Below are 57,671 nucleotides of genomic sequence, written 5' to 3' on the forward strand. Positions count from 1 at the left end.
CCACTACCCCAAAGTGGTGCGCTACCAAGCTGCGCTACGCCCCGCTAAGCTTTACTAGTATAACACGATTGGAGAGAACTTCCTAGCTACGGACAGACATTTTGTCCAATCCATTTGAGAATGTAGGCGTTCACCTGCTCAGGTGCTTCGTCTTGGGGACAATGGCCCACCTCTGGCAAGGCAACAAATTCCTGCACACGGGGAAATTGAGCCAGCTTCTGAGCTTCGTCAATCGGTTCCCAAGGGTCGGCGGCCCCCCAAAGGAAATAGGTGGGGCAGGTAATTTGCGGTAGCAGGTCTTCAGGGAGAGGGCCTTGGGAGTAACGGACAAAGGCCAAAAAGACATCGGCAGCCCCTTTGTCCTGGGCGGGGGTAAGCAAGATCTCAACCAGTTCGTCGGTGACGGCGGCAGGGTTGGCATAGGCTTGGTGGAGAATGCGGCGCAGCGTACGCGGTTGGGCAATCTGGCGGAAGAAGTAGGTGCCAAGGGTGCGATTCCCCAAAAGTTGCTGGAGTAGTCTAGTTCCCCAACGGCGGTACCAAGGGAGTTGCTGTCGCTTGCGCTCGTGGAGCTGACGCAAAGAGCAGTTGAGTAGGATGAGTTGACTCACCCACGCGGGTTGGAAAACAGCAGCCTGTAAGGCCACCACGCAGCCAATGGAGTTGCCAATGAGAACAGTAGGCTGACCAATGACTTCGCGGCAAAAGTCCAAAACCAAGGTTGCCCACGTCTCAAAGGTGTAGGGAACAACTGAAGGGGAGGGTTTGGCGGAACCACCAAAGCCCAGTAAATCAATGGCATAGACTGGATGGTGGGCAGCGAGGACAGGAATGTTTTTGCGCCAGTGCAAGCTGGAGGCACCAAAGCCATGGATGAGAAGGAGGGGGATGCCCTGTGTCCCTTGATGCCGATAGAGAATTGGGTAGCCTTGCCAATGCCACGTTTGAGAGGGGAGAGAGCTAGTCATCTAGTCGGCTTGGAGAAATTGACGGTAGCGATCGCTCAACTCTTGAACAGCCCGTTCATAAAACTGCTGCCCATGCTCAGGGGTAGCCAAACTGGAATCTGCCCCCATGCGACCATCGGGGTAACGGCGGCGAAAATCGGCGGCACTATAGATGGCATGATCCGTGTTGACTTCGGAATTGAGGGGCACGCGCTTAATGGCCTCTGGATAAAGAAATTGGGTCACCGCCACTTCACTGGGGGTAGCATGGGAACCCTCGCGATCGCCATACAAGTCTCGTGCCAGCTCAATGACCGACCGACACATAAACCAGTTGGCCAACTCACAGCGTACCTGATCCGCTTCGGGAACCTGTAAATCTGCCAAAACTGCATAGGTTTCCGCAAAGGCCGCTTTCAGCGTAGCAATATTGCCGCCATGACCATTGATAAAAAAGAAGCGTTGAAAGCCGCTGCGCACCAAGCTCACCAAATAGTCGCGAATCACTAGAATCAAGGTACTCGGGCGCAAGCTAATAGTGCCGGGGAAAGCCGTGTGGTGTAAGGCCATGCCCACGGAAATGGTTGGCGCCACAAGGGCATCTGTTGCCTCTCCGACCCCTTTGGCGATCGCCTCAGCACAGAGGGCATCGGTACCAATTAAGCCCATAGGACCATGCTGCTCCGTGGAGCCAATGGGAACAATCACTCCCTTAGAGGTGTTGAGATAGGCTTCGACCTCTGACCAAGTCCGCAAATGGAGTAGGGGCATTTCTCTCTCCTAAAAGTCCTAAATGGCATCCTCAAGCACGGTTCGTGTATTCCGCCATGCCCAAAGGCCAGCGATCGCCACCAAAACCCCCATTCCCACCAAGACCACTGTGAGACCCAAAAAGTCCGAGAGAATTCCGGCGATCGCCAAGGGGACACTGAGGGCAATATTGACAATGTTATTTTGAAAGCCAAAGACCTTACCCCGCATCGTGGCCGGCGTCCGCCTTTGAATCAGCGTCTGCATGGGAATGCCAATCAAAGATGCCCCCATGCCCAGTAAAATACTCAAGCCCAGCCCCAGCCACAGATGATGCACAAAGGCAAAGACCAGTAGAACGGCTGCCATCACCCAAAAGCCAATCAAGGGCAGGGGCCGATGGCGCAATTTCTCCCCCCATTGCCCCAGAATGCCTGCCCCTAAAATTAACCCCAACCCTGCGGCAGCCAAGAGAAAGCCAAACTGATTGGGACGCAGGCCAATTTCTTGGGCTAAACTTACCGCCAACACCGTCAAGGCGGCAAAGACACAATAGAGAATGGTCAACTGGAGCATGGCATTGCCTAAGAGGGGATTCTTACGGACATAGTGAAACCCCTCCTGTAGATCTTGCCAAACATTCAGGTGGCGATCGCGCCCATGAACCGCTTCTCGATAGCGAATTGAGGCTAAAACCAACCCCGCCATAACATACAGCACACCCACAACGACTTCACGGGCATAGACACCCCCTATGGCTACAGCACCACTCAGCAATGGTTCCCCAATGGCAAACCCCACCACCAACGACCCCATCATTGTTGTGATAAAGAGGGCATTGGCTGAGAGGAGATTTTCCTCCTTGACCAACAGAGGAATCGCCGCCTGCTCTGCCGGCGCAAAAAATTGAGTGAGGATGGACTCAGAAAAGGCAATCAGGAGCAACAGCGTAAACCGCTTTGGAATAAGGATGAGGGCAAAGACCAGTAGCCCCCGCAGAATGTTGGTAATACTCATTAGCTCCCGCTTGGGGTAGCGATCCACAAATGTGCCCGCCGTTGAACCAAAGAAGACTGCTGGGAGGGTGTTGGCGATCATCACCGCTGAGGCCTTCGAGCCGGGGAGTTCGTAGCTGGCATCGTAGGAAACTGCCAGTGTAATCAGCAGCACCAAAAAAACTTTGTCGGCCAGTTGGGAGATGATTTGACCGCCCCATAACTTGAGGAAATTCTTGTTCCGCATCAGAGCAGCAAACCCTTCTGGACGGGGTCTAGAACCAGAACTTACCATTGCTGTTGCTCACTGACCATGAACATAAGTTTCCTCATTACCAACCAAGTTAGGTGCGGCAGTCTGAATCCAATATACCGCCACAGGCCTGTGGGCGTTTCCCCAGTTCCTGCATTCCTTTAGGTTCTTTTCTGGCAAAGCGCTGGCTATGGCATATTGAGTTTACAGATGCCACCACAGCGGTACCCCCCCTTGATTCTGCTGGATTCAAATTTGCTGGGGATAGATGGTTGCGATATTTGCCGATCACTTCGCTGGCCTGATGACGGTACCGATGGATGGTGGCGGGACGATTGGCAAAAATTACGCTATTTGACCGAGGCGACCAAAAGATTGGCTAAAAAAAGAGGGTTGAGGGGAAAGCCCCGACCCTCCTGCATTGAGTCTCAGTTGAACCTAAACGGTTACTAGTTCGGCTTGACGCCGGAAGCTGAGGCGTTCGTTTTCGCCCACATCCACTAGAATTGTATCGCCGTCGAAGAAGTCACCCCGCAGCAGGGCTTTGGCAATGGGGGTTTCCAGTTGTTTCTGGATGGCGCGTTTTAGGGGGCGAGCCCCATAAACAGGGTCATAGCCCACTTCGGCCAAGAAGTCGATCGCTTTCTCAGTGAGGGACAGGGTAATTTGGCGATCGCTTAGGCGATCCTGCAACCGCTGCACCTGTAATTGAACAATTTGCCGCAATTGATCCTTGCGCAGGCTGTGGAAGATGATGAATTCATCCACGCGGTTGAGGAACTCTGGTCGGAAGTGGGCACGCATTGCCTCCATGACGCGGTTGTACATTTCTGTGTAGCGACTATCATCCCCCGCAACATCGAGAATGTACTGCGAACCGATATTGCTGGTCATGATGATAATCGTGTTCTTGAAGTCCACCGTGCGCCCTTGGGAATCAGTGACGCGGCCATCGTCAAGAATTTGCAGGAAGATATTGAAGACATCGGGATGGGCTTTCTCGATCTCATCGAAGAGAACGACGGCATAGGGACGGCGGCGAATTGCCTCTGTCAGTTGACCGCCTTCCTCATAGCCCACATAGCCCGGCGGCGCCCCAATCAAACGCGAGACGGCGTGTTTCTCCATATACTCGGACATGTCAATCCGCACCATGGCCTCTTCGGTGTCGAACATGAAGGCCGCCAAGGTTTTGGCCAACTCCGTTTTACCGACCCCCGTAGGACCGAGGAAGATAAAGCTGGCAATGGGACGATTGGGATCTGCTAAGCCGGCGCGAGAGCGCTGAATGGCTTCTGCGACAGCCGTTACGGCCTCGTCTTGGCCAACCACTCGCTTGTGGAGTTCTTCCTCAAGGTGCAGCAGTTTTTCCGCTTCCGAGGCCACCAACTTGGTGACGGGAATACCAGTCCACTTCGAGATAATTTCGGCAATGTCGGCCTCGGTCACCTCATCCCGCAACAGGGAACGGCCACCCACCTGAATTTCCTTGAGTTTTGCTTCGGTTTGGGCAAGCTGCTTTTGCAGTTCGATGAGTTTGCCGTACTTGAGTTCGGCAGCGCGGTTAAGGTCGTAGTTGCGCTCCGCCTGTTGGATTTCGATGTTGACTTTTTCGATGTCCTCTTTGATTGCTTGCAGGCGGTCAATGACTTCTTTTTCCGCTTGCCACTGGGCATTGAGGCGGCTTTGCTCTTCCTTGAGATCTGCTAACTCTTTTTCGAGTTTCTCAAGGCGATCGCGCGAGGCTGCCGAGGTTTCTTTTTGCAGCGAGAGCCGCTCCATCTCTAATTGCAGGATCTTGCGGTCAATCTCATCCAGTTCCTCGGGTTTCGAGGTGATTTCCATTTTTAATTTGGCTGCCGCTTCGTCCACAAGGTCAATGGCTTTGTCGGGCAAGAAGCGATCGCTAATGTAGCGGTTGGAGAGGGTGGCGGCGGCCACTAGAGCTGTGTCGGAGATTTTCACACCGTGGTGGATCTCATAGCGTTCCTTGAGACCGCGCAAAATCGAGATCGTGTCCTCGACACTGGGCTGATCCACATAGACCTGCTGGAAGCGCCGCTCTAGGGCGGCATCCTTTTCAATGTACTTGCGGTATTCATCCAAGGTGGTGGCGCCAATACAGCGCAGTTCCCCCCGTGCCAACATGGGCTTGAGCAAGTTGCCGGCATCCATGGCCCCTTGGGTGGCGCCGGCACCAACGACGGTGTGGATTTCATCAATAAAGAGAATAATTTGGCCGTTGGAGTCCGTCACCTCCTTCAAAACGGCTTTGAGGCGCTCTTCAAACTCACCGCGATACTTGGCACCAGCAATCAGGGCGCCCATATCCAAAGCAATCAACTGGCGATCGCGCAGGGAGTCAGGGACATCGCGGGCTACAATTCGTTGTGCCAAGCCTTCGGCAATGGCGGTTTTACCGACGCCAGGTTCACCAATGAGCACTGGGTTATTTTTGGTACGGCGGGAGAGAATCTGAATTACACGGCGAATTTCATCGTCGCGGCCAATGACGGGATCCAGTTTCCCTTGCCGCGCCAACAGGGTCAGATCACGGCCATATTTTTCCAAGGCTGCATACTTGCCCTCGGGGTTTTGATCCGTAACTTTTTGAGAGCCGCGGATTTGGCGAATAGCTTCCCGCAGCGCACTTTCCGTAAGACCCACCTCTTGGAACAGTTTTTTGCCAAAGCGATCGTCTTGGGCAAAGGCTAGGACTAAGTGCTCAACCGAGATAAACTCATCGCCAAACTGTTTGCGGGCCTCTTCGGCGCGATCAAGAAGTTTGTCAAGGCTCTGTCCTAGATAGACGCCACTGGGATTACTAATTTTGGGCTGACGGTGAATGAAGTCATCGGTGAAATCTCGCACTCGCTGCACCGAACAGCCCGCCTTTTGGAAAATTTGTGTGGCTAGACCCTCTTGCTCTAAGAGCGATTTCATCAGGTGTTCACTTTCGAGATTCTGATGCTGCGCCTGCTTGGCCAAATCTGGCGTGCGGGCGATCGCGGCCCATGCTTTTTCCGTAAATTGATTTGGATTGGATGGTTGCATAGCTGACCCTTTGACCCCTTTTTACACTTTTTAACTATTTATATTGTATGGATTGCAAGAAAAACGCTATTTCGGACTTCCCTACCTCAGGGGTAGGATTAACTCACCCGCCATAGTTTCAGCGTAGCTCCTAGAAACTGGATTGTGGGGAGCCTCTTTGGGAATGCACCCAATTTCTCTATAAAATGTAAGGCACTTCAACTTTGGCAACGCGAGCTATGACAAACTCCCCTGTGACTGAGCCATCCCCGCGTCAAGAGTCGGTTCTACGTTATACGGTGCTAGGATCCCGTCGCCCCAGTAATTACTTTTGGGCAAGCGTCATCTCTATTGGCGGCCTAGGCTTCTTTCTGGCGGGTCTGTCTAGCTATTTGCACCGCAATTTGCTGCCCGTTGGCAATTCGATTGATTTGGTCTTTATTCCCCAAGGCATTGCCATTGGCTTTTATGGAGTCGCAGCGCTACTGTTGGCAACGTATCTGTGGCTGGCGATCGCCTGGGATATTGGCGGTGGCTTCAATGAGTTCAACAAGGAAACGGGCTTTGTACGTATTTTCCGCTGGGGCTTCCCCGGCAAGAACCGCCAAATTGAGATCAGTTGCCCAATCAGCGATGTCCAAGCTGTCAAGATTGTCATCAAAGAGGGACTCAACCCCAAGCGCGCTCTTTACCTGAAGATTAAAGGCCGAGGTGAAGTTCCCCTGACTCGGGTGGGTACCCCGCTGCCCTTAGCAGAACTAGAGACGCAGGGAGCAACAATCGCCAGCTTTTTGGGAGTGCCCGTCGAGGGGCTGTAACGTTAATCTTCGTGATCGTCGAAGGGATCGGCTAGCTCCCTGGAGGGGGGGCCAAAGGAGAGATAGATGGAGTAACCCGTAACGCCAATGCAGACGGCAGCAAGAGCAATGCTAAGAACTGTTGCAGGTTCCATAAAAGCGTACTCAATGGGAGCAAGATATGCTTCTATAATATTACGAAACATTAAAACGCTGTTCATTTCGTTCAAAAAGGAATTTATGGCACGACGGACTTGGCTGGGTGATCTTTTGCGCCCTCTCAACTCTGAGTACGGTAAAGTTGCTCCCGGTTGGGGTACCACACCCTTGATGGCTGTCTTCATGGGGCTGTTTCTTGTTTTTCTGTTGATTATTCTAGAGATTTACAACTCGACACTCATGATTGATGGTGTTAATGTGAGTTGGACAGCCTTGGGATAATCTATGAACGTTTTTGGGATCGGTCTGCCGGAACTCATCGTCATTTTGGTAGTGGCACTGCTCATCTTTGGCCCGAAAAAGCTGCCGGAAATTGGCCGCAGCCTTGGCAAAACCAAGCGTGCCTTTGAGGAAGCCTCCCGCGAGTTCCAAGATGAAATAAAGCGGCAGACCGCTGCCCTCGAGCAGGAACCGCAGGCCAAGGCAGAGGCTGAATCGTCTCGGGAACCCTCTGCTTAGGTGCATGGCAGTTCAGCCCTGTGTGATTGTTGGTCTGGGGAACCCAGGCATAGAGTACGCTACCACTCGCCACAATATTGGCTTTCGTGTCCTTGATGCCCTTGCCGAGCGGTATGGGGTGCAGTTGACTCCGCAGCGGCGCTTTTTGGGAGAGGTGGGAGAGGCGCTGATTCATGGTCAAAAGGTACGCCTTCTCAAGCCCACTACCTACATGAATAGCTCGGGGCAATCCCTCCATGCCCTGTTAAATTTTTATAAGCTGCCCCTTGAGCGCACTCTTGTGGTCTATGACGATGCTGATTTGCCCCTAGGGCGAGTGCGTTTGCGCCTGAGTGGCTCAACGGGGGGACACAACGGGATTAAATCAATTATTCAGTATTGCCATTCGCAACAGTTTCCCCGCCTGAAGGTGGGGATTGCCTTCGGCGATCGCCTGAAGCAACAAACGGGGCCGCGCAATGCTGTGCCCTTTGTTTTGGGACATTTTTCAGCCACCGAACTGGCGATTTTACCCGCTGTGCTCGACCTTGCCGTGGATGCGATTGAGTTAAGTATTCAGTCTGGGGTGGAGGCGGCCATGAATCGCTACAACGGCAAAAGCATTCCCCTACCGCAATCGTGAACTGGAAACCTGTTTTGAAACTCTGAGGTGAAGCAGCCTCTCAAGTTAAAGTAAAGACAGTTGTTGTCAGCGCAGAATCATGGACATTACTGAAAGCGTGCGCATGGCGATCGCCACCCTGAAGGCCAATCGGCTCCGCAGTGGGCTGACAATGCTGGGGATTATTATTGGCAATGCGGCGGTGATTGCCATGGTCGGCGTCGGTCAGGGGGCACAGCGCTATGCCGCCAGTCAGTTTGAATCCTTAGGACCCAATACGCTTTTCATTGTGCCGGGGACGCCCCAAGCCCGCAACCGCACGTTTAATGTGCCACAAACCCTTGTCCTTGAGGATGCGGTGGCGATCGCTACCCAAGTCCCTACCGTCAAGGAAGTGGCGCCCCAACTCCAAGTCCAGCAACGAGTCACCTATCGTGGACGCAATACCAACGTTTTGATTGTGGGGACTAGCCCCACCTTTCTCTCGGTGCGCAGTTTTACCGTGGCGCGCGGGCGCTTTATTTCCGAGGAGGATGTGGAACGGCATCGCCGTGTGGTCATTTTGGGCGCCGATCTGGCCAAGAAGCTCTTTATCAATGACAATCCTGTGGGTCAGCAGGTGCGGATCAAGAATCTTTCCTTTGAGGTCATTGGCGTGATGGCCGAAAAGGGTGCCTTCCTTGGCAACAATCAGGATGAGGCCGCCTATATTCCCATTACCACCATGTCTTCGCGCATTGTCGGCCAGCGCTCTCCCTATGGCATTTCCCTAACCTTTATCTCGGTCTCTGCCCGCAATGAGCAAAGCATTGATGCCGCCAAGTTTCAGATTACTAACCTACTGCGGCTGCGGCACCAAATTGTGGATGAGGATGATTTTACGATTCAAACCCAGAAGGAAGCGCTGCAAATTATTGGCAATATCAGCAATGCCCTGACGTTGATGTTGGCGGCGATCGCGGGTATTTCGCTGCTGGTGGGGGGTATTGGCATTATGAACATTATGCTGGTGTCCGTGACGGAGCGTACCCAAGAAATTGGCCTGCGCAAGGCCATTGGTGCTACGCAGCGGGATATACTGGCACAGTTTATGATTGAGGCGATGATCCTGTCTGCCCTCGGTGGCCTGATAGGTACTGGCATCGGTGTCGGCGGTGTGATGCTAGTGGCGATGCTCACTCCCCTAGAGGCTGGGGTTGCCCCCGTTGCCGTGGCTCTTGCTGTCGGCGTTTCGGGCAGTATTGGTCTCTTTTTTGGGGTGGTTCCCGCTCAGCGGGCAGCGCGGCTAGATCCGATTGTTGCCCTGCGTAGTGTCTAAGAGTACGGAAATTGCCGATGGAAACAACAACCCTAGACTGGATTGCTGGCGGCCTTGCGATCGCCATTGTCATTGGCGGTCTGCTAATGATGTTTACGAATTTCTGGACACGGCGATGATCCTGCGACGGGGGTTGACCTATCTGCTATTGGGGGCGATCGCGATCGCCATGCTGCTCCCTTTGGTGTGGCTGGTCAGTACCGCCTTCAAGTCCGCCAATGAAGATATTTTTGCCTTTCCGCCCCGCTGGTTGCCTGCCGAGCCGACCCTAGCAAATTTTGTAACTGTTTGGCAAACGCATCCCTTTGGCCAGTACCTGTTTAACAGTACGCTGGTGGCGGTTCTCACGGTGGCCTGCAATCTCCTAACCTCTGCCTTGGCCGCCTATCCCTTGGCACGGCTGTCCTTTCGGGGGCGGGAGGTCATCTTTACGGCCATTTTGGCCACGATCATGATTCCCTTTCAAATCCTGATGATTCCCCTGTTTATTCTGGCGGTGCACTTGGGGCTGCGGAATACCTATCTGGGGGTTATTCTGCCGAGTTTAGCCTCTGCCTTTGGCATCTTTCTCTTGCGCCAAGCCTTTATGGGGGTGCCCAAGGAACTGGAGGAAGCAGCTCGCCTCGACGGCTGCTCAGAACTGGGGGTGTGGTGGTTTGTGATGCTGCCGGCCATTCGCCCGGCGTTGGTTACCTTGGGCATTTTTGCGTTTATCGGCGCTTGGAGTGATTTTCTCTGGCCCCTGCTGGTCTTGGATCAGCCCGAACTTTATACCCTGCCCATTGGGGTCATGACCTTGGCGGGGACGTTTTCTTTGGATTGGCGACTCATTGCCGCTGGCTCAGTGATTTCTATGGTGCCGGTGTTCCTTGTGTTTATTTTCTTGCAGCGGTACATTATCCCCTCCCAAACAGGTGCTGGCCTCAAGGGCTAGTTTCTTAGGCCGCGATAGCGAATCGGCTGGCGCTGGGCATATTGCTGCAAAAAGGCTTTTATTTCCGCTGCTCGCCCTAGGGCAATTACTGTATCCCCTACCCCTAGGCGCAGGGTTAAGGGGGGATGAGTTACCAATTCTCCATTGTGATGGCGGACAGCCACAATAATAAATTGCCCTCGCCCCTTGGCCTCGACCTCGGCGATCGCTAACCCCACCAGCGAGGACTCCAAGGGCAGCGTAAACTCCTCAATCTGAAGATCAAGCTGACTGAGGAGTTCAATTAAGTGACTGCGCTCCTCCTTTTCCTCAAGAAAATCCAACACGGTGGGGCGAGTAATGAGCTGCACCATGCGGTGGGCGCTGATACTGGAGGGCAGCACCACATGATCGGCGCCGGCAAAGCGCAGTTTGGACTCTGTGGTTGGCAATTCACCATAGGCCAAGATTTGCAAGTTGGGATTGAGGCGACGGGCAATCAGGGTGATAAAGACATTACTGGCATCATCGGCCAAAACCGCCACCAGCGTGCGCGCGCGATCTACCCCCACCGCCAACAGTTCATTTTCATCCATGAGATCGTCGCCGTGATAGAAAAGATGTCCAGATTGCTGCGCTAGGCGCAATCGCTGCCGCTGGTTATCAATCACCACAAAGGGGATTTGGGCTTCGGCCAAGTTTATCGCTAAGGTGCGACCAAGGGAACCATAGCCGCAAATAATCACGTGATCCTTGAGGTCAGCAAGAGAAGAGGGGGGTGTCATTGGGAGTAGCGGAAGCGGGAGCCATATTTGCGGATGAGCTTCGGGGTATCTTGAGCATGACCCAAGAGGATTAATGTATCCCCCACTTCCACAAGGGGGTTGGCGCGAGTCGGGAATAACTGGCCATCGCTCTTGCGCAGGCCGACAATGATAAACGCCCCTTGGCCACGTACCTCCAGTCCTGTCAAGCGCGTACCCACATAGGGATAATCGGGGGTAATCTCCAGTTCCTCAAGGCGGGCATCAATGTGGCTGAGAAGTTCGTTGAGGGTGTCGCGATCGCCCGTTTGTTCGAGGAAATCAATGCGTGGCCGCCGAATCAGATTCGTCATTTGGCTGGCACCAATTTTGGTCGGCAAGACGATGTGATCTGCCCCTGCCATGCGTAGCTTTGATTCCGTGGCGGCTAAATTCGCCCGTGCCACAATCAGCAGGCTCGGATTCATAGATCGCGCTGTCAGCGTAATAAAGACATTGATTGTGTCATTGGGCAGCACTGTCGCAAGAGCGATCGCCCGATCAATGCCCACCACCTGTAGCGTTTCCTCCTCCGCTGCACTGCCCAAATAGGCCAAATAGCCCAACTGGAGCGCTAAATCAATGCGCTGCTCATTGACATCCAAAATCACAAAGGGGGTTTTTAATGCGGATAGCTCCTGAGCCATCACCTGACCAATGCGGCCAAAACCACAGACAATGACATGGCGGTTGAGTTTGCTGATGTCACGGCTTGCCCGCTGCATATCGAGCAGGCGTTTGATCTCCCCTTCGGTAAACAGTTGCACCACCGCACCAATGGTATAAACCGTGGCAGCGCTGCCGGCCACGATGATCATCATGTTGAAGAAGCGCTGGGCGGGGGTCACAAGGGGGCGCACTTCGCTATAGCCAATGCCAAAGACGGTGATCACATACATGTAGAGGGCATCGAGCCAGTTCCAGCCAAAGCTGGTGTAGCCCACCACCGCCACTAAGGTGAGCAGGACAAAAAGGGTGATGCCAATAAGAAAACGGTTGAGGGCAGGGGTCGCAGGTAACCGTCGCATGGCTTTAATACTTGCGCTCTTGGGGGGGAAACATGGTGATAGTGACGGGCAGATAGTTAATCCTAATACCGTCGTTGTGGTAGGTAGCTAGGGTGTGGCCTAGGAAGTTGACATCATCCCGCTGCGGATAATCCTCGCGGAAGTGGGCACCGCGACTCTCTTGGCGGGCAAGGGCACTGGCTAAAATCACTTCACCAACAACCAGCAGGTTGGCTAGTTCAAGAGCTTCAACCAGTTCTGTATTCCAATAGCGCTGGCGATCGTCGAGGCGAATCCGTGCGTAGGCAGCCTTCAGCCGTTGCAATTCCGCTAGCCCCCGCTGCATTAAGTCAGCGGTACGAAACACCCCGCAGTATTGGGTCATGCAATCCTGTACCTGCTGCCGCAGTTGGGCAATGCGCAGATCTCCTGCTTGGCTAAAGAGCTGTTGAATTTGTTGCTCTGCGGCTTGGAGGTAGGGTTGGGGATCAAATTGAGGGCGGGGTAGGCTCGGTAAGTCCTTGGCGATCGCGGCACCGGTGCGGCGGCCATAGACCACACATTCTAGAAGGGAATTACTGCCCAAGCGATTGGCGCCGTGGACTGAGACACAGGCACACTCACCCGCAGCATAAAATCCCGTCACGATCTCTGTCGCATTGAGCCGCACTTGACCGTTGACCGTTACAGGAATGCCCCCCATCGAGTAGTGCACCGTGGGACGTACAGGAATGGGCTGCACCACTGCATCCACGCCGGCCAAGCGATGGGCTTCCTCCCAACAAAAGGGGATGCGACTCATAATTTTTTCGCGACCCAGATGGCGGACATCGAGATAGACAAAAGGTCCCCCAGCAGAACCATCAGGGTGAATCCCTCGTCCTTCGCGAATTTCGATGGCGATCGCCCGTGAGGTAATATCACGGGGTGCCAGTTCCATGCGAGTGGGGGCATAGCGGGCCATAAAGCGTTCGCCTGCGGCATTGATGAGATAAGCCCCTTCGCCGCGCACCGCCTCAGAGATCAAGACCCCCGCTGGATACAAGCCCGTGGGGTGAAATTGGACAAACTCCATATCCTCGAGGGGTAGGCCTGCGCGTGCCGTCATTGCTAAGCCATCGCCTGTAGAAGCGAAATCATTGGAGGTGGTATTAAAGACACGGCCATAGCCCCCTGTGGCAAAGAGAATGGCGGGTGCCCGCAGAATCTCCAATTGACCCGTTTCAAGGTGGTAGGCAACAACCCCCTTGGCCTGCTGATCCTCCACAATCAGCCGTAGCACATACCACTCGCTAAAAAAGGTGACGTTGTACTTGAGGAGATTGCAGTAGAGTTCGTGGAGAATGGCATGACCGGTTTTGTCCGCTGCATAGCAGGTGCGGCGGTACGTGTGACCGCCAAAGGGACGTTGGGCAATGCGGCCATCGGGCAGTCGTGAAAAGAGCACCCCCAAGTGCTCAAGGTCAATCACCACCTCTGGGGCTTCCTGGGCAAGAATCGCCACCGCATCCTGATCCGCGAGAAAGTCTGACCCCTTGACCGTATCAAAGGCATGGCTCTCCCAAGAGTCTTCGCTGTCCACATTTTTGAGGGTGGCGGCAATCCCCCCTTGGGCAGCCACGGAATGGGAACGAATGGGATGGGTTTTGGCCACAAGGGCAATGGGGGTCTGGGGAGCAAGGCGGCAAATTTCCAACGCTGCACGACAGCCGGCTAGGCCGCCGCCTACAATCACAACGGCAAAGTCTTGCATTGTTCCTTAGTTCGGCACCTTTTCCTATAGTAGGCTGAGGATCAAGGGAGTAGTGGCGACAGAATTTAACAAAAATAAACCAAAAAAGATTAAAACAAGATAAAAACAGTAGCAAAACGATCTTGCGAGCCTGACTCTGAATCGCTAGAGTGGCAATATCTTGCTGGAGGCAGCCGTCCTTGAGTGCATTTTTTCTTCGCTATGGGGATTGTGGGGTGCGCCATTGGTGCGATCGCGATCGGGCAGCGGTCATCCAACTCATTGCCAGTGTTTTGAGCGAGTTTGGTCTTCCTTGGCAGCCCGAAGGCGCTGATGCCGATGTCGTGCACGTGGAGAACTATTACCATCGGCGTGGCGGACAGTTTTGGGTGGTGGAGCAAGCGGGTGAGGTGGTGGGCACGATTGGCTTCTATCCTATTCAGCGGGGCGAAGCGGCAGTAGAAATTCGCAAAATGTATCTTCATCCGCGTGTGCGCGGTCGCGGCTTGGGCACCTTCCTTTTGCGCCATCTGGAGGCCGCCATTCAAGCTGCCGGCTACCGCAAAATCTGGATTGAAACCGCCTCAATTATGACGGCGGCAGTGCATCTGTACGAGAAGTCGGACTATCAACCGGCCAGCGGTGTGGAAACGCAGCGCTGCGATCGCGTCTATGTCAAGGATTTAGTGCCCCATGGCATGGCTTCGATGGCTTCTGCCCCCTGCTAGTCTGATTGTCCTGCTGGTTTCACCTGCCGCCTTTGGTCTCTGCCACCAAGACTTAGCTCGTGCCCTGCAACAGGAAATCCAAAGTCCCCAATGGCAACGCGGTCAGTGGGGCATCGTAGTGCGGGATTTAACCACGGGGGATCTTCTCTACGACTACCAAGGGGAAAAGCTCTTTTGGGTGGCCTCTAATGTCAAGCTCACGACCGTCGCTGCTGCCCTCGACTATTGGGGAGTGAATCATACATTTGTGACCACCCTCAGTGCGCGATCGCCTGACCGAACAACAGTGCGCCTTCAGGGTAGTTTTGACCCCAGTTTCAGCAGTCAAGACCTACAAAAAATGGCCGTGAATCTTGCCCAACAGGGGATTCGCCAGATTCCAGTCTTAGAAATTGGCGGTGTGACGCCGGTCACCATTGAACCCACGTGGGCGATCGAGGATCTGAGGATGGGCGACGCGGCGGTGGTTACGCGCTTGAGTGTCAATCAAAATGCCCTGAACTTAGAGGTGGTGCCCCAGCAGTTGGGTCAACCCTTGGCGCTACGTCAGCCAGCAGCTAATTTTCGAGTGGTGAATGAGACCCGTACCGTGGTTCCCTCTGAACCGGAGTTTCTCGAAAGTGAGGTGCGCGGCCAGCAGATCATTGTGCGGGGTCAACTCCATGGGGGCAGTGAGCCAGCAGAAATGCGCATTCCCCTTAGTGAGCCGATCCCCTATCTGCAACAGCAGGTGCAGCGTGCCTTTGCCCAAGCGGGGATTCAAGTGCAGCAGATTCGCTTTGTGGAGACAGCAGAGCCGTTACCCAAGGTATTGGTGCGCCATGCCTCACCCCCCCTTAGAGAGTTGATCTTGCCCATTCTCCAAGAGAGTGACAACTTTTATGCGGAAATGCTCCTTGCGGCGCTGGAAGCAGCACAACCCGGCTATCGCCAACAATACCTGCAGCGCCTTGGCATTCAGGACGCTATCTTGGTGGATGGTTCAGGTCTCTCGCGCCAGAATTGGTTGACTCCCAAGGATTTGGTCACGCTGTTGCAACAGATGGCGCGCAGCCCTCATGCCTCGCTGTGGTGGCGATCGCTCCCCTTGGCCGGGCGATCGGGAACGTTACGCCAGCGGTTGCGCAATACAGCAGCTCAAGATCGCGTCTGGGCAAAAACGGGTACCCTCAAAGGCGTCGTGGCTTTGGCGGGCTATGTAACCCCAGTACAGGAGCGCCCATTGGTATTTAGCATCGTTCTCAACCAAGCAGGGACGACTACGCCGCAATTGCGCTCAGGAGTGGATCGGATTGTGGTGCTACTAGCTGAACTACAGGCCTGCGATCGCTCAGGATAAAAACTTGATGAAAACTTTCTCCTCAAATGGGAGCATAGCTAGAGGATGCAGTTCTTCACGGCTTTGAACGTGTGCAATCCCTAGGAAAGGGTCTCTACTTGCAGACTCAGGATAGCTACCTTCCTCAGGCTCTCAACTCCTCAAATGACTGATTGATTCTGCTTATAGAGTTATAAAGGAAATAGAAAAATAATAACGCTGAATTTTTGCATTCTCTGGGATTGGAGAGTACCTTGCTTTTCTGCTCCCTAGCCTTTGCCGTATTCCTTTTTTGTTTGTGAAAAGGCTGGATTGAGGAAATCATTCTAGAGTTCTCATGTGACAATAATTGTACTGCTGAAATAATCAGCAAACAAACAATAACGGCCAAAGTAAAAGCTTATAGCTACTATTCCCTAGACTATAAATTACGTTATAGTGGCAGTACTCTTTCAAGGGTTTCGACAGTAATGCCGCAGTCCTAGAGAACGATTCAGGAGGTGTCCCATGCCCACGGAAACCCGTCCCCGTGATGTTCAAGTGGCCGAAATTGCGCCTGGAGTTTTGGTCTTGCGATCGCGCACGTGGGAACGGCTGAAGTTTGAAGTGGAGTACGGCCGGCAACAGGGAACCACCTCCAATTCCTACCTTATCCAAGCCCCTCAGCCCGCGCTTCTAGACCCGCCGGGGGAATCCTTTACCCAGATTTATTTGCAAGAACTCCAGCGGCACATTGATCTGAGTCAACTGCGGTACCTGATTCTCAGTCATGTCAACTCCAACCGTCTGGCGACCGTCAAGGTTTTGCTAGAAAAAGCGCCCCAGATCATTATCGTCTGCTCTAAGGCAGGGGCAGTAACACTGCGCTCTACCCTTGGTGAGCAGTTGAGTCTCTGGATTCCCCGCGGGGAAACACCCCTAGAGTTGGGGGGCAATCGCCGTCTGGAATTTATTGCCGCTGCTACCCCCCGCTGGCCCGATGGCCTGATCACCATTGATCGGCAAAATCAGATTGTCTTCACCGATAAGCTGTTTGGTGCCCATGTCTGTAGTGATAGCCTCTACGATGAGCAGTGGAAAAAACTCGATGCGGATCGCGCCTACTACTTTGAATGTTTGCATGCGGCACAAACCCGCCAAGTGGAAGGTATTTTGGATCGCTTGGCCGAACTGACACCGCCCCCCCGCCTCTATGCCCCTGCCCACGGCCCGATGGTGAAGTTTAGCCGTAGCCGCCTCTTTCAGGACTATCGCGACTGGTGCCAAGCCCAAAGGGAGCAGGAAACCAAGGTAACGCTGTTTTACACCTCTGCCTATGGCAACACGGCAATTCTGGCCAATGCGATCGCCCAAGGGCTGATAGCAGCCGGCGTTCAAGTGGCAACCGTGAACTGTGAAACGACGCCTCCAGCGGAAATGCAGGCTCTAATCCACAGCAGCGACGGTTTTATTATTGGCTCCCCCACCCTAGGAGGGCACATGCCAACCCAGGTGCAGACCGCTTTGGGGTTCATCTTGGCCGAGGGCAGCAAAACCAAACTGGCGGGAGTTTTTGGCTCCTATGGCTGGAGCGGCGAGGCCATTGATGACATTGAGCAAAAACTCCTCGATGCGGGCTATACCCTTGGCTTTGAAACGCTGCGGGTGAAGTTCACCCCCACGGCAAGCGATCTTGAAAAATGTCAAATTGCTGCCAATGAGTTTGCCCAAGCCCTGAAGAAACTGCGCAAGAGCCGTACCGTCCGCCCGCCTAGTCTGGTGGAAGCACAGGTGGATCGCACTGAGCAAGCCGTCAACCGCGTCGTGGGTTCCCTGTGTGTTCTGACGACCCTCCCTGAAGGCTGTTTTCACCTCACCCAAGCGGCGGCGATTTTGGTGTCGTCCGTCTCCCAAGCCTCGTTTCATCCCCCCGGTGTCACGGTGTCCTTGCCGCAGGAATGGGCAGAAAGCCTCTGCCTAGTGGGCGATCGCTTTGTCTTAAATATCCTCAAGGAGGGCAGTCCCCTGGTTCGCCAATTTCAGCAGGCACAACGCCTTGGGGAGCAGCAGTTGGCCACCCTTGGCCTCAAAAGCGCTGAATGCGGTGCCCCCATTTTGCTCGATGCCTTGGCCTATTTGGAGTGCACCGTGGAGTCACGTATGCAGTGTGGGAATCACTGGCTGATCTATGCCGTAGTTGAGAGTGGGGAGTTGCTACAAACCAGTGGCCTCACAGCCATCCAACATCGCAAAACCAGCAGTTAGCCCTGAGATTTAGAGTACATTCTCATTAGAATACATTCTCAGCGGTCAATTCAGCCGCCTGTTGCTGGGCTAGCTCCTCGGGATGGGCAAGGAGGGAGAGCATCGGCAGATCCTCTTCGCGAATATGGCGCACCACCAGGGCACCAATCGTCTCAATGGTCTCTGGCGTCAGGTTTTCGGGATGCCTTTGCCCATTCTCGAGTACTAAACTCAAATCCCGCAGCAGATTTTGGTGGGCGGCGCGATGCGATAGATAAAGGGGATGGTTGGCAGCAGCCATGAGGGTTTCTTCATGCTGAAAGTGGCGCTCCGTTTCCGTAGCACAGGCAAGTAACTGTGGCTTGACTTGGGAAAATGTTGCCCCTTCAAGGATCGCTAAGCGTAACTGTTGTAACATCTCCAGCAGTGCCTGATGTTCCTGATCGATTTCCGCCCAGCCAGAAACAAACGCCGTTTGCCATGCCAGCTCTTCCATCGTTTAGCCCTCCAACCCGCAACAGGGAAAAAGGTTTTGACGTACCGCCTTCAGCCTAGCAGCCCCCCCACCCCATCAGGTAGGCACCGTTACAAAGCGTAGTGGACTGGCGCTTTTTGACTAAGAAGGTTTAACCGCCACCCAATACTTGCTCATAAAGTGGTGCTGAATCTCTTTGACCACCAAGCCCGCCTTTTCTAAGCGAATGTTCAGATCATCTTCGATGTAGTTGCGGTAGAAGGGTTCGTGGAACAGGTTGGCAAAGTTTTCCATCATCGGTCGCTGCGCCGGGGAATCTAGGGCTTGAATCGAATCACAGATGACAAAGACACCCCCCGGCTGAAGAACGCGGGCGCATTCATTCATCACGTTTTGGCGCACGGGGGCGGGCAGTTCATGGAAGAGAAAGACGCAGGTGAGGGCGCTAAAGTAGTTGTCCACGTAGGGAAGGCTCTCGGCATTCCCTTGAATCAGTTGTGGCAGATCACCGGTTTGGGTGGCGAGAAGGGAGTTGGCCTTACGCAAATAGGTGGGCGACAGATCAATGCCAAAGAGTGCCGCTCCCGGGAAGCCATAGCGCAGTTGTTTTAGGGTGCGACCGGTGCCACAGGCAACATCGAGAATGCGTACAGGTGGCGTAGGAGGATGGGTGACAAAATGTTGGGCAATGGGGGCAATGACGCGCCGCCGCATTGCATCTGCCGTACCGCCAAAGAGCAGTTCCACTTGCACATCGTAAAGGTTGGCGGAGGTTTCACTGAGGTAGCCGTCGGTTTGGTAGTGGAAGTTTTGGCGATAGTACTGCGGATAGTCCTCAAGGCGCACGTCCTTAGGAAAGTCTTGAAAGCGGCGCGATCGCGCCCGCTGCCACATGTGCGGTAAATCTAGCCACAGTACTGGATAAAAGCGCAAAAACTCTTCCCAAGGGGCATCAAAGAGGAGTGTGGGGGGATACAAGCCAGCCGCCGCATCCTGCCAATCCTGCTGGAGCAGGGCTTCGTACCGTTCCTTGATCCATGCCTGCAACTCAGGGCTAAGGGGTTGCGTCCGCTCTTCGGTGGGAAAGAGGGTATTCAAAAGACGCGCACTCAGAGTTTTGTGGGCGATCGCAAACATGTTTTTGCCCCATTGCAGGGCTTGATAGCCGCGATGCAGCATCTCTTCCCCAAAGGGCAATTCAGAGACAAAGGGCGCAACCAGCATAGCTCTTAACTAAACTTCACAATTTCCCTTCCTCACTATATCGCATCACTACATCGCAAAGCCTAGGGGCAGTAGCCCCGTTCGCGGTACCAAGTCACAGCGTCGCGGAGGGCTTCCTCAATCGGCGTCTGGGGCAGCCCCAATTCGGTGACGGCCTTGCGGGCATCGTAAAACATTTTTTGCTTTGCCATGCGCACCCCATCGAGGGGAATCGCCGGCCGTTTCCCCAAAGCCCCCAGCACCACCTCATCAAACCACGCCACCATGAGGGGAATCACCACGGGAATTTCCCCCAGCGGGCGCGGCAGGCCAGTGAGGGTGGCTAAGCGTTCAAGAATTTCTGCGAGGGTTAGGTTTTGGTGGCCAAGGATGTAACGTTCGCCGCTTCTGCCTTTTTCCAAGGCCAGAAGATGACCCATTGCCACATCGCGTACATGGATTAAGTTCAACCCTGTATTGACGTAAAAGGGCATCTGGCGCCGTAAAAAGCGCAGGATGATCTCGCCGGTGGGGGTGGGCTTGGCGTCCCAAGGGCCAATGGGGGTACTGGGATTGACAATCACAATATCCTGCCCTTGACGGATCGCCTCGTAAGCCACCTGCTCTGCCCAGTACTTGGAGCGCTTGTACTCACTAATCAGCTTTTCGGGGGGGCTTTGGTAGGCTTCGGTGGTGGGTTGACCACTGGGATCCACACCAATGGCGGCCACGGAACTGGTGTAAACGGTGCGCTCAATACCTGCCTCACGGGCAGCGGCCAAGATGCGGCGGGTACCCTCCACATTGACGGCATAGAGGAGAGGGCGATCGCGCCGCCAGAGACTGTAATGAGCCGCCACATGAAATAGCACTTGACACCCCTGCATCAGCGCAGCCAAGTCACTGCTGCGCAGATCCCCCTGTACCAACTCCACATCCCACGCTTTGAGATGGGCTGCCTGCTGCGGTTGCCGCACAAGGGCACGGACACGATACCCCCTGTCTGCAAGAACCTGCGCCACATGGGTGCCGACAAAGCCACTGGCTCCCGTGAGAAAGACCGTGGTGCTCAATCCTCCTTCAATCCTCCTCTGCCTCCATGCTGCCGGGAGGCAAGATGGCTGCTGTGACAATCACATCGTCCTCATCGAGGCGTTGCAGACGGACGCCCGTGGCCGATCGCGACTGGGAGGAAATATCCATGACTTTTTGGCGAATAACAATACCGCGACTGGTCACAATCATCAATTCGTCCTCGGCATTGACAATCCGCAGGGTGGCCAGTTGATCGGGATTGCCTTTGGCTTTGAATTTGGTGGCGGTAATGCCCATGCCAGCACGGTTTTGCAGCCGAAACTGGTGCACGGGCACCCGCTTGCCGTAGCCATTGGTGGTGATTACCAGTACCCAAGGGCCTTCACTTTGGGTGACTGTTTCCTCAGGGTGATCCTCTTCAGAGAGAGAGGCAAAGCGGTTAGCGATCGCCCCCGGCAGGATATCCATGCCCACCAGTTCATCCCCCGGCCGCAGATTCATGGCCTTGACACCGCGGGTTGCCCGTCCCAGGGGGCGCAGTTGATCGTGACTGGCGCGAAAATGAATGGCCATGCCCTGCCGCGAGCCGATGATAATCGTATCCTCTTCGCGGGTACGCCGCACCCAGCGCAGTTGATCCCCCTCTTCCAGGGAAATGGCAATCAGGCCATTGGTGCGGATATTACTAAAGGCCGACAGGGCGGTCTTTTTAATAAAGCCCTTGCGGGTGAGCATCACCAGATACTCATCTTCACTAAATTCTTGAACGGCAATGACGGAAGTAATTTTTTCCTCGCGGGGGATGGGCAGCAGTTGAACAATGGGGGTGCCCCGTGCCTGGCGCGAGCCAGTGGGGATTTGGTAGGCAAACAAGGCATAGACTAACCCGCGATCGCTAAAGAAGAGAATGCGATCGTGATCATTGCAGCTAAAGAAATGCTCAACGGCATCATCTTCTTTAATCTCTGCGCCTTTGCGCCCCCGCCCATCGCGACTTTGGGCTTCAAAGGTATCTACGGGCATTCGCTTGATGTAGCCCTGCTGCGTGACAAGAATCACGGATTTGTTATTGGCAATGAGATCGGTGTCGCTAATTTCCCCTTCCGCCTGCACAATGCGCGATCGCCGGGGGGTGGCAAACTTGGCCTTGAGTTCTGTGACTTCCTTTTCAATCATCGCCAGTACCCGCTGCCGATTGGCCAAAATATCGCGATAGTCCGCAATTTGCCGCTGTAGCTCGGCATGCTCCCGCTCAATTTTTTCCGCCTCTAGGGCAGTGAGGCGGCGCAGTTGCATCTGTAAAATGGCATCGGCTTGGGCTTCGCTGAGGGCATAGGTCTGCATCAATTGCTGGCGGGCAAGGGTTGTGTCACTGGCGCTGCGGATGAGTTGAATGACTGCCTCTAGGTGGGCCAGGGCCACCAGCAGCCCCTGAAGCAGGTGCTCCCGTTCTTCGGCTTTGCGCAGGGCATAGCGGGTACGGCGGGCGATCGCCTCTTCCCGAAAACTGAGGAAGATTTCTAAACTGCGCTTGAGGGTCAGGAGTTGCGGCTTGCCGTTGACGATCGCCAGCATGTTAGCCCCAAAATTCACCTGGAGGGGGGTTTGCTTGTAGAGATTGTTGAGCACCACCCGCGGGTAGGCATCCCGCTTGAGTTCAATCACCACCCGAATTCCCTCGCGATCGCTTTCATCCCGCAGGTCGGCAATGCCCTCAATTTTTTTCTCGTTGACCAACTCGGCAATTTTCTCCATGAGAGCCGCTTTGTTGGTTTGGTAGGGTAACTCGGTAATGACAATGGCCTCGCGCGGTTGGCGACCCGGCGCTTCAAGGGTTTCAATGGTGGCCACTGCCCGCAGCGTAATTGAGCCACGCCCGCTGGTGTAGGCCTCTTCAATCCCCCCTTGGCCAAGGATGTGCCCTCCTGTGGGGAAATCGGGCCCTGGAATATAGCGCATTAGCTCGCGATCGCTAATCTGGGGGTTATGGATGAGGGCCACCAGCCCATCCACCAGTTCCCCCAAGTTATGGGGCGGGATATTTGTAGCCATCCCCACGGCAATCCCAGAGGTGCCATTGAGCAGTAACTGGGGAATCCGTGCCGGTAAAACTAAGGGTTCCTGCTGTGAGCCGTCAAAGTTATCCACAAAGTCAACGGTTTCCTGCTCAATGTCCTGCAACAGGGCCTCTGTGGCCAGAGCTTGCAGCCGACACTCGGTGTAGCGCATCGCTGCCGGCGGATCGTTGTCAATGGAGCCAAAGTTGCCATGGCCTTCAATCAGGGGGTGCCGCATCGAAAAGTCCTGCGCCATGCGCACAAGGGCATCATAGACCGCCGCATCGCCGTGGGGGTGGTATTTCCCTAGGACTTCGCCCACCACGCGGGCACATTTGCGGAAGGGGCGATCGCTGGTCAGCCCCAACTCGTACATGGCATAGAGAATCCGGCGGTGCACGGGTTTGAGACCATCGCGGGCATCGGGAAGGGCACGCCCGACAATGACGCTCATGGCATATTCAAGGTATGAGCGCGAAACTTCCTCCCGCAGCTCCGTGGGAATGATCCGAAAAGACTCAGCAGCAAAGCTCATGGACAGGCCTTAACCAACGAATGAATTTGACAATTTTGTCGTTTAGCTTGAAGCCTTTATGATACCATGCCAGCCTAGCTGCTCCCTCTTGCCCCCTGCGTCACAGGGACTCTTGTTTACCAAAAAAATTGACAACTACTTTTGTAGTATGCTGACAGTCAGCGCAGTAACGACCCCAGGACAGGGGAGAAGCGGCCAGCCCTGACTGCCAACGGCGAACAACGGCGAATAAGTGAGACAAGACTCATCGGCAAGGGGATAATGAGTTTTGTGAAACTCTCCCTCAAGCCCCCAGGAAACACCCAACAATGCCCCTAGACCCCCACATCAAATCCAAACAGCGCGTTGCCGACTATGGGGAAGTGCTGACTCCCCCCCACATCGTGACGGCAATGCTTGATTTAGTTCAACAGGAAACCGAGCGGATTGATTCGCGGTTTCTGGAACCCGCCTGCGGCACGGGGAATTTTCTCACCGAAGTCTTGCGGCGCAAGTTGGAGGTGGTAAAGAGGCGCTACGCCAAACACCAACCGGACTATGAGCGCTATGCCGTGCTGGCTGTCTCTTCGCTCTACGGCATTGACATCTTGGCCGATAATGCCGAAGAATGCCGCCGGCGGCTTTACGAGATGTTCGATGAGGCGTACACCGCCCTCTTTGGTGACAAAGCCAAAGCCGCCTGCCGCGCCACGGTGCGCTATATCCTCAGCCACAACATCGTCCACGGCGACGCGCTCTCGCTCCAGACCGTCGGCGAACATCCGCAGCCGATTGTCTTCCCTGAGTGGTCGCTGGTGAATGGCAGCTTGCTCAAACGGCGTGACTTTGCTTTCCACGAGATGGTGCAGCAGGCGTCCATGCGCGAACTGCCCCTGTTTTCGGATTTGGGCGAGGAGGTCTTTATCCCCGAACCTATCAAGGAATACCCACCGGTGCATTTTCTGGAGATTGGAGAAGATGAGCAGGTCTAGGCGCATCGTTAAGAGTCTCTTCTACATCACGCACATCAACAATCTCCCGTCTTTCTTTCAACACGGAATTCTTTCCCACCAGCAGGTCACGGAGCGCGGCATCCAATTCACACCCATTTATAACGCGGAGATTGTCGCTAACCGCGAAACCCGCCTGACTCCCGACAAAAAAAGCCTGTGGGGATATGCCAATCTGTATTTTCAGCCGCGCAACCCCATGCTTTACAAAGCGTTGAGCGAAACCGATAAAAAAGACGTGGTGATTTTGGGAATTAAGCCGCAGGTTTTAGATTTCAAAGGCGCGTTCATCGCTTTGGGCAACGCGGCGCACTCGCTCACAATGCTGACGGACGTAAAAACCGGGCTGAAAGCTATCAGCGGCGAGTATTGGAACATCCTCAACAGCGACTGGTGGAAGACCGAAGACGGCAGCAAGCGCAAAATTATGGCGGAATGTCTCATCCCGAACAGCGTGCCGCCCGCCGCGATTCATTCCGTCTATGTCGCCAGCCAAGCTGTGGCGGAACGAGTCCGCCCCCTGTTGAGCGGATTGCCGTTTCCGGTCGAAGTGGTTGTTGAACCGCACATGTTCTTCCAGCCGCGCCGTCGTGGCGCAATCACCGACAGGCTGTTTTGGATAGACGGTGATATATTTTTCTCCCAAATGCAAACTATAACAGTTAGCGTCAACACAGTAGGCGTGATGGGCAAGGGATTGGCTTCGCGCGCCAAATATCAGTTCCCCGATATGTATGTGGTCTATCAGGACGTGTGCCGCGATAAACGGCTGGCGATGGGCAAGCCCTACCTGTACAAGCGCGAAGCCTCGCTGGACAGCGACCTTGCCGATGAGCCCTTCAGCCTGCCCAACCTGAACGCCAACAAATGGTTTTTGCTCTTCCCGACCAAAAATCACTGGAAGGAAGCCTCCGACCCTGCTGGAATTGAAAAAGGCTTACGGTGGCTGTTGGCAAACTATCAAACCGAAGGGATTCAATCTCTCGCCGTTCCCGCGCTGGGCTGCGGATTAGGCGGTTTGGATTGGAAGGAGATGGGACCGCTGATGTGCCGTTATTTTTCCAAAATGGAGATTCAAGTCTCCATTTACCTGCCGCAGGAACAGAACATCCCGCCCGAATATTTGACCAGAGCCTTCTTGTTGGGAAAATAACCCATGCTGACCCCAAACTACAACCCTGATGTGCTCTCCTGCCTAGCCAACCTCTCCAGCGACGAGGTCTTTACCCCGCCGGCGCTGGCCAACCAGATGCTCGACCTGCTGCCCGCCGACCTGTGGCGCGACCCGAATGCCCGCTTCCTCGACCCGTGCTGCAAATCGGGCGTCTTTTTGCGCGAAATCGCCCGCCGTCTCAACAAAGGGTTAGAAAATCAAATTCCCGACCGGCAGGAACGCATCAACCATATCATGACACGGCAACTCTTTGGCATCGCTATCACCGAACTCACCGCGCTGATGTCCCGCCGCTCGCTGTATTGTTCCAAGACTGCCAACGGCCAGTACTCCATCTGCACGGCGTTTGACACGCCCGAGGGCAATATCCGCTACCGCCGCATCGAGCATAGTTGGAAAGACGGGCGTTGCGTATTTTGCGGGGCTAGCCAAGCCAACTACGACCGCGGCCCAGAACTGGAAACCCACGCCTACGAGTTCATCCATACTGACAACCCTCTTTGTCTTTTCGACAAACCAAGTGAGCAATGTCATTTCGACGAACGAAGTGAGGAGAAATCTGTGAAATTCGACGTCATCATCGGCAATCCGCCGTATCAGCTAAGTGATGGGGGATTCGGTAAAAGCGCCACGCCCATCTACAACCGATTTGTACAACAAGCCAAGAAACTCAATCCGCGATACTTGGTCATGATTATCCCGTCACGATGGTTCGGTGGAGGCAAAGGTCTCGATAGTTTCAGAAAAGAAATGCTGGGAGATGACCGCCTTCGTAAGCTGGTGGATTTTGAAGATGCCTCCGAGGTCTTTCCCGGTGTGGATATTGCGGGCGGTGTGTGCTATTTCCTTTGGGAACGCGATCGGCGCGGGTTGTGTGAGGTGACCAATGTCAGTAAAGGACAAAGCGTTAACACAGAGCGGAAGCTGGACGAGTTTCCAACTTTTATTCGCCACAGCCAAGCGGTGTCCATCGTGCGCAAGGTGCTAGCGAGAAAAGAACGGAGCATGAGCGAGCAGGTGTCTGCATCAAAGCCCTTTGGTTTGCGAACTTTTGTTAGACCGCAACCATCCGGCGACCTCATCCTGCGCTGGCAGAACGGTGAAGGCCCCTATCGGAGAAAAGATATTACTGTTGGTGTTGAAATGATTGACAAGTGGAAGGTAATCACATCGTACGTTGGCTATGATCATGCCGGTAATCCTGGAACGGATGGCAGGCGTCGGGTCTTTTCAAAGATAGACATTTTGCCGCCCGGCTCTATCTGTACTGAAACTTATCTCGTAATCGGAGCCTACGACTCTATGCAAGAGGCTTCAAATCTTGTGGCGTATATGAAAACTAGGTTTTTCCGTTTTCTGGTGTCTCAATTCATGTATTCTCATCACATTACGAAGGATAGTTATGCCTTTGTACCAATCCTAAACATGAATACTCGATGGACTGATGAGAAGCTCTATGAACGCTACGGTTTATCGCCAGAAGAGATTGCTTTCATCGAGTCAAAAATCCGCCCGATGGACAACGGCGCGGCTGCCGAACCCGACGCCGAATACGAACCCAACGGAGATTCCGACGATGAGTGAGTTCTTTCCACCGCGCCTAAACCATCCCTGGCATTTCGCCCGTCCGTCATTTCGAGCCTGCGGAGCAGGCGAGAAATCCTGTCCCCAAGGCGTAAGGTTTCTCGCGGCTTCGCCGCTCGCAATGACAGTGGTGGCTTCGCCGCTCGCAATGACAGTGGCCCGTCCGTCATTTCGAGCCTGCGGAGCAGGTGAGAAATCCTGTCCCCAAGGCGCAAGATTTCTCGCTTCGCTCGAAATGACAGTCACGGCTGCGCCGCTCAAAATGACACGGTCAAGCCGCTTTGCGGCGAAGGAGAAACCCTATGAAAGAACGCAACTTCTACGTTTACATTCTTACTAATTGGAACAACAAGGTCATGTATGTTGGTATGACCAACAATCTTGAACGCAGGATGTATGAACACAAGAACAAATTGGTGGATGGCTTCACTAAAAAGTACAACGTAAACAAGCTGGTGTATTACGAGCATGTGACGGATGTCCGCGCTGCTATTGCTAGAGAAAAGGAAATCAAAAAGTGGCGGCGTGAGAAAAAGAATAGATTGGTTATGACCATGAATCCTGAATGGAAAGACTTGAGTTTGGAATGGGATGTCATTTCGACGAGCGCTAGCGAGGATGTCATTTCGACGAGCGCTAGCGAGGAGAAATCTTAAACCTGACTGAAGATTTCTCGCTTCGCTCAAAATGACAACATTCGCTCGAAATGACGACAGGGGTCTGATGTGACAACAGGTATAAGGAAGGAATGATAAAGCTTTTTAATGCCACAAGCATAGGAAAGAAAGGCACATGACAAACGACTTCTTCCCCCGTCGCCCCAAGGTCACGCCCAAAATCTACGCCTACGAAGACACGCATCCGCAGTACAAGGGCTTGCTCAAGGTGGGCTACACCACCAAGAGTGTGCAAGAGCGAGTAGCGGCGCAGTATCCGACGTTGCGCCCCGGCCCGCTGCCCTACCGCATTGTGCTGGAGGAAGACGCCATCTGCAACGATGGCACGACCTTTACAGACCACGATGTGCACCGCATGCTGCGCATCAACGGTATCAAGCAGGCAGGCGGCGAGTGGTTCCGCTGCACGGTGGAGCAGGTCAAGGCGGCGATCAACGCCGTGCGCACGGGGCAACTGCTGGAAGAACAGCGCAGTCAGGATTTTGGCTTGCGTCCCGAGCAGGAAGCCGCCATCCAGAAGACCATGACCTACTTCCAGAGCTATCGCCGCGAAAACGGCAAGCCGCCGCACTTTTTGTGGAACTGCAAGATGCGCTTTGGCAAGACCTTTGCTGCCTATCAATTGGCCAAGCGCATGAACTGGCGCAAGGTGCTAGTGCTTACGTTTAAGCCAGCGGTACAGAGCGCTTGGGAAGAAGACCTGCGCACGCATGTAGATTTTGAGGGCTGGCAGTTCATCAAGCCCGGCGGCCCCGTCACCTGGCAGACGGCGGACAAAACCAAGCCCATCGTCTGCTTCGGCTCGTTTCAGGACTACCTGGGCCGCAATCCCTCCACCGGCGGTATCAAGACCAAGAATGAATGGGTGCACGCCACCCACTGGGATTGCGTCATCTTCGACGAATACCACTACGGCGCCTGGCGCGAGAAGGCCAAAGACCTTTTTGAGGACGATAGAGAGCGTCGAGCCGCCGAAGGCGAGGCCATGGACTACTTCGACGAAGAGATCCTGCCCATCACCTCAGACCACTACCTATATCTTTCCGGCACGCCCTTCCGCGCCATTGCCAGCGGTGAGTTCATCGAGGAGCAGATCTACAACTGGACCTACTCCGACGAGCAGCGCGCCAAAGCCGAATGGGACGATACAAAAGGGCTTAACCCCTACGCCGCCCTGCCGCGCATGGTGCTAATGACCTACCAGTTGCCCGAAGACATTCGACAGGTAGCCCTGCAAGGCGAGTTCAACGAGTTCGACCTCAATGTGTTCTTTTCCGCTGAGGGCGTCGGGGACAAGGCAAAATTCAAATACGAGAACGAGGTGCAAAAGTGGCTGGATTTAATTCGCGGCGCTTATCTTCCAGCTAGCCTTGACGATCTAAAACTGGGGCGCGATCGCCGTCCGCCCCTGCCGTTTTCGGATGTGCGTCTGCTTGCGGTGCTTTCGCACACCTTGTGGTTTCTGCCCAGCGTGGCCGCCTGTTACGCCATGCGCAACCTGCTGGCGAAGGGGCAGAACAAGTTCTATCACCACTACACGGTGATTGTCGCCGCCGGTGCGTCGGCCGGCATCGGCCCCAAAGCCCTGCCGCCTGTACTGGAGGCAATGGGCAATCCCCTGAAAACAAAGACCATCACCCTCACCTGCGGCAAACTGACCACCGGCGTTACCGTGCGCCCTTGGTCGGGAATTTTCATGCTGCGCAATACGTCTAGCCCCGAAACCTATTTTCAGGCCGCCTTCCGTGTGCAAAGCCCTTGGACACTCACCAACCCCGACGGCTGCTCCCCCAACGAGGAACTGATTCTCAAGCCGGAGTGCTACGTCTTTGACTTTGCCCCTGACCGTGCCCTGCGCCAGATTGCCGATTACAGCACCCGCCTCAACGTCAACGAAGACGATCCGGAGAAGAAGGTTGAAGAATTCATCCGTTTCTTGCCGGTGCTGGCCTACGATGGCAGTTCGATGCGCCAAATTGATGCCGCCGGTGTGCTGGAGATGGCCATGAGCGGCACCACTGCCACCCTGCTGGCGCGGCGCTGGGAGAGCGCCCTGCTGGTCAATGTGGATAACGATACCCTGCGGCGATTGATGGCCAATGAGCAGGCGATGCGGGCGCTGATGAACATCGAAGGCTTCCGCAATCTGAACCAAGACATCGAGACCATCATCAACAAATCTGAGGCGGTCAAAAAGGCCAAGCGCGAAGCCAACGACCGCGAACTCTCCCGTAAGGAGAAGCGGCAACTCACCGAAGAAGAAAGAGAATTCAAAAGCAAGCGCAAGGAAATTCAGGAAAAACTCATCAAGTTTGCCACGCGCATCCCCATCTTTCTCTATCTCACCGATTACCGGGAGCGCACACTGCGCGATGTGATTACCCAACTCGAACCAGAGTTGTTTAAGCGTGTAACCGGCATTACCCAGCAAGATTTTGAGCTACTCGTCAGCCTAGGGGTTTTCAATAGTGCCTTGATGAACGACGCCGTGTACAAGTTCAAGCGCTACGAGGATCCTAGCCTAGCTTACATGGGAATTAACCGTCATGAAGGTGAAAGCGTTGGTCTTTACGACACAGTGCTACGGCCAGAGGAGTATCAAGTGATTCATGCTGTCTCGCCAAGCTGAGATTGCGCTTAGGCGCCTCCCCTCTCTCAAGAATGAGCAAACCTTAACAATCTCTGGGGTTAGCGTTTCTGGATGCGAGGGAAAGCCTCTATAATAGCGAGAGACCCTATACGTTGATTCACTGCCAGCACTTCCCAATCTCTATACTGTCGCCTTGGCTCCCAGCTCAGAGTCGCGGCGTTTTTCAGTCACTGGAGCGGGTTGCTGTTGCCAAGACAACGTTTTAAGCCCTCAGTTGATTAAGTGTCTTTAGACCCATGCAACAATCCGCCTTTTCTTCCCCCGTGCGTCAAGTTGGTTACCTTGGACAGCCTTGGCTTGTGGCTGAGCGGGATGCCTGTGGTGTGGGCTTTGTGGCCCATCGTAAAGGCGTGGCTAGTCACCGCATCTTGACCCAAGCCTTGGAGGGATTGACTTGCCTTGAACACCGCGGGGGCTGTAGTGCTGATCGCGACTCTGGGGATGGGGCTGGCATCATGACAGCGATTCCTTGGGAGTTGTTGCCGGAGTTTGGCATTCCGCGGCAGCGGATTGGGGTGGGGATGATCTTTTTGCCCCGGGGGGCGGCCACAGCAGCGGCCAAAGCCATTGTTGAAAAAGTTCTCAGTGATAATGAGCTGCGCCTGTTGGGATGGCGAGCCGTGCCCGTCAATCCAAGTGTCTTGGGAGTACAGGCAAGACAAAACCAGCCGCAGATTGAGCAGCTTTTTGTGGCTTCGAGCAAAGCCAGTGGTGATGAATTGGAGCGGCAGCTCTACTTGACCCGCAAGCGCATTGAGCGGGCGATCGCCCAAACCAAAGCGGATTGGCGCCAAGAATTCTACATCTGTTCTTTTTCCACCCGCACGATTGTCTACAAGGGCATGGTGCGATCGGTGGTGTTAGCTCAGTTTTACGACGATCTGCGCAATCCCAACTACGTCACCCCCTTTGCCCTCTACCACCGTCGCTTTAGCACCAACACCATGCCCAAGTGGCCCTTGGCGCAACCGATGCGCATGCTGGGGCACAACGGCGAAATCAATACCCTCTTGGGAAATATCAACTGGATGCGGGCACGGGCAGCCCAACTGAGCCATCCCTACTGGGGTGACAGCCTAGCGGATCTCATGCCCATCGTTGATGCTGAAAACAGTGACTCTGCCAATTTGGACAGCGTCCTTGAACTGCTGGTGCAATCGGGACGGCACCCGCTACAGGCCATGATGATGCTGATTCCCGAAGCCTATCAAAACCAGCCGGATTTGGCGGATCATCCAGAGGTGGTGGACTTCTACGAATACTACAGCGGTCTGCAGGAGGCTTGGGATGGTCCTGCCTTGGTGGCCTTTTCCGATGGCAAAATTGTTGGCGCTACCCTTGATCGCAACGGGCTTCGCCCCGCTCGCTATACCCTTACAAGGGATGATCTGGTGATTGTCTCTTCCGAGGCCGGCAGTATTCAAATTGATGAAGCCACGGTGATTGAAAAAGGTCGTTTAGGCCCCGGCCAGATGATTGCTGTTGACTTGGAGCACCAAGAACTCCTGACCAACTGGCATATCAAACAGCGGGTAGCGCAACAGCAGCCCTACGGGGAATGGCTGAAAACCTATCGCCAAGAACTTACGCCCCAACCCTACGGCGAAACCCTTACCCTCGAAAGCCAGACTTGCCTCCAACAGCAGATGGCCTTTGGCTTTAGCGCTGAAGACGTGGAGATGATCATTGAGGCCATGGCCAAGGACGGCAAGGAACCCACCTTCTGTATGGGGGATGATATTCCCTTGGCTGTTCTTTCCAGTCAGCCCCACCTCCTCTACGACTACTTCAAGCAGCGCTTTGCGCAAGTGACCAATCCCGCCATTGATCCCCTGCGGGAAAAACTCGTCATGTCACTGGTCACTCGCCTTGGTAAGCGGGGCAACTTGCTTATTGAGCGTCCTGAGGATGCGCGCCTGTTGCAGCTGAACTCTCCCCTGATCAATGAGGCAGAGCTAGAGGAAATTCTCAGAGCGCCCTTTGGCACGACCCGCCTTTCCACACAGTTTGCTATTGCAGAAGGCCCGGCGGGGTTGGAGGCCGCTGTGAATCGCCTTTGTGAACAGGCTGCTGCCGCTGTCAAAGGCGGTGCGGAAATCCTCGTGCTCAGCGATCGCCATGATCTGGCGGGGGAACTTCATTTTCTTGATGCTGACACCTCCTATATCCCGCCCCTATTGGCAGTAGGCGCAGTTCACCACCATTTGATTGCCCAGGGCATTCGCCGTCGCGTCTCCCTTGTGGTGGAAACCGCCCAATGCTGGAGTACCCATCACTTTGCCTGCCTGATTGGCTATGGCGCTGGGGCAGTGTGTCCATACTTAACATGGGAAACCATTCGTCAGTGGTGGCATAGCGATCGCACCCAGAGCCTGATGGCCAAGGGGAAACTCCCACAACTCACTCTGCAACAGGTGCAGGCCAACTACCGCAAAGCCGTAGAAGACGGACTTTTGAAAATCCTCTCCAAGATGGGGATTTCCTTGATTGCCAGCTATCGCGGCGCCCAAATTTTTGAGGCCATTGGCATTGGCGATGATTTGCTCAACAAGGCCTTCATCGGCACCACATCGCGGGTGGGCGGCCTGACCCTCAAGGATCTTGCCCAAGAAACAATTGCTTTTCATCAAAAGGCCTTCCCCGAACTCACCGCCAAGAAACTGGAGAACTTTGGCTTCATCCAATTTCGCCCTGGTGGCGAGTATCACATGAACAATCCAGAGATGGCCAAAGCCCTCCACAAGGCGGTCAGCAGCAACAGCTACGACCACTACGAAGTCTATCGTCGCCAGTTACGGCAGCGCGTGCCCACGGCACTGCGGGATTTATTGGAGTTTAAGAGCGATCGCCCCAGTATTCCCATTGAGGAGGTGGAGCCTGCCAGTGAAATTGTCAAACGCTTCTGTACCGGCGGCATGTCCTTGGGTGCCCTTTCGCGGGAAGCCCATGAAGTGCTGGCGATCGCCATGAACCGTCTTGGTGCCAAATCCAACTCCGGCGAGGGGGGCGAAGATCCGATTCGCTTCCAAGTGCTCACGGATGTGGATGCCGAGGGACGCTCTCCCCAATTTCCCCATCTGCGGGGCTTGCGCAACGGCGACACCGCCAGTTCAGCCATCAAGCAGGTGGCCTCCGGTCGCTTTGGGGTGACCCCTGAGTATTTAATTAATGCCCAGCAAATTGAAATCAAGATTGCCCAAGGCGCCAAACCGGGGGAAGGCGGTCAACTGCCAGGCACGAAAGTCAGCCCCTACATTGCCATGCTGCGGCGCTCTAAGCCGGGGGTGTCGCTCATTTCCCCGCCGCCCCACCACGACATCTATTCCATTGAGGATTTGGCACAACTCATCTTTGACCTGCACCAGATCAATCCCCAAGCCCAAGTCTCTGTGAAACTGGTGGCAGAAATTGGCATCGGTACGATTGCCGCTGGGGTGGCCAAAGCCAATGCGGATGTGATTCAAATTTCTGGTCATGATGGGGGCACCGGTGCTTCACCCCTGAGTTCGATTAAGCATGCTGGCAGCCCGTGGGAGTTGGGGTTGACGGAGGTTCACCGTGTGCTCTTGGAAAATCAACTGCGCGATCGCGTGATTCTGCGCGTAGATGGGGGCCTCAAGTGTGGCTGGGATGTGGTCATGGGGGCACTAATGGGCGCCGAGGAATTTGGCTTTGGCTCAGTGGCCATGATTGCCGAGGGCTGCATCATGGCGCGCATTTGCCACACCAACAACTGCCCGGTGGGTGTGGCCACCCAAAAAGAGGAACTGCGTCAGCGTTTCCCCGGTATCCCTGAGCATGTGGTGAACTTCTTCCTCTTTATTGCTGAGGAGGTGCGCTCCATTCTCGCCAAACTGGGCTACCGCAGCCTCAATGAGATTATTGGCCGCGCGGATCTGCTGGTGCCGCGGCAGGATGTCAGCCTGACGAAAACTGCCCCCCTCAATCTGGATTGCCTAACCAAGTTGCCGGATACGCGCAGCGATCGCCAGTGGTTGCAGCACGAAACCGTTCACAGTAACGGAGCCGTTCTGGACGATGAAATTTTGGCACGCCCAGAGGTGCAAGCTGCCATTGAGAAGCAGCAAACCGTTGAACTAGAGCTGCCCATTGTCAACACCGATCGCACCGTCGGGGCACGCATTGCCGGTGCCATTGCCAAAAAGTATGGCAACACCGGTTTTGAAGGTCAGATCACCCTCAACTTCCAAGGCAGTGCTGGCCAGAGCTTTGGCGCCTTCAACCTGCCGGGGATGATCCTCAACCTCACAGGCGAAGCCAATGACTATGTTGGCAAAGGCATGCACGGTGGTGAAATCATTATCAAACCCCCTGCCAATGCCCCCTATGCAGCGGCGGACAATGTGATTATCGGCAACACCTGTCTCTATGGCGCCACGGGTGGGTTCCTCTTTGCCAATGGCCGAGCGGGTGAGCGATTTGCCGTCCGCAACTCCAAGGCTTTTGCCGTTGTTGAAGGCACAGGGGATCACTGCTGCGAATACATGACGGGTGGAGTGGTCGTGGTCTTGGGCACCACGGGTCGCAATGTGGGTGCCGGGATGACCGGTGGCTTGGCCTACATCTTGGATGAAGCTGGTAACTTCCCCGCCAAGGTGAATCCCGAAATTGTGAAACTGCAGCGGGTCACCTCTGCGGTTGGAGCGGCTCAGCTGAAGCAACTCATTACAGCTCACCACGAGCGCACAGGGAGTGCCAAGGCCGCAATGATTCTGGAGCAGTGGGAGCGCTATTTACCCCTCTTCTGGCAGGTGGTGCCGCCTTCGGAAGCCAATACTCCGGAAGTGGTGGGTGAAGTGGCCACTGACAGCGACAGCAAAGTGCTGAGTCCCCTTTCCTAGAGGGAAGATTGGCCTTTTTAGGCCGCCTAAAGCCTACGGAGGGCGATCGCCATGCTGAGCAAGCTATCCTTTCGCCATAAGCTCTTGCTGGGGACGCTCCTACCAATTGTTGTCATCTACACAGGCCTGTTTTTCTACATTCGCGGGCGGGTGATTCGCCGCAGTACCGCTGACTATCAAGAGTGGCAGCAGGCCATGGTGTTCCTCTATGCAACTCAATTTGATGACAACCTAGAGCAGATGGCAGAGCTGGCAACCGCCAGTGCCCATGCCCTAGAGACTTTCCCGATGGCCAGTGAGCAGCAACTGTATTCATTTCTGCGCCGCAATGTGGAAATGAATAATCTGGCCTATGGGGTGGCGATCGCCTTTACCCCCTACAGCTTTTCCCCCCGCAAACGGCTCTTTGCCCCCTACGTTTATAAAAACAACGGCACATTCGTCCAAAAAGACACAGGTCGCCTCTACGACTACACGCAACCCAGATGGGACTGGTATAGTGAGACGATCCGCACTGGCCAACCCCGCTGGAGTGACCCCTACTTTGATGAGGGGGCAGGGGATGTCTGGATGGTTACGTATTCCGTTCCCTTTCACCGTCAGGGGAAAGTGCGGGGGGTGGCCACCGTGGATGTGGCGCTGGAGACACTGCAAAGACAAATCGATATCCACCAAGGTCTGAAGGAGGAGCAATTTTTTGTTTTGGATCGCAAGGGACGGATTATCTTTCACGGCGATCCTCAGTTTATTGGCCAGTCCATTTTCTACATTGCCAAGGAAGAAAATCGCCGTGATCTGGAGGCCCTAGGCAAAGCCATGATCAGCGGCCAAAGGGGGCATCGTTGGATGACGGATTGGACTTCTCAGGAGCGGCAATGGGTCTTTTACACCCCGATTTCCCAAACCGGCTGGAGTCTGGCGATTCGCCTGAATGAAGCTACCCTTTTGGCCTTTATCCACGAAGAAACGCGGGCGGGACTGCTCGTTCTCGTGGTCTCTTTCTGTCTGATTAGTCTGGTGACTTGGGGAGTCACAGGCTACATGGTGCGCCCAATTCAAAAGTTGGATGCGGCAGCCCACAAAATTGCAGCGGGTGACCTAGCCATTGAAGGGGATGTGGACACCCACAGCCAAGATGAAGTGGGGAACTTGGGACGAACCTTTCTCAATATGGCGGGCCAGCTCCAAGAGAGTTTTGCTGAACTCCATCGCTTTAATCAACGCCTCGAAGAGGAAGTGACGCACCGTACTGCGGCCCTTGAGGCCGCCAATCAACAACTGCTCGAAAAAGAACGGGTACTCCATGACCACAATGTAGCCTTGGTGCAACTAAGCCAATCTCCCCATGTGCAGCAGGGGCACTTTCGCATGGCGTTGCAGGAGATTATTCAAGTAACAGCAACAACCCTACGTGTGCAGCGGGCTTCAGCGTGGGAACTCTTGGGCGATCGCCTCAAGTGTGTTGTGCAGTATGACCCTGCTGCCAATAACCCTGTCCAGCCCACGTACCTCACCCAGCCCCCCTATCCGGAGTACCTGAAACGACTGCGTACGGGGGAACCCCTTGTGGTCAATGATTTACTCACGGATCCCCGCACCCACGAACTGCGGGAGTATGCCAAACTCCAGCGGGTGTATTCCCGCATTGATGCGCCGATCATCTTCAACGGCCAATTATTGGGGGTGATCTGTGTTGAGAGTATTGGCGAGCATCGGGTTTGGCTGGTGGAGGAACGCAGTTTTGTCTCCAATGTGGCGGATATCGTCACAATTGCCCTTGCGGCCCATCAACGCCATCAAGCAGAGCGGGAGCTAATCAAGGCCAAGGAAGCCGCAGAAGCCGCTAACAAAGCCAAAAGTATTTTCCTTGCCAATATGAGCCATGAGCTGCGCACCCCCCTCAATGCCATTCTTGGCTTTAGTCAAATTTTGCTCAGCGATCGCACCCTTGCACCGCAGCATCGGCAAACTCTTGAAAAGATTAACCGCAGCGGTGAACACCTTTTGGGTTTGATTAACGATGTCCTTGACATGGCCAAAATTGAAGCTGGGCGCATCACACTTCAGGAAACCACTTTTGATCTGCGGCGCATGCTGCAAACCCTCGAAGAAATGCTCAAGGTGCGAGCTGAAGCCAAGGGCTTGCGTCTGGTCTTTGATTTGCCTGCCAATCTGCCGGTGGCCGTTACCACCGATGAAATGAAGCTGCGCCAAGTGCTAGTAAACCTCTTGGGCAATGGCATTAAATTCACGCAAAAGGGGAGCGTCTCCCTTAAGGTCAGCTATAAAGCCCAAGAACCGCCGCGACTGGCCTTTGAAGTCAGCGATACGGGTATTGGCATGACGCCACAGGAGTTGAAAATGCTCTTTCAGCCCTTTGTGCAAACCGATAGTAGTAAAAAAGTCAGCGAAGGCACCGGTCTGGGGTTGGCCATTAGTCGCCAGTTTGTGCAATTAATGGGGGGCGATATTCAGGTACAGAGCATCAAGGGGCAGGGAAGTCACTTTTACTTTGAGATCACCATTGGCCTTGGGGATCCCCAAGAGCTTCGGGAGGAAAGGGTACAAACTGTTGTGGGCCTGCGATCGCCCACCTCAGAAGTCCGCATTCTGGTGGTGGATGATCTTCCCGAAAACCGCCAACTCCTGACTCAGCTCCTAGAACCCGTGGGCTTTCGCTGTCGAGAAGCCAGCAATGGTCAAGAGGCAGTGGAGATCTGGCGAGAATGGCAACCCCATGCCATTCTCATGGATATTCGCATGCCCGTGATGGATGGCAAAACGGCAACGCGACAGATCAAAAAAGAAATGGGCGATCGCCTGCGACGCGGCGAAGCGGTTTGTCCCCCCAAAATTCTTGCGGTGACCGCCAGTAGCTTTGAGCAGGACAAGCTAGAACTCCTCAACCTTGGTTGTGATGACTACATTGCCAAGCCCTTCCGTCCGCAAACGATTTTTGAACGACTGGCCGCCCAGTTAAACCTAGAGTATGCCTACGAGGATGCTCCGCCCTCCCCAGTTTCCCCTCGTCCGCAGGTGCTGAATCCAGACGCCCTAATGGTGATGCCGCGCCCTTGGATTGCTGAACTTCAAGAGGCCGCCAAAAAGCTCAATGCTAAGCGCATTCGCGAACTGATTGCTGAAATCCCCCCTGAGGAAGCGGCCTTGATTGAGGGGCTTCAGCAACTGGTGAAAACATTCCGCTTTGATAAAATTGTCCAATTAACGCTTGTCTAATGCTTACACTGACGCAACTTTGCTCCACAATTTTGGAAAATGCCCGTCAGTTTCACCTCTCATTGACTGCAGAGGAACGCTGCCGCAGTCGTCTCCATTGCCACAGTGATGAGGGAGAATCCCTCTATTTGAAGTTGCCCCGTGGCATCACCCTACAGCCGGGCGATCGCCTTCAGAACGAGGAAGGCACCGTGATGGTCATGGTTCAGGCTAAAGCCGAACCGACGCTAAAGGTGATGGCCGCCACTCCCCTTGGCCTTCTACAGGCGGCTTACCATCTCGGAAATCGCCATGTTCCCTTGGAAATTCACACCGATTATCTCCGCTTGGGTGCGGATGCGGTATTGCAAACCCTGCTGGAACAGCGCGGCTTGAAGGTGACCTTTGAAGTGGCTCCCTTTTGTCCTGAACGCGGTGCCTACCATGCTCACTGATGCCGCCCTATTAACCCTACTCCAGTGGGTGAGTCCCGCTTTGCCCATTGGTGGCTTTAACTACTCCGAGGGCTTGGAAACCTTGATTGCCCAAGGCAAAATTACTTCAGCAGCAGCGGTACAGGACTGGTTGGCCTTTGAATTGGCCTTTGGCAGTGCCCAGTTGGAGACGGCCGTGATGGTGCGGGTTTATCGGGCGATCGCCAAGGGTGATTTTGAGGCTGTTCACCGGTGGAATGCGTGGCTCTCGGCTGCCCGCGAAAGTGCTGAACTGCGTGCCCAAAATTGGCAAATGGGAACGGCGTTGATTAGCCTCGTTGCTGCCCTTGATCGCCTCCCCCCAGAACTGCAGACGAGTCAGCCCTACCCGTGGAACGTCAGTGTCGCCTTTTGCATTGCCGCTGCCCTTGCCGATATTCCCCTAGAAACAGCCCTTTTAGGCTATCTCCACAGTTGGGTTAGTATGCTGATCAATGCAGCCGTGAAACTGATTCCCCTTGGTCAAACGGCAGGTCAAGTGCTCCTGTGTCAACTTCAGCCCCATATCCAAGAGACGGTGCAGCAGAGCTTAAATGTAACTGCCAATAACTTAGAAAGCTGTACCTTGGGCTTAGCCCTTGCCAGTATGCAGCATGAAACACTCTACTGCCGGCTATTTCGTAGTTAATCCTGCCTAGGGAAAATAATGATTTCCGTTGACACTGCCGTTCACCTGATTCAGCAGCATCTGCCCAATTGGGGGACAGAGAAGATTTCATTGAGCCATCCTCGGTACAGCAGACTGGCGGTAGCCACTACCAGCGATCGCCCTTACCCCCCCATTGACCGCATCATGATGGATGGCATTGCTCTCCAGTGGGCAGCCTATGCCTCCGGTCAGCGCGCCTTTCTAATTTTGGGGGTGGTTCCTGCTGGGGAAGTGCCGCCAATATTGACGGATGAACAGGCCTGTTTTGAAGTGATGACAGGTGCGGCATTGCCCCAAGGCTGTGATTTGGTGATTCCCTACGAGGCGCTGGAGATTCAGGACGGCGTTGCCTATATCCACCACTCCCAACCATGGTCACCTTATCAATTCGTCCATCGCTGTGGTAGTGATGCCGCAGCCGGTCAACAGGTACTGGCGGCAGGTGCTCCACTGCATAGTCCGGCTTGGGGAATTCTTGCCTCTGTAGGGCAGGACAAAGTTTCTGTCCGTCGCACCCCGCGCACCCAAATTATTGCCACCGGCAATGAGCTGATTCCCCCCGACGCAGTACCCCAACCCTATCAACTGCGCATCTCCAATGCCTACGCTCTTTTGGCTGCCCTCAAGCGCCAAGGGTATGCCCACGTCAGCATCACCCATTTGCCCGATGATCCAGTGCAACTGGCAGCCCACTATCGCCAAGCGAGTCAAGAGTACGACATACATATACCTAAACATATATTCCCCCTTCCTGATTTAGCTCAAGAAGGGGCTGGGTTGGGTTCTGCTCTGATTTGAGGAGTGATGCAGCGGGCCTAGGTGCCGGAGGTCCAAGAGTTCATGTACTCCACCTGTTCAGGCGTAAGGATATCAATGGCAATGCCCATGGCTTGCAGTTTCAAACGGGCAATTTCCTGATCTACAGCAGCGGGAATGGGGTGAATCCCCGCAGCCAACTGACCTTTGTGTTTCACAAGGTACTCACAGCCCAGGGCTTGGTTGGCAAAACTCATATCCATGACGCTGGCGGGGTGGCCTTCAGCAGCTGCAAGGTTAATTAGCCGTCCTTCACCCAACACAATGATGGATTTGCCACTGGGGAGAATGTATTCCTCGGTGAAGTTGCGCACTACCCGCACTTCCTTGGCGAGGGTCTTTAGGGTGGCAAGGTCAATTTCAATGTCAAAGTGACCAGAATTGGCTACGATTGCCCCATCTTTCATGAGGGCAAAGTGCTCCGCCCGAATGACGTGCTTGTTCCCCGTCACGGTAATGAAAATATCGCCGAGGGGGGCGGCTTCGAGCATCGGCATAACGCGGAAGCCATCCATGACTGCTTCAATGGCTCGCACAGGATTAATTTCGGTGACAATTACATTGGCACCCATGCCCCGTGCCCGCAGGGCTGTCCCTTTACCGCACCAGCCATAGCCAGCCACCACAATGGTTTTGCCGGCAAGGAGAATGTTCGTTGCCCGAATGATGCCGTCTAGGGTGGATTGGCCGGTGCCGTAGCGATTGTCAAAGAAGTGTTTGGTGTCAGCATCGTTGACGTTAATGGCGGGGAAGGTAAGAACCCCCTCGCGGAACATGGCTTTGAGGCGAACAATGCCAGTGGTAGTTTCTTCGGTGGTGCCAATGATGTCGCTGAGTTGGTGCTGGCGTTCTTTCACCAAAGTGGCAACCACATCACAGCCGTCATCAATGATGATATTGGGACGGTGATCAAGGGCGATATTAACGTGGCGTCTGTAGGTCTCGGTATCTTCTCCCTTTTGGGCAAAGACCGGGATGCCATAGTTCACCACTAGACTAGCGGCCACATCATCTTGGGTAGAAAGGGGATTACTGGCAATGAGAACTGCATCTGCACCACCAGCTTTGAGGGCGATCGCCAGATTGGCTGTTTCTGTGGTTACATGGCAGCAGGCGGCTAGACGAATCCCCTCTAGGGGCTTTTCTTTCTCAAAGCGATCGCGAATTTGCCGCAGTACAGGCATTTCCCGACTAGCCCACGCAATCCGCTGCTGTCCCAAGGGCGCAAGGCTCAAATCTTTAACATCATGACGAACAGGGGCTTCAGATTTAGTCGGAGAAGACACCATACTGCAGTTCCCAAAAAAAGATTACGGCTCTCCATTATACGCAAAATGGCCTAGGGGGAATTCTTCCGCAGTGCCCAACTCGTCACCGTACCAGCGGGAATCACGGGCATATGAACCGTCCCAATTTCCAGCAAATGCCCCTTGCGATTGCGAAACTGAAAGGTGCAAACCTCCACCCCCACCAGTTGACAGCCCATTAGTTCGTTATAGCCTTGACTGAGCAGATAGGCCACAATTGGCGTCGTCGTTGCCGGATTCGCCATTACTGGATTGACGACGGGTTGCCAACCGCGCTCAATGAGACGTTGACGGGCATCGGTATAGCTCATGCCTTGGCGTAAACGGGGTACCCCCTGGGCAAGAGCACTGGGCGCAAAACCAACTGCTGCTGCTAGCAACCCAAGAGCAAGGATGCGTTTCAGCAATACCATAGAAATTGGTTGTTGAATGCTGGGTATTATACGCTGCAACGATCAGGTTCATGCAGGTTCTAGGGGTGAAACTTAAGCCCCGAGGGCTTCTTTGGCGGCATAGAGGACTTCTGCGGTGATCTCGTGAATTCCCTGTTCGCGAGCAAATTTTTCGGTGTTGCGCTTCACCTTGCCACGCACAAAGCCGGGAATCTTATTTAATTCCGCTAGCCCATCGGCTGTCCATGTCAAATCTGAGTCGGCGGAAAGTCCTTTGTGAATCACTTCTTTGGTGTCATGGCCACCAAAAATCTCTAGCAGATGGTCTTCCATACCCAAGGTGAAGGAGTTGTAGATTAAATCCACCAGTTGATTCGTGCCCTCATAGCCCAAGAACGGCCGATAGCCCACGGGAAAGTCTTGGATGTGCATGGGAGCCGCAATCACGCCACAAGGAATCTTGAGGCGTTTGCCCACATGGCGCTCCATTTGCGTGCCAAAGATGGCAGCGGGTTCAACACGGGCGATCGCGTTCGCCACCACTGTGTGGTCATCGGTAATTAGTACCTCGTCACAAAAGTCTGCCACCTCTGCGCGGAACCAGTCGGCATCGTATTTGCAATAGGTTCCTGCCCAAACAACGTGGATGCCCATTTCCCGACTGAGAATTTTTGTCATCGCCGCTGCATGGGTATTGTCCCCAAAGACAACGGCTTTTTTACCTGTGAGGTTTTGACAGTCAATGGAGCGGGAGAACCAAGCGGCTTGGGACACTTCCCGTGTTTGCTGCTCAATAAAGGCTTCGTAGTCCACATTTGCCCCCTGAGCATTGAGCACCCCTTGAATAGCACGAATACAGCGGGCAGTTTCCACCACGCCCATCGGCGTTATGCAGACGCTCGGTTGCCCAAATTCGCTTTCTAGGTACTGGGCTGTGAGGCCACCAATTTCCCGATAGGGGACAAGGTTAAACCATGCTTGGGGGAGTCGGGCAAGGTCGTGGACGCTGGCACCCGCAGGAATGACAAGATTTACCTGAATACCAAGGTCGGCCATGAGTTTTTTAAGCTCGCGGCAGTCGTGCTGGTTGTGGAAGCCAAGGGTGGTGATGCCGAGGATGTTGACGCTAGGGGTGGGGGTTTTGCTGGTAACGAGGGTGCCTTGGCAGCGAGCTTTGTCAATATAAAACCGCACAATTTGCTCAAGGGTGCGATCAGCAGCTTGCAATTCATTGACACGATAGTGATTGACATCCGCCAAGAGGACATCGGCAGTGGTGCTGAGGCTGGCTCGCTGCACAAAGTTTTGTAAGTCTTCCTGAAGAATGCTGGAGGTACAGGTAGGGGTGAGAACAATTAGATCAGGGTGTTCTTCAATATCTTTGCGGGTGATATTGTCCACCACTTTTTCTTGGGAGCCGCGTGCCAAGACATGGCGATCGACAATACTGGCGGTGACAGGCGTAAAGTCTCGCTCACGCTCGAGCATCGATCGCATGACGTTGAAGTAATCATCCCCAAGGGGCGCGTGCATAATGCCATGAACATTTTTGAAGGAACTGGCAATGCGCAGGGTACCAATATGGGCAGGCCCTGCATACATCCAGTAGGCAAGTTTCATTGCGTTAACTCCTTGGGCAAAGGCATTCTGCTATCCGATCGCGATTGTAGCGAGGCGGTTTGCCGGAGCCGACAAAACGTTGCAAAACTTGAAGGAAGTGGGAATGCAGCTTAACATACCAACATCTTTCCCCTCTCCCCTAAAATTGATAGATACTGCAATTCCAGTTCAGTTTGCCCCTTTGAGGACACCCACGCATGGTTGCTTGCGAATTTAGCCCCGGTCTTGACGGTATTCCCGTTGCTCAGTCGGCCATCAGTTACGTGGATGGCCAAGCTGGCATTCTTGAGTATCGCGGTGTCCCCATTCAGGAACTGGCAGAAAAAAGCACCTTTTTAGAAACCGCTTTTTTGTTGATTTGGGGCTACTGGCCGAGCAAGGAGGAGTTGGCGGCCTTTGAGCACGATATTACCTACCACCGCCGCGTTAAATATCGTATTCGCGACATGATGAAGTGTTTTCCGGAGAGTGGCCACCCCATGGATGCCCTGCAAGCCTCGGCGGGCGCCTTGGGACTGTTCTATTCGCGGCGGGCACTGGACGATCCAGAGTACATTCGGGCAGCCGTCATCCGTCTTTTGGCCAAAATTCCGACAATGGTGGCGGCCTTTCAACTGATCCGCAAGGGCAATGATCCGGTCATGCCCTGTGATGAACTGGACTACGCAGCCAACTTTCTTTATATGCTTAATGAGCGGCGTCCCGATCCCTTTGCGGCGCGGGTGTTTGATATCTGCTTGATTCTCCATGCCGAGCACACGATGAATGCCTCCACTTTCTCGGCGCGGGTGACGGCTTCGACCTTGACGGATCCCTATGCTGTCGTTGCGTCGGCGGTGGGAACCCTAGCAGGGCCGCTGCATGGAGGAGCCAATGAGGATGTCATCAATATGCTCGCAGAAATCGGCAGTGTCGAGAACGTCCGTCCCTATGTAGAAAAATGTATCCAGAATAAAATAAAAATTGCGGGGTTTGGTCACCGTGTCTACAAGGTCAAAGATCCCCGTGCCACAATTTTGCAGAAGTTGGCGGAGCAGTTGTTCGATAAGTTTGGGGGCGATCGCTACTATGACATTGCCCTAAAACTGGAAGAGGTGGTGGGTGAATACCTCAGCTACAAGGGGATTTATCCCAATGTGGACTTTTACTCTGGCCTTGTCTATCGGCGGTTGGGAATTCCTAGTGACTTGTTTACGCCTGTGTTTGCGATCGCCCGCGTGGCCGGTTGGCTAGCCCACTGGAAGGAGCAACTCGAAGCTAATCGTATTTACCGTCCTACCCAAATCTATACGGGTGCCCACAATCAGCCCTATGTGCCGATGGAGGAGCGCAATCATCGTTCTTAACCCTTGACCCTCAATTCCCCCCCTGACTAAGCTGCTTTATAGTGGCGGTACCCTTGCGGAGTTTTTCATGGCAAAGGCAAAATCAAGTAAACGGCAAGCATCAAAGACATCAAAAACGTCGAAATCCACGAAGTTAGCCTCGACACAACAGGCCGCAGCAACCGTTGCCCCTGAACCCACCGCCGTGGATCCCGCCAGTCTCACCTATGAGGCGGTAATCGGCCTTGAGATTCACTGCCAGCTGAGTACCCAAACCAAAATTTTCTCCCCCAGCTCAACCCAGTTTGGCGCACCCCCGAATACCAATATTGACCCTGTTTGTTTGGGTTTGCCGGGGACACTGCCGGTGTTGAATGAAAAGGTTCTCGAATATGCGGTGAAAGCGGGCTTGGCCCTCAACTGTCAGATTGCCCCCTACAGCAAGTTTGATCGCAAGCAGTATTTTTATCCCGACTTGCCGAAAAACTATCAAATCTCCCAATACGACCTGCCCATTGCCCGGCACGGCTACCTTGAGATTGAACTGGTGGACGAAAATGGCACGGCGCGCCGTAAAAAAATCGGCATTACTCGCCTGCACATGGAGGAAGATGCCGGCAAACTGGTTCATGCGGGGAGCGATCGCCTCTCGGGTTCCACCTACTCCTTGGTGGACTTGAATCGGGCGGGAGTTCCCCTTGTGGAAATTGTCTCGGAGCCAGATCTGCGCACGGGTCAAGAGGCAGCAGAATATGCCCAAGAACTGCGGCGCATTCTCCGTTACTTGGGGGTTTGCGATGGCAATATGCAGGAGGGGTCATTGCGCTGCGATGTCAATATCTCCGTGCGTCCCGTGGGCAGCAACACTTTTGGCACGAAGGTGGAGATTAAAAACATGAACTCCTTTAGTGCCATTCAACGTGCCATTGATTATGAAATTGAGCGGCAAGTGGCTGCCCTCAAAGCGGGGGAACCCATTGTGCAAGAAACCCGCCTCTGGGATGAGGCCACGCAGCAAACGCGCACCATGCGCGTCAAGGAAGGCTCCAGTGACTACCGCTACTTTCCCGAACCCGATCTGGGTCCCATTGAAGTCAGTGCTGAGCAATTGGCGGCATGGCGGGCAGCGCTGCCGGAGCTGCCGGCGCAAAAGCGTCATCGCTACGAGACGGTGTGGGGCTTACCCCCCCAAGATGCCCGCGTCCTCACCGATGAGCGAGCGGTGGCCGAATACTTTGAAGCCACGGTTGCTGCTGGGGCGCCTCCGAAACTGGCGGCCAACTGGATCATGGGGGATATTACCGCCTATCTCAAGGAGCAAAAACTGGGAATCGAGACCCTGCCCTTGCAACCGACTGAATTAGCGGAACTCATCCACCTGATTGAGGCCGGCACCATTAGCAGCAAAATGGCCAAGGATTTGCTGCCTGAACTGCTTGCGCAGGGTGGCTCCCCAAAAGCCCTAGTGGAGAAAAAAGGCCTCAGCCAAATCTCCGATGTGGCTACCCTCGAGGCGGTCATTGATGAGGTGCTGGCGGCTCACCCCAGGGAGCTAGAGCAATACCGTGCGGGTAAGACAAAACTACAGGGCTTCTTTGTCGGCCAAGTGATGAAAAAAACGGGTGGACGGGCCGATCCCAAGCTGACGAATCAACTCTTGGTGCAAAAGCTAAACGCCAGCAGTTAGAGCCGCCTGAAGGGTTGGCAGCAGGTGGGCAATCAGGTGTTCGGGATGGACGCCTAGGGAAGTTACCTGTCGTTCTGCTTGGATTGCAGCTTGGGCATGCCACCAGACACCACCACACGCGGCAGCAAGGGCTTCCTGCTGGGCTAAAAGACCGCCAATAAGCCCCGTGAGGACATCGCCGCTACCTCCTCGCGCAAGGGCAGGGGTACTCTGGGGATTGATCCAGAGATTGCCCTGGGGAGAGGCAATGGCTGTGCGCGCCCCCTTGAGAACCACAATGGCGTTACTGCGAGCTGCGGCTGCTGTGACTTGGTCAAGGCGATCGCCTGCGGCAGTAACAAGATCGGCAAAAAGGCGCCGAAACTCGCCGTAGTGGGGGGTCAAAATCGTGGGATGTGGCAACGGCCAAGGGGTGAGTTTGGCTAGGATATTCAAAGCATCCGCATCCAAGACCAGCGATCGCCGAGACTGCAAAACCGCTTCTACCACCGGCACCGCCTCAGGGGTCAACCCCGGGCCGCAGGCAATGGCAGAAAATTGGGCTAAATCTAGGCTCTCTGGCAAGCGGGCGATCGCCCCCCCAGCTGTTTCGGGGCAGCCGACGACAACGGCATCGGGAACGCGCATTAAGAGAAGGGGCTTCAGAGACTGCGGCACCGCCACCACCAGCATCCCCACGCCGCTACAGCGGGCAGCAAGGGCACTGAGGAGAATACTGCCGCCAAACTGAGCCGAGCCGCCAATAAGTAAAAGCTGACCCTGCTGATACTTGTGGGTAATGGGCGATCGCCCCAACGGCAAACTTTGCCAACAGGAAGCGTCTAGGCAATATCGCCGAGGCGCAGTGGCCAACGCCGCTTCAATCACTGCGGCGGGAATATCAAAGGGGATTAACAGCCCCTGCCCCACCCAAGGCTGTGCCTCTTCCACCAGTAGTCCGCGCTTCCACAGTCCTAAGCAGAGGGTGCGATTGGCCTGAATTGCCCTGCCCAACACTGCCCCCATGTCACTGTGTAGCCCCGAAGGCACATCAATACTCACCCGTGGCTGTCGCCAAGTGTTGATCTGATCAATGGCATCGGCAAGGTCGCCCGTCAGTTCCCGCTCTAGGCCAAAGCCAAACAGGCCATCCACAATCAGGTCAACCGCTTGCAAGCTGTCCACCGCCTCCACAAAGGGCAGACCAAGAAAGCGAGCATAGCGGGCATGATCCGCCGTCAGGGGCTTCAAACGTTCAAAGGGCTGCCAGACTTTCACTCCATAGCCCTGGTGCCATAGCTCCCGTGCCACCACCAAAGCATCACCGCCATTGTGCCCCGGACCGGCCAAAACCCCCACATGGGGATACCGTGCCCTTGGAAACTCCCTCTGGAGAAAATCGCTGAGGCGCTGTCCCACCTTTTCCATGAGGGCAGGCACCGGGAAGCCGGCCTTGAACATTGCCCCCTCAATGGCCTGCATTTCGGCAGTGGTGACAATGGCTGGAAGGGTTCTTTTCATCGCTGTCCAATCCATCGCTGACCTAGGGGAACCGCTTGACGTGCACCCGTGACTTGGGGCAAATTTCCCGCCACGCCCAATTCATGCCAGTAGGCGAGAATCGCAAAGGCAATCGCCTCTTTCGCATCCACCGGTACGCCAGCCGTCGCAGTGGTTTCGACTGGAATCTCTCCTAAATGCACTTGAAGGCGCTCCTTGAGAAAACCATTATGGGCACCGCCGCCACAGAGGAAGACCCGCTGCGGTTTTTGGGGCAAAAATTGGCGATAGCTCTCAACCATACTGCGGGCCGTAAATTCGGTCAGTGTGGCCAGAAGATCCGCAGGTGCTAAACTGGCAGCCTCAGTACGGCATCGCTGCCAAAAGGGCAAACCAAAGTATTCGCGCCCTGTGGACTTTGGCGGCGGCTGCTGAAAGAAGGGGTCTTGCAGCCAGTGCTCCACCAGCGGATCAATAATTTTGCCCTGCCGTGCCCATGCCCCATCGGCATCGTAGGTGAATTTACCCCCCGATAACTCGGTGATGGCCAAATCAAGCAGCACATTGCCGGGACCTGTATCCCAACCCATGACCCCTTTGCCGTCAGGATCCTCGCGTTGGGGCGGTAAGTAGGTGACATTGCCAATCCCCCCAATATTTTGCACACAGCGGACTTCCGTGGGATGGCTCAGCAGACACCAATCGATCCGAGGCACGAGGGGCGCTCCTTGACCCCCCAAGGCAATATCCTGAGCACGAAAGTTAGCAATGGTGGGAATGCCTGTGCGCCCAGCAATCCAATCTGCTCGTCCCAGTTGCAGGCTGTAGCCGAGGCGATCGCCCGTGGGGGGACGATGAAAGACCGTTTGACCGTGGGAGCCAATGAGATCTGCCCGTGGGTAGCCCTGTTGAACCGTTTCTGCCGCAAGAGCAAAGGCCTCGGCGATCGCTTCATCTAAGTCTGCTAGCTCGGCAAGGGTCAAGGGGGTTCCGCCACAAATTTCCAGAATTTGCTGCCGTAGGGCGGCGGGATAGGGCACTGTACAAAAGTTCAGCACCTCTACCTCAAGGTCGCGATCGCCCCCCTCTAACTCCACTAGAGCCGCATCAATTCCATCCACCGAGGTGCCGCTCATTAGGCCAATGACCCGCATCATCTAGCACCTAGAGCAGTTGATATTTGGTTTCTGCCAAGCGATAGAGGGGGCGCCAAACCAAACGGTTGGTCAAAACCACCAGTAACGACATCACTGCGGTGGCTGCCATCAGCAGAGGAAAGTCTCCCCGAACGCTAGCCTCGGAAATGGTGGCTCCCAAGCCAAGGGTCTGCTCCGTTTGATTCTGAAATTCCACATATTCACTGACGATGCTAGAGTTCCAAGCGCCGCCCACCGCCGTAATGATGCCCGTAATTAGATAAGGGAAAATCCCCGGCAAAATCAGGGTGCGCCACCGCTGCCACCAAGAGAGCTGATAGACCACCGCTGCTTCAAATAACTCCGTGGGAATGGCTTGGGCACCGGCAATGACGTTGAAGAGGATGTACCACATCGTTCCCAGCATCATCAGCGCCACGGAGCCAATCTCTAAGCCCCCGCCCACATTGGCGAGCGCTAACAGCAGCACCGGAAAGAGAGCTGTGGCCGGTACCGATGCCGCAATTTGAACAATGGGTTGCAACACTTGAGCAGCACGGGGATTGCGCCCGATCGCCACCCCCACTGGAACTGTCCACAGGAGCGATAGAATCAGAGCCACCACTACCCGCACTGTCGTCAGAACTGCCCCTAGACCAATTTGCTGCCAATCTTGCCAACTGACACCAAACATTTGCTGCAAAAAGGCGATCGCTCCCCAACCCACAAAGACGGCAAAAATTACCAAAATGATAGGGGTTATCGGCCAGTTGCCTTGGCCATGCTGGGGTGCGAGGGATTGACGTGGGTGTTTGGGGCGTAACTGCTCATCTAGTCGTTCCCAGACGGGGGCAAAAATATTTTGGTGGAAGGCTCGCAACGTGGGCGATCGCCGCAGGAAATCGAGCACGAAGGACTTCGGAATATTCTCCGCCTCCACCATCTCTATCTTGAACTTTTCGCCCCAAGCAATGAGAGGGCGCCACACCAAAATATCAATGACGATGATGACACCAATCAGTACCGCAAGACCCCAGACCAACGCTGCATAATCCTGTTGGTTGGCGGCCTCGGCTAAGTAGGAACCTAACCCCGGCAACGTAAAGGTTTTCTCGCCAATGGTAAAGGACTCGATCGCCATCAAGAAAAACCAGCCCCCCGCCACTGACATCACACTATTCCAAATGAGACCGATCGCACCTGCCGGCAAATCTAGTGTCCACACCTGCTGCCACCACCCCAGCCGATAAATTTTCGCCACCTCCCGCAGTTCTCGAGGCACACTGATGAGGGACTGGTAAAAGCTAAACGTCATGTTCCACGCCATGCCAGTAAAAATGAGAATAATTGCTGCTAGCTCTACACCAAGACGGCTCCCCGGAAAGAGGGCAATCAATGCCAGCACCACCCCTGGCAAAAACGACAGCACGGGAATGGATTGCAGAATATCCAGTAGAGGCAGCAGAATTTTTTCGGCAGTGCGGTTGTAGTAGGCAATATAGGAGTAAAGAATGCTAAACACTAAAGAAATAATGTAGGCAATGAGCATGCGCAGCAGCGTTTGAGCCGTATAATTAGGCAAGACTGCTGGACTCAGCTCAATGGTGATCGTGGGGTCATACCGTCCTGTAAACTGAGCAGCTGTGTTGACAATCCAAAAGATCAGGGCAATCAAGGCCAAAATTATCAGGCCATCTTGCCAAGTCCAAGCACGATTTAGCGTTTGATTGTCGGGGGTAAGGGGGCGTGCCATCGCGGCCTCCAGCAGTAGTCTCCACGAGGCAAATTATAGCCACATCCTTGGAGCCACAAAACTTAATGGCGAATGCAAGCCAGAACACCACCGGCTGCCCTGACCTATGCCTAAGATTTAGAGAGCATGAAGTTATCCCCGCTCCTATGCTTTTTCATCGCACCAAAATTGTCGCCACCATTGGCCCTGCCAGTCGATCGCGGGACGTGATTCAGCAGATGCTGGCTGCTGGCATGAATGTGGCACGGTTAAATTTCTCCCACGGCGACTACAAAGATCATGCCGAAACCATTGCCCTGCTGCGACAAGTAGCCAATGCAGAAGCAACGTCCCTGACGCTACTGCAAGATTTGCAAGGTCCCAAGATTCGCGTTGGCCAACTGCCCCAAGGGAGCATCAAGGGAGCATTGAATTAGTAGAGGGGGAGCAAGTCCACCTCGTGCCCCTCACAGAGGAAAAAACGCAAGGCATTGGCATTGATTATCCTTATCTTGCCGAAGAGGTGCAGCCGGGGATGCAAGTGCTCTTGGATGATGGCCTTTTGGAATTGGCGGTCGAGGCTGTTGAGGGAAATCGGGTCACCTGTCGGTTGGTGCAGGGGGGCACACTCAAAAGTGGAAATGCGGGTGGAGAAGGTACCGCTGCTGCAAAAGCAAATTATTCGTGAGTGCAACTACTGCAGTATTCCCGTGATCACAGCAACCCAAATGCTGGAGAGCATGATCCACAATCCCCGACCCACACAGGCGGAGGCCAGTGATGTTGCCAATGCCATTCTCGATGGCACGGATGCGGTGATGTTATCCGGAGAATCTGCTGTGGGGGCTTTTCCTGTGCAGGCGGTGAAAATGCTAGCGCGGATTACCGCGGATGTGGAGCCGCACCTTGAGTTTGAGAATATGCCTGCCTACCGCAATGATGAGACCCATGCCTTGGGGGAAACTTTGACAACAATTACCCAAATCCTCGACTTGCGGGCGATCGCCTGCTTTACGGAAACGGGCTACACTGCAACCATTGCCTCTGGAGAACGGGTAAAACCCATGATTGTCGCCTTTACCGATCGCCCCCGCGTTTATCACTGGATGAATTTGCTCTGGGGCGTGAAGCCAATTCTTTTGGAAACGCTCCCCCTGACCTTTGAAGGGATGATTGCCGTAGCCGAAACCCAACTCAAGGAGCGACAGATGGCCACCGAAGGCGATAAAATTTTGATTCTGGGTGGCATTCCGGCTCAAACGCCCCAAGGAACCAATTTTATTAAGATTCACACCATTTGTTCCTAAGGAGGAACAGCGCCCCATCCACGGCGGTCTGGAGAAACGAGAAGTTTACAAGTGTTTGAGTGAACTGTGGTGAATACCGCTATAAAAGAGACACTGGCGCCTATCTATACCCTTGGTCTTGCCGCTCTTCTGTTTGGGGGGGCGGTTGTGATCGCTAAGCAACCCGCTATGGGTCAAGAAGCCCAACGTATCCTCATGGTCACCGGTCGGGGCACAGAAGCCATTTCCGCTACCCTTGCCCAAGTCAGCCTTGGGGTCGAGGTGCAAGGCCGTACAGCTCAAGAGGTGCAGCAGGAGGTGGCGCGGCGAGCCAACGCCGTTTTGGCGGTACTACGGGGACGGGAAGTCAGTCAACTGCAAACGACGGGCTTGAGTCTCATGCCCAACTATGAATACAAGGAGAATCGGCGGATTTTGCTAGGCTACATCGGTCGCAATACTGTGAGTTTTCGCATTGCCAGCGATCGCGTAGGACCCCTGCTGGACGCTGCGGTGCAAGCCGGCGCAACCATGATTGAGAATATTAGCTTTACGGCACCAGAGGCTACCATTGCTGCTGCCCAACGCACTGCCCTGCAGCGAGCCACCCAAGATGCCCAAAGTCAAGCTCAAGCGGTGCTCAGTGCCCTCAATCTGCAACCGCGCCAAGTGGTGAGCATTGAAATTCATCAGGCGGCACCCCCGCCAAGACCCCTTGCCGTTCGCGCAGCAACCATGGCCGATAGCACCCCTGTCGTGTCGGGGGAATTACAGGTGGAGGCCAGTGTCACGCTGCAAATTAGCTACTAGGTCTGGGTAATGTCTGTTAATTTCCGTGGGTGGTTGGCGAGCTGTGGGGCCTTGGTTGTCATTTCCCCAGTGCTGGCTCAGGCGCCGGCAACGATTGAAAAACCGCAAAAAGTGCTGCCTTTACCGGGTGTCCTTGATCAGGTGCCGGTGTTTAATAGCAACAGCCCAGAGGTAGTGCAGCGACCGGGCATTCTCCTGTCCACCTTTCCGCCAGCGGTCAAAGCAGCCCCCAATGCCCACCTGAACTTTGCCTTTCGCGATCGCTTTGATATTTTTGCTCACCATATTGCCAAACCCCTTGATCCGCAGGATCTCACGACCCTCTACCTAGGAATTCTTGCCTACAATCCCAGTTCTGAACCGGTAACGGTGAATTTGATCCATGCCGCCAGTTACTTGAGTCAGCCGGATGCCCCCTTTCGTCCCTTGCCGAATCAGCAGGCGAATGATCTCGGTCAAGTTTTTGCTGGTCCGGGCGATCGCGTCATGCTGGATATTTTGCGACAACGGCGGCAGGCGGGCTGGCCAGCACAAATCGTTATTCCCCCCCGCAGTTATGCCCTGATCGCCAATTTACCGATTCCTGTTAAGGGACTCGACCCACCCCTCAATGGTCGTTCGCTACTGATTCGCGCCCGCAGTAGCGGCAACATCTACCTCGCCAGTTTAGCCCGCTTTGGCAATGAACCGCCGACCCTCGAGCAATGGCAGCAGACGCTGATAGAAGGGACATTGGTTACCCCCCGCGATCGCCCTCCCACCCCTCCCGATCAAGGGGGCAGCATTGTCTATGGCCGCGTTGCAGGTGTCGCCCTTGGCTCCCGCTGGCACAATCCCCAACAGCAACCGATGCCGATTCCCGCAGTGGGCAACGCTTTTTCCTATCCCATCAGTTCCTTGCTGGCAGGGCGCTTGGGCAGCGGGCAAGTGCAAACGGCTCCTTTGGTGCGGCGTTATCCCGATACGGCCTATGCTGCCCATGGCAATTATGGCGTTGAATACGACTTGATTCTACCGTTGAAAAATACCAGCGATCGCCCCCAGACCGTGCGCCTTGCCCTCCAAACCCCCATCAAGTTCGACGCCCCCGCTAGCGGCTTACGGTTCTTTGCTGAACCACCCAACCGCATCTTTTTCCGAGGCAGTGTCCGACTGCGTTTCCGCGATGATCAAGGCACCCCCCAAAGTCGGATCATTCACCTTGTCCAACGCCAAGGCCAGCAGGGGGAGGATCTCGTGCGGCTAACACTACAACCCCAAGAAACCCGCTGGGTACAGTTCACCCTGCTCTATCCGCCGGATGCGACCCCCCCCCAAGTGTTGACAATTGAAACCTTGGCAGATCCGCTGTCGCGCCCCTGAGTAAAATAAAAAGCATCCCCTCACCCTTGCTGATCGGGTTAGATCAGCCGCATTTTTTATGAAGGGCTACCATGCTAAATCCAGATCTTTCTACGATTGAACTCACGAAAGACGACTATGAGCGCTATTCCCGCCATTTAATTTTGCCGGAGGTGGGTGTTGAGGGTCAGAAACGCCTCAAAGCTGCTAGTGTGCTGTGCATTGGCACGGGTGGATTGGGATCACCTCTGCTGCTTTATCTCGCCGCTGCCGGTATTGGCCGCCTTGGCATTGTCGATTTTGATGTGGTGGATAGCTCCAATTTGCAACGGCAGGTGATCCACGGCACCTCTTGGGTGGGCAAGCCGAAAATTCAATCTGCCAAGCACCGCATCCTTGAGATCAATCCCTACTGTCAAGTGGATCTCTACGAAACTCGCTTGAGCGCCGCCAATGCCCTCGAGATTATGGCGGACTACGACATTGTGGTGGATGGCACCGATAACTTCCCCACCCGCTACTTGGTAAACGATGCCTGTGTGCTTCTCAATAAACCCAATGTCTATGGTTCTATCTTTCGCTTTGAGGGCCAAGCCACGGTCTTTAACTATGAAGGCGGCCCTAACTATCGTGATCTCTATCCCGAACCGCCGCCACCGGGTCTAGTGCCCTCCTGTGCGGAAGGGGGCGTTCTGGGGATTTTACCGGGTATTATTGGCGTCATCCAAGCCACGGAGACGATTAAAATTATTCTTGGCAAAGGCACAACCCTCAGTGGCCGCCTCTTGCTCTTCAATGCCCTAGAGATGAAATTCCGTGAACTCAAGCTGCGCCCGAACCCCGAACGGCCAGTCATTGATAAGCTCATTGACTACGAAGAATTCTGTGGCATTCGCCAAGCCAAAGCACAGGAGGCCGCCCAAATGGCAGAAATTCCCGAAATGACGGTGCAGGAACTCAAGGCCCTCATGGACAGCGGTGCTCAAGATTATGTGCTAGTGGATGTGCGCAACCCCCATGAGTACGAAATTGCCAGGATTCCCGGCTCTGTACTCGTTCCCCTATCGGAAATTGAAAATGGCCCCGGTGTGGAGAAAATCCGCAATCTGGTGAATGGCCATCGCCTCTTGGTGCACTGCAAGATGGGGGGTCGCTCTGCGAAAGCCTTGGGCATCCTCAAACAGGCTGGCATTGAGGGGATCAATATCAAAGGGGGCATCAACGCTTGGAGTCGCGAAATTGATCCCAATGTGCCCACCTACTAATTCCCCAAGAGGGGCGAGACGGCGTAAGGGGATGTTGCGATACATGAACTTTCTTGAAGAGATGAGCGCTCTCTCTCGCGCGATCGCCCGCCCTTGCCTAGAATAACCACTTAGGTCTGTGCCTGTGCGCGGACATGACGGAATGCTAGGGAAATAAAAATCATGGCAGAAGAACTGGTTAAGCCATACAATGGCGATCCCTTTGTGGGACACTTGTCAACACCCATTTCTGACTCTGGCCTCGTGAAGACGTTTATCGGTAATCTCCCCGCCTATCGGCAAGGCCTCTCCCCCATTCTGCGGGGCTTGGAAGTGGGCATGGCTCACGGTTATTTTGTGATTGGGCCTTGGGTCAAGCTGGGTCCGCTGCGGGATTCCGATGTGGCCAACTTGGGTGGTTTGATTTCTGGTATTGCTCTGATTTTGATTGCCACGGCCTGCTTAGCGGCCTATGGTCTAGTCAGTTTTCAAAAAGGTGGCAGCAGCAGTGATCCCCTGAAAAGCAGTGAGGGCTGGAGCCAGTTTACCGCTGGCTTTTTCGTGGGTGCCATGGGGGCTGCTTTTGTCGCCTTCTTCCTCCTCGAAAACTTTTCTGTTGTCGATGGCATCATGACCGGCTTGTTTAACTAGCACCTTGGTCACACCTTAGATTTTGAACACCCGGAAGGAGAACCGCTGATTATGATGGGATCTTATGCTGCATCCTTTTTGCCTTGGATTTTTATTCCCGTGGTGTGCTGGCTGATGCCCACGGTGGTAATGGGGCTGCTGTTCCTTTACATCGAAGGAGACGCCTAAGCCGAGGGGTAGCTTATCCAGCTAAATACAAATAGTGATTGAGAACTGGTTGGGGATAGGCCTAGCCAGTTTTTTTGTTGATGGCTAGTTGCTGAAGTATCCTAAGCCGCTGCACCACTGAGTCCCTTTTTCAGGGAATTCACCCGCCGTTGGGCGATCGCGTTGTTGGGGTCGTATTTCAGCGTGTGCTGATAGGCCTCTAGGGCAGGCTGGACTAAATTCTTTTTCTCGTAGGCGTGACCAAGGTTATTGGCGGCGGTCACATAGTCTGGTTGATTTTTCAAGGCTTCTTTGTACTGGCGAATGGCCAAGTCATACTGCTCCTGCATAAAGTAGGCGTAGCCAAGGGCATTGTAGATCGGCGCAACATAGGTTTCCCCTTCGCTTTCAGCCGCCTTCAGAGCCTTTTGAAACAGGGGAATCGCTTGACTAGCGAGCTTCTTGGTGAGGTAGATGCTGCCTAGCTCAAAGTATTCCTGAGTGGTGCCCGGTTCCTGCTGGAGTTTGCGTTGGAGGCGTGCCAAACTAGACTCAATGCGACGGGTTTTGAGAATTTGTTTGACCACAAACCATGCTGAGACGCCGAGTAAAATAATCAAGACACTTAAATAAACCGCAGGTAAAGCATTCTCCATGGTGAGTCGTATCCCCAGTAACAACCGATCATTAAAATTGAGGCTCTACGCATTTATTCCTTAGGTCTATGATAAACAGAGGCGACCCGCTTAACCCCAAACATCTCACAATTTAAGCCACTGACTATGAATCCACCTGTGGTTCCCGGCAATCGTCCCCTTACTCCGAGGAAAAGGACGGAGGGGTCGAGGAGGGGGCACACTGCGGTGCACCTTACCCCTACGGGTCGAACAGAAACTGCTTGCTAAACCACTTGCCAGCCTAGGGATCACTTGTCACGGCAGCTTCTTCTTTTTTAGGAGACGTTGCAGCCACAGTTGGACTGGGGGCGGAACTAGGGGGAGG

General features: G+C 54.4%; 45 protein-coding genes and 2 pseudogenes (1 of these 47 running past the window's edge). 27 read left to right on the forward strand and 20 right to left on the reverse strand.

Annotated features, from left to right (window positions below; genetic code table 11):
* Nucleotides 1–86 precede the first annotated feature (86 nt).
* The 4 genes from ACK4HN_RS09060 to clpB all read right to left on the reverse strand — a co-directional run bounded on the left by ACK4HN_RS09060 (nucleotide 87) and on the right by clpB (nucleotide 5,999).
* Nucleotides 87–968: an alpha/beta fold hydrolase gene (locus tag ACK4HN_RS09060; RefSeq protein WP_409877538.1), complete on the reverse strand. Its 882-nt coding sequence runs from the start codon at nucleotides 966–968 to the stop codon at nucleotides 87–89.
* Nucleotides 969–1,718 carry a creatininase family protein gene (locus ACK4HN_RS09065; RefSeq protein ID WP_409870017.1) on the reverse strand — a complete coding sequence of 250 codons (750 nt, stop codon included), beginning with the start codon at nucleotides 1,716–1,718 and terminating at the stop codon, nucleotides 969–971.
* Nucleotides 1,719–1,736: 18 nt separating this feature from the next.
* Nucleotides 1,737–2,987 carry an MFS transporter gene (locus ACK4HN_RS09070; RefSeq protein ID WP_409870019.1) on the reverse strand — a complete coding sequence of 417 codons (1,251 nt, stop codon included), beginning with the start codon at nucleotides 2,985–2,987 and terminating at the stop codon, nucleotides 1,737–1,739.
* Between the two features lie 396 nt (nucleotides 2,988–3,383).
* Entirely contained in the window at nucleotides 3,384–5,999 is a 2,616-nt protein-coding gene (clpB, locus tag ACK4HN_RS09075) for an ATP-dependent chaperone ClpB (protein ID WP_409877539.1), read from the reverse strand.
* A gap of 218 nt (nucleotides 6,000–6,217) precedes the next feature.
* On the opposite strand from clpB, the gene ACK4HN_RS09080 reads away from it, so the two are divergent.
* On the forward strand, nucleotides 6,218–6,796 hold the full coding sequence (locus tag ACK4HN_RS09080) for a photosystem I assembly protein Ycf4 (RefSeq protein WP_409870023.1): 579 nt from the start codon (nucleotides 6,218–6,220) through the stop codon (nucleotides 6,794–6,796).
* Between the two features lie 2 nt (nucleotides 6,797–6,798).
* On the opposite strand, the gene psbN is transcribed toward ACK4HN_RS09080, so the two are convergent.
* Nucleotides 6,799–6,930 (reverse strand): photosystem II reaction center protein PsbN, encoded by a 132-nt coding sequence (gene psbN / locus ACK4HN_RS09085; protein WP_409870025.1) that lies wholly within the window; start codon nucleotides 6,928–6,930, stop codon nucleotides 6,799–6,801.
* A gap of 85 nt (nucleotides 6,931–7,015) precedes the next feature.
* On the opposite strand from psbN, the gene psbH reads away from it, so the two are divergent.
* From psbH to ACK4HN_RS09110, 5 genes are all read left to right on the forward strand, one after another.
* Nucleotides 7,016–7,216: a photosystem II reaction center phosphoprotein PsbH gene (gene psbH / locus ACK4HN_RS09090; protein WP_181495330.1), complete on the forward strand. Its 201-nt coding sequence runs from the start codon at nucleotides 7,016–7,018 to the stop codon at nucleotides 7,214–7,216.
* A 3-nt stretch (nucleotides 7,217–7,219) separates the two neighbouring features.
* Nucleotides 7,220–7,453: a TatA/E family twin arginine-targeting protein translocase gene (locus ACK4HN_RS09095; RefSeq protein WP_409852253.1), complete on the forward strand. Its 234-nt coding sequence runs from the start codon at nucleotides 7,220–7,222 to the stop codon at nucleotides 7,451–7,453.
* A 4-nt stretch (nucleotides 7,454–7,457) separates the two neighbouring features.
* On the forward strand, nucleotides 7,458–8,075 hold the full coding sequence (gene pth, locus ACK4HN_RS09100; protein ID WP_409870027.1) for an aminoacyl-tRNA hydrolase: 618 nt from the start codon (nucleotides 7,458–7,460) through the stop codon (nucleotides 8,073–8,075).
* 79 nt (nucleotides 8,076–8,154) lie between these two features.
* A complete protein-coding gene (locus ACK4HN_RS09105; RefSeq protein ID WP_409877540.1) occupies nucleotides 8,155–9,372 on the forward strand; it encodes an ABC transporter permease in 1,218 nt (405 codons plus the stop codon).
* Nucleotides 9,373–9,487: 115 nt separating this feature from the next.
* Nucleotides 9,488–10,306 carry a carbohydrate ABC transporter permease gene (locus tag ACK4HN_RS09110; RefSeq protein WP_409870031.1) on the forward strand — a complete coding sequence of 273 codons (819 nt, stop codon included), beginning with the start codon at nucleotides 9,488–9,490 and terminating at the stop codon, nucleotides 10,304–10,306.
* Here ACK4HN_RS09110 and ACK4HN_RS09115 read toward each other — a convergent pair.
* Genes ACK4HN_RS09115 through ACK4HN_RS09125 form a run of 3 tightly spaced genes read right to left on the reverse strand, consistent with a single transcriptional unit; the run spans nucleotide 10,303 to nucleotide 13,848 of the window.
* Complete coding sequence (locus tag ACK4HN_RS09115) at nucleotides 10,303–11,070, reverse strand: potassium channel family protein (protein WP_409870033.1); 768 nt, start codon at nucleotides 11,068–11,070, stop codon at nucleotides 10,303–10,305. The genes ACK4HN_RS09110 and ACK4HN_RS09115 overlap by 4 nt on opposite strands.
* Complete coding sequence (locus ACK4HN_RS09120; protein ID WP_409870035.1) at nucleotides 11,067–12,116, reverse strand: potassium channel family protein; 1,050 nt, start codon at nucleotides 12,114–12,116, stop codon at nucleotides 11,067–11,069. The genes ACK4HN_RS09115 and ACK4HN_RS09120 overlap by 4 nt, the downstream gene beginning before the upstream one ends.
* Before the next feature lie 4 nt (nucleotides 12,117–12,120).
* On the reverse strand, nucleotides 12,121–13,848 hold the full coding sequence (locus tag ACK4HN_RS09125; protein ID WP_409870037.1) for a succinate dehydrogenase/fumarate reductase flavoprotein subunit: 1,728 nt from the start codon (nucleotides 13,846–13,848) through the stop codon (nucleotides 12,121–12,123).
* Between the two features lie 179 nt (nucleotides 13,849–14,027).
* Between ACK4HN_RS09125 and ACK4HN_RS09130 the strand changes: the two genes are divergently transcribed.
* The 3 genes from ACK4HN_RS09130 to ACK4HN_RS09140 all read left to right on the forward strand — a co-directional run bounded on the left by ACK4HN_RS09130 (nucleotide 14,028) and on the right by ACK4HN_RS09140 (nucleotide 18,117).
* Entirely contained in the window at nucleotides 14,028–14,555 is a 528-nt protein-coding gene (locus ACK4HN_RS09130) for a GNAT family N-acetyltransferase (RefSeq protein ID WP_409877541.1), read from the forward strand.
* A complete protein-coding gene (gene dacB / locus ACK4HN_RS09135; RefSeq protein ID WP_409877542.1) occupies nucleotides 14,521–15,894 on the forward strand; it encodes a D-alanyl-D-alanine carboxypeptidase/D-alanyl-D-alanine-endopeptidase in 1,374 nt (457 codons plus the stop codon). Before ACK4HN_RS09130 ends, dacB begins: the two co-directional genes overlap by 35 nt.
* Nucleotides 15,895–16,380: 486 nt before the next feature.
* A complete protein-coding gene (locus tag ACK4HN_RS09140) occupies nucleotides 16,381–18,117 on the forward strand; it encodes a diflavin flavoprotein (RefSeq protein WP_409877543.1) in 1,737 nt (578 codons plus the stop codon).
* Between the two features lie 25 nt (nucleotides 18,118–18,142).
* Here the strand turns inward: ACK4HN_RS09140 and ACK4HN_RS09145 are convergent, their stop codons facing one another.
* The 4 genes from ACK4HN_RS09145 to gyrA all read right to left on the reverse strand — a co-directional run bounded on the left by ACK4HN_RS09145 (nucleotide 18,143) and on the right by gyrA (nucleotide 23,401).
* Complete coding sequence (locus ACK4HN_RS09145) at nucleotides 18,143–18,592, reverse strand: hemerythrin family protein (RefSeq protein ID WP_409877545.1); 450 nt, start codon at nucleotides 18,590–18,592, stop codon at nucleotides 18,143–18,145.
* A 120-nt stretch (nucleotides 18,593–18,712) separates the two neighbouring features.
* Complete coding sequence (locus ACK4HN_RS09150) at nucleotides 18,713–19,795, reverse strand: class I SAM-dependent methyltransferase (protein ID WP_409877546.1); 1,083 nt, start codon at nucleotides 19,793–19,795, stop codon at nucleotides 18,713–18,715.
* A 62-nt stretch (nucleotides 19,796–19,857) separates the two neighbouring features.
* Nucleotides 19,858–20,847, reverse strand: coding sequence for a hopanoid-associated sugar epimerase (hpnA, locus tag ACK4HN_RS09155; protein WP_409877547.1), 990 nt, complete (start codon nucleotides 20,845–20,847; stop codon nucleotides 19,858–19,860).
* Nucleotides 20,848–20,854: 7 nt separating this feature from the next.
* Nucleotides 20,855–23,401, reverse strand: coding sequence for a DNA gyrase subunit A (gene gyrA / locus ACK4HN_RS09160; RefSeq protein ID WP_409877548.1), 2,547 nt, complete (start codon nucleotides 23,399–23,401; stop codon nucleotides 20,855–20,857).
* A 308-nt stretch (nucleotides 23,402–23,709) separates the two neighbouring features.
* Between gyrA and ACK4HN_RS09165 the strand changes: the two genes are divergently transcribed.
* The 10 genes from ACK4HN_RS09165 to ACK4HN_RS09210 all read left to right on the forward strand — a co-directional run bounded on the left by ACK4HN_RS09165 (nucleotide 23,710) and on the right by ACK4HN_RS09210 (nucleotide 40,494).
* On the forward strand, nucleotides 23,710–24,372 hold the full coding sequence (locus ACK4HN_RS09165) for an SAM-dependent DNA methyltransferase (protein ID WP_409877549.1): 663 nt from the start codon (nucleotides 23,710–23,712) through the stop codon (nucleotides 24,370–24,372).
* Nucleotides 24,359–25,543: a DarT ssDNA thymidine ADP-ribosyltransferase family protein gene (locus ACK4HN_RS09170; protein ID WP_409877551.1), complete on the forward strand. Its 1,185-nt coding sequence runs from the start codon at nucleotides 24,359–24,361 to the stop codon at nucleotides 25,541–25,543. Before ACK4HN_RS09165 ends, ACK4HN_RS09170 begins: the two co-directional genes overlap by 14 nt.
* A 3-nt stretch (nucleotides 25,544–25,546) precedes the next feature.
* Nucleotides 25,547–27,148 (forward strand): Eco57I restriction-modification methylase domain-containing protein, encoded by a 1,602-nt coding sequence (locus ACK4HN_RS09175; RefSeq protein WP_409877552.1) that lies wholly within the window; start codon nucleotides 25,547–25,549, stop codon nucleotides 27,146–27,148.
* Between the two features lie 302 nt (nucleotides 27,149–27,450).
* Nucleotides 27,451–27,804, forward strand: a complete 354-nt coding sequence (locus ACK4HN_RS09180) for a GIY-YIG nuclease family protein (RefSeq protein ID WP_409877553.1) — start codon at nucleotides 27,451–27,453, stop codon at nucleotides 27,802–27,804.
* Nucleotides 27,805–27,940: 136 nt separating this feature from the next.
* Complete coding sequence (locus ACK4HN_RS09185; RefSeq protein WP_409877554.1) at nucleotides 27,941–30,454, forward strand: GIY-YIG nuclease family protein; 2,514 nt, start codon at nucleotides 27,941–27,943, stop codon at nucleotides 30,452–30,454.
* Between the two features lie 257 nt (nucleotides 30,455–30,711).
* The gene (locus ACK4HN_RS09190; protein WP_409869587.1) at nucleotides 30,712–35,337 is read left to right on the forward strand and encodes a glutamate synthase-related protein; all 4,626 of its coding nucleotides are present in this window, start codon (nucleotides 30,712–30,714) and stop codon (nucleotides 35,335–35,337) included.
* A gap of 51 nt (nucleotides 35,338–35,388) precedes the next feature.
* Nucleotides 35,389–38,574 (forward strand): ATP-binding protein, encoded by a 3,186-nt coding sequence (locus ACK4HN_RS09195; protein WP_409869585.1) that lies wholly within the window; start codon nucleotides 35,389–35,391, stop codon nucleotides 38,572–38,574.
* Nucleotides 38,574–39,008: an urease accessory protein UreE gene (gene ureE, locus ACK4HN_RS09200; protein WP_409869583.1), complete on the forward strand. Its 435-nt coding sequence runs from the start codon at nucleotides 38,574–38,576 to the stop codon at nucleotides 39,006–39,008. The genes ACK4HN_RS09195 and ureE overlap by 1 nt, the downstream gene beginning before the upstream one ends.
* The gene (locus tag ACK4HN_RS09205; protein WP_409869581.1) at nucleotides 38,998–39,675 is read left to right on the forward strand and encodes an urease accessory protein UreF; all 678 of its coding nucleotides are present in this window, start codon (nucleotides 38,998–39,000) and stop codon (nucleotides 39,673–39,675) included. The genes ureE and ACK4HN_RS09205 overlap by 11 nt, the downstream gene beginning before the upstream one ends.
* Before the next feature lie 18 nt (nucleotides 39,676–39,693).
* Entirely contained in the window at nucleotides 39,694–40,494 is an 801-nt protein-coding gene (locus ACK4HN_RS09210) for a molybdopterin molybdotransferase MoeA (RefSeq protein ID WP_409869580.1), read from the forward strand.
* Between the two features lie 17 nt (nucleotides 40,495–40,511).
* Here the strand turns inward: ACK4HN_RS09210 and ahcY are convergent, their stop codons facing one another.
* The 3 genes from ahcY to bchB all read right to left on the reverse strand — a co-directional run bounded on the left by ahcY (nucleotide 40,512) and on the right by bchB (nucleotide 43,831).
* On the reverse strand, nucleotides 40,512–41,801 hold the full coding sequence (gene ahcY / locus ACK4HN_RS09215) for an adenosylhomocysteinase (protein WP_409869578.1): 1,290 nt from the start codon (nucleotides 41,799–41,801) through the stop codon (nucleotides 40,512–40,514).
* A 50-nt stretch (nucleotides 41,802–41,851) separates the two neighbouring features.
* A complete protein-coding gene (locus tag ACK4HN_RS09220; protein ID WP_409869576.1) occupies nucleotides 41,852–42,232 on the reverse strand; it encodes a hypothetical protein in 381 nt (126 codons plus the stop codon).
* 72 nt (nucleotides 42,233–42,304) lie between these two features.
* Nucleotides 42,305–43,831, reverse strand: a complete 1,527-nt coding sequence (gene bchB / locus ACK4HN_RS09225; protein ID WP_409869574.1) for a ferredoxin:protochlorophyllide reductase (ATP-dependent) subunit B — start codon at nucleotides 43,829–43,831, stop codon at nucleotides 42,305–42,307.
* A 197-nt stretch (nucleotides 43,832–44,028) separates the two neighbouring features.
* On the opposite strand from bchB, the gene ACK4HN_RS09230 reads away from it, so the two are divergent.
* Nucleotides 44,029–45,177, forward strand: a complete 1,149-nt coding sequence (locus tag ACK4HN_RS09230) for a citrate synthase (protein WP_409869572.1) — start codon at nucleotides 44,029–44,031, stop codon at nucleotides 45,175–45,177.
* A gap of 67 nt (nucleotides 45,178–45,244) precedes the next feature.
* Entirely contained in the window at nucleotides 45,245–46,843 is a 1,599-nt protein-coding gene (gatB, locus tag ACK4HN_RS09235; RefSeq protein ID WP_409869570.1) for an Asp-tRNA(Asn)/Glu-tRNA(Gln) amidotransferase subunit GatB, read from the forward strand.
* Here the strand turns inward: gatB and ACK4HN_RS09240 are convergent.
* The 3 genes from ACK4HN_RS09240 to ACK4HN_RS09250 are packed head-to-tail and all read right to left on the reverse strand — an operon-like array spanning nucleotide 46,826 to nucleotide 51,211.
* The gene (locus ACK4HN_RS09240) at nucleotides 46,826–48,343 is read right to left on the reverse strand and encodes an NAD(P)H-hydrate dehydratase (protein ID WP_409869569.1); all 1,518 of its coding nucleotides are present in this window, start codon (nucleotides 48,341–48,343) and stop codon (nucleotides 46,826–46,828) included. The genes gatB and ACK4HN_RS09240 overlap by 18 nt on opposite strands.
* Nucleotides 48,340–49,479 (reverse strand): anhydro-N-acetylmuramic acid kinase, encoded by a 1,140-nt coding sequence (locus ACK4HN_RS09245; protein WP_409869567.1) that lies wholly within the window; start codon nucleotides 49,477–49,479, stop codon nucleotides 48,340–48,342. Before ACK4HN_RS09245 ends, ACK4HN_RS09240 begins: the two co-directional genes overlap by 4 nt.
* A gap of 7 nt (nucleotides 49,480–49,486) precedes the next feature.
* The gene (locus ACK4HN_RS09250) at nucleotides 49,487–51,211 is read right to left on the reverse strand and encodes an ABC transporter permease (RefSeq protein WP_409877556.1); all 1,725 of its coding nucleotides are present in this window, start codon (nucleotides 51,209–51,211) and stop codon (nucleotides 49,487–49,489) included.
* Nucleotides 51,212–51,357: 146 nt separating this feature from the next.
* Here ACK4HN_RS09250 and ACK4HN_RS09255 point away from each other — a divergent pair.
* The 6 genes and pseudogenes from ACK4HN_RS09255 (at nucleotide 51,358) to ACK4HN_RS09280 (ending at nucleotide 56,690) form a co-directional block, all read left to right on the forward strand.
* Nucleotides 51,358–52,497, forward strand: a pseudogene (locus tag ACK4HN_RS09255) (pyruvate kinase).
* A gap of 69 nt (nucleotides 52,498–52,566) precedes the next feature.
* Nucleotides 52,567–53,286: an SIMPL domain-containing protein gene (locus tag ACK4HN_RS09260; protein WP_409869589.1), complete on the forward strand. Its 720-nt coding sequence runs from the start codon at nucleotides 52,567–52,569 to the stop codon at nucleotides 53,284–53,286.
* Between the two features lie 9 nt (nucleotides 53,287–53,295).
* Nucleotides 53,296–54,648: a DUF3370 domain-containing protein gene (locus tag ACK4HN_RS09265; protein ID WP_409869565.1), complete on the forward strand. Its 1,353-nt coding sequence runs from the start codon at nucleotides 53,296–53,298 to the stop codon at nucleotides 54,646–54,648.
* A gap of 71 nt (nucleotides 54,649–54,719) precedes the next feature.
* A complete protein-coding gene (moeB, locus tag ACK4HN_RS09270; RefSeq protein ID WP_409869564.1) occupies nucleotides 54,720–55,892 on the forward strand; it encodes a molybdopterin-synthase adenylyltransferase MoeB in 1,173 nt (390 codons plus the stop codon).
* A 162-nt stretch (nucleotides 55,893–56,054) separates the two neighbouring features.
* Nucleotides 56,055–56,522 carry a photosystem I reaction center protein subunit XI gene (locus ACK4HN_RS09275; RefSeq protein ID WP_409877557.1) on the forward strand — a complete coding sequence of 156 codons (468 nt, stop codon included), beginning with the start codon at nucleotides 56,055–56,057 and terminating at the stop codon, nucleotides 56,520–56,522.
* Nucleotides 56,523–56,573: 51 nt separating this feature from the next.
* Nucleotides 56,574–56,690, forward strand: coding sequence for a photosystem I reaction center subunit VIII (locus tag ACK4HN_RS09280; protein ID WP_149820283.1), 117 nt, complete (start codon nucleotides 56,574–56,576; stop codon nucleotides 56,688–56,690).
* A gap of 101 nt (nucleotides 56,691–56,791) precedes the next feature.
* Here ACK4HN_RS09280 and ACK4HN_RS09285 read toward each other — a convergent pair whose 3' ends face one another.
* Nucleotides 56,792–57,325, reverse strand: coding sequence for a tetratricopeptide repeat protein (locus ACK4HN_RS09285; RefSeq protein WP_409877558.1), 534 nt, complete (start codon nucleotides 57,323–57,325; stop codon nucleotides 56,792–56,794).
* Nucleotides 57,326–57,587: 262 nt separating this feature from the next.
* Nucleotides 57,588–57,671 (reverse strand): annotated as a pseudogene (locus ACK4HN_RS09290) (hypothetical protein) (its annotated part continues 428 nt past the right edge of the window); the annotation flags it as partial.

Source organism: Thermosynechococcus sp. (assembly GCF_046299655.1).
In the GTDB taxonomy this organism is placed as follows: Bacteria; Cyanobacteriota; Cyanobacteriia; order Thermosynechococcales; family Thermosynechococcaceae; genus Thermosynechococcus.

What these genes read in the sequence shown, in the direction of transcription:
- ACK4HN_RS09060 (WP_409877538.1), bottom strand. Translation starts at nt 968, where the DNA reads ATGACTAGCTCTCTCCCCTCTCAAACGTGGCATTGGCAAGGCTACCCA.
- ACK4HN_RS09065 (WP_409870017.1), bottom strand. Translation starts at nt 1,718, where the DNA reads ATGCCCCTACTCCATTTGCGGACTTGGTCAGAGGTCGAAGCCTATCTC.
- ACK4HN_RS09070 (WP_409870019.1), bottom strand. Translation starts at nt 2,987, where the DNA reads ATGGTAAGTTCTGGTTCTAGACCCCGTCCAGAAGGGTTTGCTGCTCTG.
- clpB (WP_409877539.1), bottom strand. Translation starts at nt 5,999, where the DNA reads ATGCAACCATCCAATCCAAATCAATTTACGGAAAAAGCATGGGCCGCG.
- ACK4HN_RS09080 (WP_409870023.1), top strand. Translation starts at nt 6,218, where the DNA reads ATGACAAACTCCCCTGTGACTGAGCCATCCCCGCGTCAAGAGTCGGTT.
- psbN (WP_409870025.1), bottom strand. Translation starts at nt 6,930, where the DNA reads ATGGAACCTGCAACAGTTCTTAGCATTGCTCTTGCTGCCGTCTGCATT.
- psbH (WP_181495330.1), top strand. Translation starts at nt 7,016, where the DNA reads ATGGCACGACGGACTTGGCTGGGTGATCTTTTGCGCCCTCTCAACTCT.
- ACK4HN_RS09095 (WP_409852253.1), top strand. Translation starts at nt 7,220, where the DNA reads ATGAACGTTTTTGGGATCGGTCTGCCGGAACTCATCGTCATTTTGGTA.
- pth (WP_409870027.1), top strand. Translation starts at nt 7,458, where the DNA reads ATGGCAGTTCAGCCCTGTGTGATTGTTGGTCTGGGGAACCCAGGCATA.
- ACK4HN_RS09105 (WP_409877540.1), top strand. Translation starts at nt 8,155, where the DNA reads ATGGACATTACTGAAAGCGTGCGCATGGCGATCGCCACCCTGAAGGCC.
- ACK4HN_RS09110 (WP_409870031.1), top strand. Translation starts at nt 9,488, where the DNA reads ATGATCCTGCGACGGGGGTTGACCTATCTGCTATTGGGGGCGATCGCG.
- ACK4HN_RS09115 (WP_409870033.1), bottom strand. Translation starts at nt 11,070, where the DNA reads ATGACACCCCCCTCTTCTCTTGCTGACCTCAAGGATCACGTGATTATT.
- ACK4HN_RS09120 (WP_409870035.1), bottom strand. Translation starts at nt 12,116, where the DNA reads ATGCGACGGTTACCTGCGACCCCTGCCCTCAACCGTTTTCTTATTGGC.
- ACK4HN_RS09125 (WP_409870037.1), bottom strand. Translation starts at nt 13,848, where the DNA reads ATGCAAGACTTTGCCGTTGTGATTGTAGGCGGCGGCCTAGCCGGCTGT.
- dacB (WP_409877542.1), top strand. Translation starts at nt 14,521, where the DNA reads ATGGCATGGCTTCGATGGCTTCTGCCCCCTGCTAGTCTGATTGTCCTG.
- ACK4HN_RS09140 (WP_409877543.1), top strand. Translation starts at nt 16,381, where the DNA reads ATGCCCACGGAAACCCGTCCCCGTGATGTTCAAGTGGCCGAAATTGCG.
- ACK4HN_RS09145 (WP_409877545.1), bottom strand. Translation starts at nt 18,592, where the DNA reads ATGGAAGAGCTGGCATGGCAAACGGCGTTTGTTTCTGGCTGGGCGGAA.
- ACK4HN_RS09150 (WP_409877546.1), bottom strand. Translation starts at nt 19,795, where the DNA reads ATGCTGGTTGCGCCCTTTGTCTCTGAATTGCCCTTTGGGGAAGAGATG.
- gyrA (WP_409877548.1), bottom strand. Translation starts at nt 23,401, where the DNA reads ATGAGCTTTGCTGCTGAGTCTTTTCGGATCATTCCCACGGAGCTGCGG.
- ACK4HN_RS09165 (WP_409877549.1), top strand. Translation starts at nt 23,710, where the DNA reads ATGCCCCTAGACCCCCACATCAAATCCAAACAGCGCGTTGCCGACTAT.
- ACK4HN_RS09170 (WP_409877551.1), top strand. Translation starts at nt 24,359, where the DNA reads ATGAGCAGGTCTAGGCGCATCGTTAAGAGTCTCTTCTACATCACGCAC.
- ACK4HN_RS09175 (WP_409877552.1), top strand. Translation starts at nt 25,547, where the DNA reads ATGCTGACCCCAAACTACAACCCTGATGTGCTCTCCTGCCTAGCCAAC.
- ACK4HN_RS09180 (WP_409877553.1), top strand. Translation starts at nt 27,451, where the DNA reads ATGAAAGAACGCAACTTCTACGTTTACATTCTTACTAATTGGAACAAC.
- ACK4HN_RS09185 (WP_409877554.1), top strand. Translation starts at nt 27,941, where the DNA reads ATGACAAACGACTTCTTCCCCCGTCGCCCCAAGGTCACGCCCAAAATC.
- ACK4HN_RS09190 (WP_409869587.1), top strand. Translation starts at nt 30,712, where the DNA reads ATGCAACAATCCGCCTTTTCTTCCCCCGTGCGTCAAGTTGGTTACCTT.
- ACK4HN_RS09195 (WP_409869585.1), top strand. Translation starts at nt 35,389, where the DNA reads ATGCTGAGCAAGCTATCCTTTCGCCATAAGCTCTTGCTGGGGACGCTC.
- ureE (WP_409869583.1), top strand. Translation starts at nt 38,574, where the DNA reads ATGCTTACACTGACGCAACTTTGCTCCACAATTTTGGAAAATGCCCGT.
- ACK4HN_RS09205 (WP_409869581.1), top strand. Translation starts at nt 38,998, where the DNA reads ATGCTCACTGATGCCGCCCTATTAACCCTACTCCAGTGGGTGAGTCCC.
- ACK4HN_RS09210 (WP_409869580.1), top strand. Translation starts at nt 39,694, where the DNA reads ATGATTTCCGTTGACACTGCCGTTCACCTGATTCAGCAGCATCTGCCC.
- ahcY (WP_409869578.1), bottom strand. Translation starts at nt 41,801, where the DNA reads ATGGTGTCTTCTCCGACTAAATCTGAAGCCCCTGTTCGTCATGATGTT.
- ACK4HN_RS09220 (WP_409869576.1), bottom strand. Translation starts at nt 42,232, where the DNA reads ATGGTATTGCTGAAACGCATCCTTGCTCTTGGGTTGCTAGCAGCAGCA.
- bchB (WP_409869574.1), bottom strand. Translation starts at nt 43,831, where the DNA reads ATGAAACTTGCCTACTGGATGTATGCAGGGCCTGCCCATATTGGTACC.
- ACK4HN_RS09230 (WP_409869572.1), top strand. Translation starts at nt 44,029, where the DNA reads ATGGTTGCTTGCGAATTTAGCCCCGGTCTTGACGGTATTCCCGTTGCT.
- gatB (WP_409869570.1), top strand. Translation starts at nt 45,245, where the DNA reads ATGGCAAAGGCAAAATCAAGTAAACGGCAAGCATCAAAGACATCAAAA.
- ACK4HN_RS09240 (WP_409869569.1), bottom strand. Translation starts at nt 48,343, where the DNA reads ATGAAAAGAACCCTTCCAGCCATTGTCACCACTGCCGAAATGCAGGCC.
- ACK4HN_RS09245 (WP_409869567.1), bottom strand. Translation starts at nt 49,479, where the DNA reads ATGATGCGGGTCATTGGCCTAATGAGCGGCACCTCGGTGGATGGAATT.
- ACK4HN_RS09250 (WP_409877556.1), bottom strand. Translation starts at nt 51,211, where the DNA reads ATGGCACGCCCCCTTACCCCCGACAATCAAACGCTAAATCGTGCTTGG.
- ACK4HN_RS09265 (WP_409869565.1), top strand. Translation starts at nt 53,296, where the DNA reads ATGTCTGTTAATTTCCGTGGGTGGTTGGCGAGCTGTGGGGCCTTGGTT.
- moeB (WP_409869564.1), top strand. Translation starts at nt 54,720, where the DNA reads ATGCTAAATCCAGATCTTTCTACGATTGAACTCACGAAAGACGACTAT.
- ACK4HN_RS09275 (WP_409877557.1), top strand. Translation starts at nt 56,055, where the DNA reads ATGGCAGAAGAACTGGTTAAGCCATACAATGGCGATCCCTTTGTGGGA.
- ACK4HN_RS09280 (WP_149820283.1), top strand. Translation starts at nt 56,574, where the DNA reads ATGATGGGATCTTATGCTGCATCCTTTTTGCCTTGGATTTTTATTCCC.
- ACK4HN_RS09285 (WP_409877558.1), bottom strand. Translation starts at nt 57,325, where the DNA reads ATGGAGAATGCTTTACCTGCGGTTTATTTAAGTGTCTTGATTATTTTA.